This window comes from Streptomyces tailanensis, from assembly GCF_008386495.1.
In the GTDB taxonomy this organism is placed as follows: Bacteria; Actinomycetota; Actinomycetes; order Streptomycetales; family Streptomycetaceae; genus Streptomyces; species Streptomyces tailanensis.
Genome location: NZ_VTHJ01000072.1, coordinates 1 through 42799 on the forward strand (window position 1 = coordinate 1; position 42799 = coordinate 42799).

Sequence of the window (42799 nt, forward strand, 5' to 3'; positions counted from 1 at the left end):
GGGGCTGTGTCGATGTGCGGCTCCGCCGCGTGGGCGCGACAAGCCCCCACCCACCCGCACCCGCCAACACACCGACTGAACCGAAGCTCTTTCGCGGGGGTCGAAGGGGCGCAGCCCCTCCGCGGGGGCGAGGAAAAACCCCGGCGGGATCAGGCCGCAGCCATCACCAGGTCCATCAACGCCGCCCGAGCCCGGGCCACACGGGACCGCACCGTACCGATGGGGCACCCGGTCAACCCCGCGGCGTCCTCGTACGACAACCCCACCACCTGTGTAAGAACAAACGCCTCCCGCCGCTCATCGGGCAACGCCTCCAACAGATCGGCCAACGCGATCCCGTCATCGAACCCGGGCAACCCCCGCGGCTGCGCCCGCTCCACGGCCACCCTCCAGTCCGCCACATCGGACACCCGAGGCCGAGCCGCCGCGTACCGAAAGCTGTCGATCACCGCCCGCCGCGCGATGGACAGCAGCCACGTACGAGCGGAGCACCGCCCCTCGAACCGATGCAGACTGCCGAGCGCCCGCAGAAACGTGTCCTGGGCGAGGTCGTCGACGACCTGCGGATCGGCGCAGAGATGGGCGACGAACCGCTGGACGTCACGGTGCAGCGCACCGACGAACCGCTCGACGGCCTCGGGATCGCCACCGCGCGCGGCGAGAGCCCAGGCGGTGATGGACTCATCGCTCGACGCGGCAGCAGACGGCGACGATGACGTAGTAAGGGTGATCACCTGGTGTCCTTCTCGGGTCATCCGGGGAGCCGAACCACCGACACGGCTCGCGGGCACACGTCGGAGGTCCGGTGAGGAAAGGCGGCCGTACGGCAGCGGCGCCCGTGTGGGCGGCGTACGTACGACCGGAGCCGAAGGCGCGCGCACGGTCGCGTGGCGGCCTCGGTTTCACCGGCTGTCGTCAGATGACAGCGGTCCCGGCGGGCGGACCCCGAGAGGTGATCGCATGGACGAGGAGCAACCGTCGCGGCGAACGGTCGGAACGACCGCGGCGTACCCGCGGCCGTGGCCGCTCAGGCGGCAGCGGCAGCGCGAGCGGCAGCCGCAGCGGCGCGGCAAGCCACCCGGCCACGGCCCGCAACAGATTGAAGGCGGCCCGCTCCCCGTACGCCAGCCACAGGCCGCACAACAGCGCGGCCAGCAGATGAGCGGCGAGCATGCCGGACGAAGGTGCGAACGAGGACGCGAACGAGCCGTCCAGGAGGTACCCGGTGTGGTCCACATGACCCATGTGATCCGTCGGACCCATGGACACCGTGTGATTCATGTGGGCGGAGCCCATGTCCACGGCGTCCACGCCTGTGGAAGACGGCTGCGCCAGTGAGAAGCCCGTGTGGAGGGCCGTCTGGGCGGCGACCACGACGGCGACGATCAGCGGGAGTCCGCGTTCACGACCGGCCAGGCACCAGCCCACGGCACCGGTCGCGGCGACCCCGGCCGCCATCGCCCACCAGGGGACGGAACTGCCCGACATCAGCACGTGGCCCAGGGAGGCGAGCAGCACGCAGACGGCCGCGAACATCGCGGCCCGCACCGTGCGTAAGCACCACCCTGCGGTCATGGCGCCCCATCCTCGCATCCGGACACCGGTCGTCATCCCGTCCCCCTTGAGTACGGATGTCCACCCGCCGTCGCACTCACACAAGCAACTGTGATCCGGATCACGCAGGAACCGGCCATGCCGTGAGGCAGTCTTCTGCTTCGTGGGGAGCCCTTCGCAGCAAAGCAGCAGCCAGACAGGCCTGGCCCGGCAGCGCACATCAGCCGATTCCGGAGCGGCTGATTCCGCCGCGCACATGGTCGTGTGCGGGGACGACGGGCTGGCGCATCGGCTCGCCGCCGAACTGCGCACCGTGTACGGGGAGCAGGTGACCCTCGTCGTACCGCCCACCGCACGGATCGCACCGCGCCCGGTGGTGGGGCGAGCCCGGGCCGCCGCGCTCCTCGACCTCGTGTCCGCGGCGGTCAACCGGGCCGCCGGCAACGGCGATTCAGCGACCACCGACCGAACCACCCCGCGAGCCGACCGAACCAACGAACTACCTCTCCTGGAGGCGGCCGAAGCCACCGAAGCCGTGCTCGCCGAGGCCTGGGTGGAGCGGGCCGCCGCGCTGGCGCTCGTGTATGACGACGACGAGACGAACATCCGTGCCGCCCTCACCGCCCGCCGCCTCAACCCCCGCCTGCGGCTGGTCCTCCGGCTCTACAACCGCCGATTGGGCCAGCACATCGAGGAACTCCTCGACCAGGCCTCGGCGTTGGCGACGGGCGGCGGCGCCGCCCACGGCGGGGTCGACGGCGGAGTCGACGGCTTGGGCGCCTCGACGACCGTCCTCTCCGACGCCGACACCGCCGCGCCCGCGCTGGCCGCCACCGCCGTCGTCGGGACCACCAAGGTCGTCCACGCGGACGGGCTGATGCTGCGGGCGGTGGAACGGCCGCCGGGCCGGGCCGGTCAGGAGCCGGGCCTGTGCACCCTCGCGCTGCTGTCGGCGACCACCAACGACCCGGCCGGGGCCGACGGTTCCGAGAGCAGCGGGGAGCGCGGGCCCCAACTCCTGCCCGACGAACGGCAGGTGGCCGAGGCCGCCGGGCGCGGCACCGTCGTACTGGACACCGTGCGGTACACGGGCCCCGCGCTGCCGCAGGGCCGGGCCGCAGGCAGGTCGCTGGGGGTGTTCGGGTCGTTCGGGTCACTCTTCTCGCGCCGGCTGCGCTTGTCGCTCGCGGGGCTGGTGGCGTGTGTGTTCGGGCTGGCCGTCGCTCAGATGGTGGTCACCGGGCAACATCCGCTGCGGGCGACGTATGTGACGCTCCTCGACCTCTTCGCGATCAACGACCCGGCGACCGAGGGCAGCGACTCACGCCAGATCCTCCAACTCCTCTCCGGGCTGATGGGATTGTTGCTGCTGCCGGTCCTGCTGGCCGCGGTCCTCGAAGCGCTGGGCACCTTCCGCAGCGGTTCGGCCCTGCGGAAGCCGCCGCGCGGGCTGTCCGGGCACGTCGTCCTCCTCGGCCTCGGCAAGATCGGCACCCGGGTCCTCGCCCGGCTGCGGGACCTCCACATTCCCGTCGTGTGCGTCGAGGCCGACCCCGACGCCCGCGGGCTCGCGGAGGCCCGGCGGCTACGGGTGCCGGTGGTGCTCGGGGACGTCACGCAGGAGGGTGTACTCGAGGCCGCCAAGATCCACCGGGCGAACGCGCTGCTCGCCGTCACCAGCGCCGACACCACGAACCTGGAGGCGGGGCTGTACGCGCGTTCCGTACGCCCCGATCTACGGGTCGTCCTCCGCCTCTACGACGACGACTTCGCCACCGCCGTGTATCGCACCCTCCGTGCCGCGCATCCGCACGCCCTCACCCGGAGCCGCAGCGTCACGCATCTCGCCGCGCCCGCGTTCGCCGGGGCGATGATGGGTCGGCAGATTCTGGGGGCGATTCCGGTCGAGCGGCGGGTGCTGCTTTTTGCGGCGGTGGAGGTTCGGGGGCACCCTCGGCTTGAGGGGCGGACGGTGGCGGAGGCGTTTCGGGCGGGGGTGTGGCGGGTGCTGGCCCTGGATGACCGAGGCGCAGGTACGGCGCCGGGCCTGATCTGGGACCTGCCGCCCACGTACGTGCTCCGCGCCGAGGACCGTGTCGTCCTGGCCGCCACCCGGCGCGGCCTGGCGGAGCTGCTGGGGCGCCGGGTCCGGGACGGTGCGGGCCGGTAATCCCCACCAGGGTTTTCGCCCCCGCCGCCCCTACCCATTCCCATCCCGCAGGGCCGTGCTTTCAGGGGCGCGGGGAACTGCGCGAGCAACCCAACACAACCCGCACCCGCCATACAACCCGCACCCCCCGAGCTCCCAGGCGAAGCGGGGTCGAAGGGGCGCAGCCCCTGGATGGGGGAACCTCCCGCTCGAGCGAAGCCGAGAGTGGGGGAGGGACGGGTAGGGGCGGCGGGGGCGAGAAACTCCCCAGGTCACCCCACCCCGCACACGTCCCACGCGGGAAACGGATCATCCCCCACCGCAACGATCTCGCCCTCGCCCATCAGACACCCCGCCAACGCCGACCGCAGCGCATCCGCCCGCAACCCCGTCCCGATGAACACGAGTTCCTGCGCGTACGGCGCCTCCCCGTCCCGCGCCGCCGTCGGCTCGAAGCGCGCGACGGACCCCGCCTGAGACCAGAGCCCGACGACCAGCGGCCGGCTGCCCAGGGTGAAGAAGCCCTTCGAGCGGAGGACCTGCCCGAACTCCCCGCTGTCCAGCCCCTCCGTCACGAAGGTCCACAACCGCCCCGGGTGGAAGGGGACTTCGGACCGGAAGACCGTCGACGAGATGCCGTACTCCTCGGTCTCGGGCACATGATCCCCGTTGAGCTCCCGCACCCACCCCGGCGCCTGCTGGGCCCGTTCGAGGTCGAACCGCCCCGTGCCGAGCACCTCCGCGACCCGCACCCGCCCCCGGCTGACCGGGACGATCCGTGCGGCGGGGTTGAGCCGGGCGAGCGTCGCGGCGAGCCGCTCGGCGGTGGCCGTGTCGACGAGGTCGAGCTTGTTCAGCACGATCACGTCGGCGAACTCGATCTGGTCCATCAGCAGATCGCTGACGGTGCGTTCGTCGTCCTCGTACTGGTCGAGCCCGCGTGCGACGAGCTCGTCGCCGCCCGCCAGCTCGGGCAGGAAGTTCACGGCGTCGACGACCGTCACCATGGTGTCGAGCCGGGCGAGGTCCCCGAGCATGGCCCCGTCGTCGCGCGCGAAGGCGAACGTGGCGGCGACGGGCATGGGTTCCGAAATTCCGGAGCTCTCGATCAACAGGTAGTCGAAACGGCCCTCCCGCGCCAGCCGGTCCACCTCCTCCAGCAGATCGTCGCGCAGGGTGCAGCAGATACAGCCGTTGGTCATCTCGACCAGCCGCTCCTCGGTGCGCGACAGCGCCGCCTCGCCGCCGCGCACGAGGGCGGCGTCGATGTTGATCTCGCTCATGTCGTTGACGATGACGGCCACCCGCAGCCCCTCGCGGTTGGCGAGGACATGGTTGAGCAGGGTGGTCTTGCCCGCGCCGAGGAAGCCGGAGAGGACGGTGACGGGCAGCCGGTCCCGGACCATGGTCACGGTGTCAGCCCTCGGGGTGGATCAGCCCGCGCTCGTACGCCTTCAGCAGCCGCTGCGGTACGAGGTACGTGGCGCCGTCGACCGTGTACGGCACCAGCTGCGGCGTGCTCGCCTTCCACTGGGCGCGACGGTGACGGGTGTTGCTGCGGGACATCTTCCGCTTGGGTACGGCCATGGGGTCGGTCCTCCTCGGGCTCGGGTCGGGATCGACACGCTACATGAAAATGGATCCCATTATGAAAAGGGGGGCGTGAGGTGGATGAGCAGTTGCTCCCCCGTCGCCGTATGAAAGGGGAGGCCGACGAGGAACGGCCCCGCACCACTGCACTGCCGTAACCCGACGGAGGTACCGTCCCCCGTGGCCATATCCCAGGAAGCCGGATCCAAGGAAGCCGTATCCAAGGAAGCCGTATCCGAGGAAGCCGAACCGCACAGCCGGCACCTCAACTCGCCTCTCCTGCTGACGATGCTGCTGGTGCTGGCCGTCGCCGCGCAGGGCCCGATCCGCAGTGTGCTGGCCGCGCCCGTGACGCAGAGCTGGATGACGGTGTTCGTGGCGGTGGTCGTACAGGCGCTGCCGTTCCTCGTGCTCGGGGTGCTGCTGTCGGCGGTGATCGCGGTGTTCGTGCCGGCGTCGTTCTTCGCGCGGGCGCTGCCGAAACGGCCCGCGCTCGCGGTGCCGGCGGCGGGGATGGCCGGGGTGGTGCTGCCGGGGTGCGAGTGTGCGTCGGTGCCGGTGGCGGGCGCCTTGGTGAGGCGAGGGGTCACCCCCGCGGCGGCGCTCGCCTTCCTCCTTTCCGCCCCCGCGATCAACCCGATCGTGCTGACCGCGACCGCCGTCGCCTTCCCGGGGAACCCCGAGATGGTGCTCGCCCGGTTCGTGGCGAGCCTGCTGGTGGCGTGCGCGATGGGCTGGCTGTGGCAACGGCTGGGCCGGGGCGAGTGGATGCGCCCACCGGAGCGCCCGTCCTACGAGGGCCAGAGCAAAGGCGCGGCGTTCTGGGGCTCGGTGCGGCACGACGTGATGCACGCGGGAGGCTTCCTCGTCGTCGGCGCGATGGCGGCGGCCACGCTCAAGGCGGTGGTCCCGGCGAGCTGGCTGAACGCCGCCGCCGACAACTGGATCGTCGCCATCCTCGCCCTCGCCGTCCTGGCCGTGCTGCTCTCCATCTGCTCCGAGGCGGACGCGTTCGTGGCGGCCTCGCTGACCCAGTTCTCCCTGACCTCCCGGCTGACCTTCCTGGTCGTCGGCCCGATGATCGACCTGAAACTCTTCGCCATGCAGACCGCCACCTTCGGCCGCGCCTTCGCCCTCCGCTTCGCGCCCGCCACCTTCGCCCTCGCGATCCTGGTGTCGGCCCTCGTCGGGACGGTGTTCCTGTGAACCGCCAGGCCCAGACCGTCGTCCTCTTCCTCACCGGCGGCGGCCTCCTGCACGCCGGCTTCACCGACCTGTACCTCCGTTACGTCAAGGCCGGTCTGCGCCCGCTGCTGATCGGCGCGGGCGTGGTGCTGATAGCGGCCGCGACAGCCACGGTCTGGTACGGCCGCAAGCAGAGCGAGAACCGGGACCCACAGGACTCCCAGAAGGCCCATACACACCGCGAACCCCGGGTCTCCTGGCTCCTCGTCCTCCCGCTCCTCGCCCTGGTCCTGGTCGCCCCGCCCGCCGCCGGCTCCTACACCGCCATGCGCACCGGCACCGCCCTCCAGGAACAGCCCTGGGGTTACCCCGAGTTGCCCGCCGACGGTCCCCTCCGCCTCAGCGTCGCCGACTACGCCGGGCGCGCCGTCTACGACAAGGGCCGCGCCCTCGCCGACCGCGAACTCAAGGTCACCGGCTTCCTCGCCCTCGGCGGCGACGGCACCCCGTACTTGGTCCGCATGGCCCTCAACTGCTGTGCAGCGGATGCCCAGCCCGTCAAGGTCGCCCTCTCCGGCGACCTCCCCGCCGTTCTCCAGCCGGACACCTGGATCGAGGTGACCGGCACGTACACCCCGAAGCAGGCCAAGGACCCCGTCAACGGCACCGCCATCCCCTTCCTCGACGTCACCGCGACCAAGCCGGTCAAGGCACCGCAGGACCCGTACGACGAGGCCTGGAACGGCTGACGGTCCACCTCTGGATAGCTGATGGACCGTCAGTTATGGTCACCGGCAACGCCGTAGCGACGCCGTACGTGATCCTCATCCGAAGGGTGGACGCCATGCAGACACCGTCCCCGAGCCCGCAGCCGCCGCCCGGTGCTCCCCGCTGGGTCGCGATGTTCCACGAGCCCTCGTCGGACTCCTGGCGGGTGGGCGCTCAGTCGCCCCACCGCATCCCCGTGCAGTACGCGGTGGGGGAGATGACCCAGACCCTCCGGGCGCGCGGCGACGACCCGGTGGTCGCGCTGTGGGGTCCGAAGGACGGCGGGTGGGAGCGGCACGGGGCACCGGCAGCCGCGCCGCAACCGACGTCCGAAACCCCCGGCGCGCCCGCCAAGGAAACCGGCAAGCTCGCGGAGCGGATGACCGACCGGCGGCAGCAGGTACTCATGGCGGGGCTGAGCAAGGCGGGTGTCTACGACCTCTCGCCGGACGACTCGGCGGCCGTGGCGGCGCTGGTGGACCGGCTCGACGAGACGACCGTCCGCCGGATCGCGCACTGGCTCACCGTGGCCGGAGGCGCCGGAGGCGGTCGTTAGGCGCGCACGCGAACGCCCGGTCGCTGGCGACGGGGGATGCACCAGCGACCGGGCTATGGCCAAGGCTAACAAGCTCGCTGGTCCGACGGGAGCCGACTGTTCGATTGTGTTGAGAAGTTGTGATCGGGATCACTCGCCGAGGCGCCCGGCGCCGGACCCGGCGCCCACCCGGCCTCACTCCTCGCACGGCGGCTCGTACGACAGTCGCGGCAGGTACTCGTTCCACTTCTCCGGGGTCAGAACGCCCCGCGTGGTCGCGCAGATGTGCCGGACCGCCTCGTCCACGTCCAGGTTCCACAGCCGTACGGTGTCGGCGCCGCTGGAGACGCCGAGTATGTGGCCCCGGGGGCTGAAGGAGAGGAAGTTGCCGGTTCTGGCGTTGGGGCTCATGGACTGGCCGATGGGGGAGGCGTCGGCGGGGTCGGCGACGTTCCACAGCCGTACGGTGTTGTCGTTGCCGCCGCTGGCCAGGGTCCGGCCGTCCTCGCTGTACGACAGCGAAACGATCGCCTCGGTGTGGCCGGTGAGCGGCGAGCCCAGCAGGGTCGCCTCGCGGGGGTCGTCGACGTCCCAGAGCCGGACCTTGTCGTCGTCGCCCGCGCTGGCCAGCGTCTTCCCGTCCGGGCTGTAGGCGAGGTCGCTGACGGAGCCGTGGTGGTCGAAGAGGGGGTCGCCGAGGCGGGTGGCGCGGGCCGGGGCGGCCACGTTCCACAGGCGGACGGTGCCGTCGGCGCTGCCGCTGGCGAGCGTGCGGCCGTCGGGGCTGAAGACGAGGGCGAGGATGTAGCCCTTGTGGCCGGTGAGCCGCTTGGCGAACGGGACGGGGCGGGACGGGTCGGTGACGCTCCACAGCTGGACGGTGTGGTCGTCGTAGACGGTGGCCAGCGTGCGGCCGTCCGGGCTGTAGGCCAGCGCGTCGGTGTAGCGGGTGCGCAGTGCGACGGGCTGCCTGTGGCGGACCGGTTGGGTGGGGTCGCTGACGTCCCACAGGTGCAGCGCCCGGTTGCTGGCCACGATGGCGAGGGTGCGGCCGTCGGGGGAGAACTCCAGGGCGCGATTGCCGTCGTCCGCCTCCATGAACGGTTCGCTCAGCGCCACGGGGCGGCGGCCGGGCTCCGCCACGTTCCACAGCCGGACCCGGCCGTTCTGCCCGGCCGTGGCGAGCACCCTCCCGTCCGGGCGGAACGCTCCGTTCTGGCCGACCATGTCCGACGTCGGCACCGCCCACAGCCGGACCTTGCCGTCCCCGCTCCCGGTCGCGAGGGTCCGGCCGTCCGGGCTGAACGCCAGCGCGAACATCTCGCCGCTCGCCCCGGCGAGCGGCTCGCCCACCTTCGACGCGTACGACGGATCCGCCACGTTCCACAGACTCGCCGTACTGTCCGCGCTCGCCGCGGCCAGCATCCTCCCGTCCGGACTGAACGCCACCGACCACACGGGCCCGGTGTGCCCGGTCAGCGGCGCCCCGAGTGCGGACGCCCGCCCCGGATCGGCCACGTCCCACAGCCGTACGGTGTTGTCCGAACTGCCGCTCGCGAGCGTACGGCCGTCGGGGCTGAACGCCAGCGAGTGCACGGTGGCCGTGTGCCCCTTCAGCACCCGGCCGAGCGGCACCGGACGACGCGGGTCCGCCGTGTTCCACAGCCGGACCACGTTGTCGTCGCCACCGGTGGCCATGGTCCGCCCGTCGGGGCTGAACGCCACGGCCCGTACGGGCGCGGTGTGGCCGGTGAGCGGCGCCCCGAGCGCGGACGCCCGCCGCGGATCGGCCACGTCCCACAGCCGTACGGTCGTGTCCTCGCCGACCGAGGCCAGCGTCCTGCCGTCCGGGCTGAAGGCGAGGAGGTAGATCGTTCCGTTGTCGCCGGTCAGGGGCGCGCCGATCGGCTTCGGGGCGGCCGGATCGCGTACGTCCCACAGGCGGATCGTGCCGTCGTCGCCGGCGCTGGCGAGGGCGCTGCCGTCGGGGCTGAAGACGGCGGTGCTCACCCAGTTGGTGTGGCCGGTGAGGGGCTTGCCGAGGGCTTTGGGACGGGACCGGTCGGCGACGTTCCACAGGCGTACGGTCCGGTCGTAGCTGGCGGTGGCCAGCGTGCGGCCGTCCGGGCTGAAGCTCGTGAGGTAGACGGCGCCGCCGTGGCCGAGGAGCGGGGTGGCCAGGGGCGCGTTGACGATCGAGATCAGCCGGTTGTTCGTGCCCTCGTCGTCCGGGCGCAGACCGTGGGCCACCAGGTCGAGCTGGGCGGACAGCGACGGATCCGTGTACTGGACGCGGTCGGCCTCGGCGACCACCTGCTCGAACACCGCGTCGTTGCGCTGCTGCCACGCCACCACCGCCGAGCCGACGGCCAGGATCGCGAGGACGACCAGGGCCGACACGGCGCTCCGGCGAAGCCGGACCGTGCGCTTGCGCAGCCTCACCGAGGCCGCCAGGAACTCCATCGCGCTACGGGTCAGCAGGGTGTCACCGGCGGTACTCGCCCAGCTTTGGGCCTGTTCGAGACGCGAACCCCGGTACAGCAGCGAGGCGTCGCGCTCGGAGTCCTCCCAGGACCGGCCGTCCTCCTCAAGCCGCTGGCGCAGCAGATGGTCGCCCCGGCCCTCGTCGATCCAGCCGCGCAGCCGGGGCCAGGCGTGCAGCAGCGCCTCGTGGGTGATCTCCACGGTCTCCGCGTCGAGTGTCAGCAGCCGGGCGCGGACCAGCGCCTCCAGTGACTCCTGCGTCTTGTCCGGGTCCGCTGCCCCGTCCGCCAGCTGACGGCGCGTCCCCCGCCGCCGCGTGGCCTGCGTGTCCTCGCCCAGCCGGACCAGACGCAGCAGCAGCAACCGGGCCGCCGTACGGCCCGCCGGATCAAGCGCCGACCACGCCTGTTCGGCGGTCGCCGCCACCGCCCCCTGGATACCGCCCGCCGCCCGGTACCCGGCCAGCGTCAGCCGCCCCGCCTTCCGCCGCTGCCAGGTCACGAGCAGGGCGTGCGACAGCAACGGCAGCGCGCCGGCGTCGTGCGCCCCACGCGGCCCGTCCGCGCTCACCTCCCGCACGATCAGCTCCGCAAGGCCCGGCTCCAGCTCCAGCCCCACGGCCTTCGCCGGGCCCGTCACCGCTTCCCGCAGCTCGGCGGTGGTCAGCGGCCCGAGCACCATGTGCCGGTGCTGCAACGCGTCGGCCAGCTCCGGATACCCGAGGCACTGCTCGTAGAAGTCGGCCCGCACCCCGAGCACGACGAGCGCCGGCGCCGGTTCACCGCCGCGGCCGGGCGTGCACGCGGCGCTGAGCAACTGGATGAACGTACGGCGATCGGCCTCGTCGGAGGAGAGAGTGAAGGCCTCCTCGAACTGGTCGACGATGAGGACGGGGCGGGTGGGGGTGCGGGTTTCGCCTGGGGCAGGCGAACTGTTGGGGGAGGGCGTCTCGCGGTGTGCCCACGTCGCGACCGCCTCCCGTACTGCGTCGGCGAACACCGGGGTGCCGGGCTCATACGCGGCGGACACGACAGTCCCGAGCCCGGGTATGTGACGGGTCAGCTCCCCGAGCGGATCGGCTCCCGGCACGAGTTGGAGCACCTCGCCGCCCTCGCCCGCTCCGCCGACGGCCTCGCCCAGCGCGCCCTCCCGCACCGCGGGCACCAGCCCGGCGTTCAACAGGGACGATTTCCCGGCCCCGGACGCGCCCACGAGCATGACCAGCCCGCCCGTTCGCGCCGCCGAGCGCAGCTGGGCGACGAGGGCGTCCGTACTGCGCTCCCGCCCGAAGAACCAGCGGGCGTCCTGCTGCCGGTACGAGGCGAGGCCCCGGTAGGGGCAGACACCGCCGGGGACGGGCGGGCCCTCGACGGTGGGGCGCTGCTCCTCCTCCGATGTGGCGGCCGTCGCCGGGCGCTCGCCGGCCGGGTCGGCCACGGCCCGCTCCCACAACCGCTGCCACTGGGCCATGTCGTACAGGCCCTTGGACACGGGGGCGGGCCGCAGGCGCCGGGCCTCGGGTATCAGGACCTGCAGTACGGCGGCCAGCGCGGCGAACTGCGCGGGCACGTTCCTCGCCCGCCGCCAGTCGCTGATCCGCTGCACGGACACCCGCACGGGCCGCCCGCGTTCGTCGACCCGCTGTAGCCGTACGACGGATTCGGACACGCTTTTGAGGGGAGGATTGCCCGCTTCCTTGTAGAGCAGCGCGAGACGTTCCGCGAAGGCTGTACGCGCGCCTGAGTCGTGACTCAAGGCTTCCTCCCCTTGCTTCCCCCACTACCTGGACTACCTGGACATCCGGACCGGAAAACTCACTTTATATGGCTGACCTGCGACGAAGCCGTCCGGCTGGTTCCGGACCTTCCTCGCCGTGATCCCCGGCTGGCAGGATCATGGCCAACCACCGCGACGACCTGGTGTCCCGCGCAGGCCACCGGCCCAGCGCCGGAGCGCTCCTTCATGACGCCATACGTTTTCGGTCACCCTCAGCCACCTTCAGCGACGAAGCCCTCCGCGCCCACCTCAGCCCCTCGATCCCTGTCCCCTGACAAGGATCGACATCCCCGCACCGTCCGGCACCGGTCCCCACGTGGGGAGGGACCGGTGCCGGACGTGTGAGACCGATGAGTTCGCACCGCGCCGCCGGTCCTAGAAGACTGGAACCAGTACAGGAACAGGAGCCACTGCCCAGGAGGCGATCATGTTCGGTACGACGAAGGCGTTCAGCGGCTTCTCGGTGGACGACATCGACGCGGCCAGGAAGTTCTACGGCGAGACACTCGGACTCCGCGTGTCCGAGCAGAACGGCATGCTGACCCTGCACATCGCGGGCGGCCGAGACATCCTGGTCTACCCCAAGGCCGACCACACCCCGGCCACGTACACGATCCTCAACTTCCCCGTGGACGACATCGAGAAGGCGGTCGACGAACTCGCCGGCAGGGGCGTCCGCTTCGAGCGCTACGACCACCTCAAGGCGGACGAGAAGGGCATCTTCCGCGGCGGCGGCCCCCCTGATCGCATGGTTCACCGACCCCGCCGGAAACGTGCTCTCCGTCCTCCAGGAACCGTCGTAACGACCGCGAGGTGGCCGGGCGCACCCCCGTGGAACCCGGCCACCCGCCGGAGGAACACTCTGGTGTGAGCAACCCCCGGAGAACGTACACCTTAGTTGCGGTCGATCGTCAACTAGAGTTGTTCGGAAGCCACCGCTTTCCGCGCTCATCACGCACCAGAGTGGACGCAGCGACGATCAGGACAAGGACGTACCGGACGTGACAGAGGCCGACGTGACAGAGGGCGACGTGACTGAAGGCGACGAGCCACGCACCTTCGCGCAACTGCTGGACTACCTGTTCAAGGAGGTCCACCCGGAAAGTCGCGGGCCCTACACGTACGCCGAGGTCGCCGAGGGCATCCGGGAGGCTTCGGGAGGCCAGGGCAAGGGGCTCACCGCGAGCGCGATCCAGCAACTGCGCACCGGCGCCAAGAAGAACCCCACGATGCACACCATCAAGGCGCTCGCCGACTTCTTCGGCGTACCCGCCGGGTACTTCGTCGACGAGGAGGCCGCCCACCGCACCCGCGCGGAGATCGCCGTCCTCGCCGCCATGCGAGACCGGAACGTCCGCACCGTCGCCCTGCGCGCCAACGGCCTGAGCACGGAGACCCTGCAGATGGTGACGGCGGTGATCGAGCAGGCCCGGATCCTGGAGGGCCTCCCGGGCGGAACACAGCCGAACACCCTCAACCTGGATGACTAGCGGTACCTGACAGCACGCGGTTTCCGGCCATTCGGTCAGAGAGCAGGGATTCTCTTTGACCGCTCTGGCCATTCGCCTAAGCTTTCGAGTGATCCGGTGCCGGGGATTCCGGATCACAGACCGGACATGGACCTTGGGCGGACATGGACCTTGGGCGGCTTCGCCGCGAGTGCGAAGAGCGCGTGGACGCGCTGCGGCTCCCCCACCGTTTCAACACCCGGGACCTGTGCGACGCCGTGGCGGAGATGCGCGGCCGTCCGATCATCCTCCGCCCCCTGAACACGCTCGGCGCGATCGACGCCCCGTGCGGAATCCGCCTGGAGACACCCGACGCCGACCTCCTCTTCTACGAGGAGGGCACGTCCGCCCTGCATCAGAACCACATACTCGCGCACGAGGTCAGCCACATCATCTGCGACCACCCCGGCAGCCTGGAGCTGGACGCCGACGCCCTGCGCGCCATCGGCTTCAGCCCCACCCTCGTCCAGCGGATGAACGGACGCACGAGCTACTCCACGGACGACGAGCGCGAGGCCGAGATGATGGCCACCGTCATCCGGCAGCACATCTACCGCGGACGTGAACTTCCCCCCAGCGAGCCCGAGAAGGGCGCCGAACGCTGGGAGGCCTTGTTCGCCAAATCGACCAAGTCCAAGTCGACGTTCGCCAAATCCACCAAGAAGGGCCGCCGGCTCCGATGATCGACCTCTTGTTCGCGGGCGTGGCCATCGTGCTTCTCCTCGCCGCCGGCTACTGGGTTCGCGGGCGGGGCGGCCACCGGCCGACCGGCACCTGGGCCATGGCCGCGCTGCTGGTGTCCTTCGCCCTGGCCTTCGCCTCGTACGTGTCGTTCGTGGAAGCCGCCGCCGAAAGCGTCGTCCCCGGCGTCGGCCGTCTCCTCAGCAACTCGTTCACGCTGGCCGCCGCGACCTCCGTCCTGGCGTTCATGCTCCAGCTCAACCTGGAGCCCGACCAGGCCGGACGAAGCATCCGGGTACGGGTGCTCTTCCTCACGATCTCCGTCACCGGCATGACGGCACTGTTCGCCGCCGGCCAGCTCAACGACGACTCGCCCCAGCTGTACGCGCTCTACGTGCTGATCTACATCACGTATCTCGGTGTCACCGCGAAGGATTTCGGTCAGCAGACCTGGAAACAGGCCAAGCACTCACGGCGCAGGAGCCAGCGCGTCGGACTGCGCATCACCGCCGCCGGCTGCCTCTTCGCCCTGCTGTACGCCGCGTACAAGGTGTTCGGCCTGGTGTCCATCGGGCTCGAACTGAACCTCCTTCCGCACGGCGTCCGCTGCTCGACGCCCATCAGCCCCGTCCGCTGCGTCTTCAGCGTGACGGCGCCGGCCCTGGCCGTACTCCTCATCACGCTGGGGCTGACGCTCCCGGCGGTGGCCTGGCCGTTCAGTCAGTTCCTGCGCCGCCGATGGGAGTCGCGGTCCTACGCCGCGCTCGCCCCCCTGTGGGCGGACATCACCGGCGCGACACCGGAAGTGGTCCTGACCGTGGCGGGCGCCGCGCGAGGTGCGGACGGCGACGCGGACGACCCCGACTTCCTCCTCCACCGCCGGGTCATCGAGATCAACGACGGCGGGCTCGCCCTCCGCCCCCACCGTTCCCCACGAGTCCAGGAGAACGCCGAACGGGCTGTTGCCGCACGCGGCCTGACCGACACCCCGGAAGGGGACGCGATCGTGGAGGCCGCGATCCTGCGGGCCGCCGTACACGCGAAGAAGACCGGCAGCGAACCGCGGCCGGACGCCGCACTGCCGGCCCCCGGAGCCGCCTCCCGGGCGGGCAATCTCCGCGCCGAGACCGAGTGGCTGCTCCTCGTCGCCCACGCCTACGCACAGGACGAGATCGCACGCACCGCAACCGACGACGCCACCGACGAACTGGCACCCTCCGGAACGGACCCCCAAGCGTGACCGACCCGCTGCAGGACCCGCGCTTCTTCGCCGACCCCTACCCGACCTACGCCCGGCTGCGCGACGCCGCCCCGGTGCGGAAGGTGCCCACGGGTTCCGGAGGCCGCTACAGCTACCTGGTCACGGGCTACGCGGAGGCCCGGGCGGCGTTCACCGATCCCCGCCTCTCGAAGAACACCGCACGCTTCTTCGCGGACCGTCCCTCACCGCGCGATCTCCACCCGGCGGTCTCCCAGAACATGCTCGCCACCGACCCCCCACAGCACACACGACTACGGTCCCTGGTGACGAAGGCGTTCACCACCGGCGCCGTCGCCCGCCTGCGCCCCTGTATCGCCGCCCTGGTCGACGAGTTGCTCGACGCCTGGCCGGACCACGGCCCGGTGGACCTCGTCGAAACCCTCGCGGTACCCCTCCCAGTCACCGTCATCTGCGAGATGCTGGGCGTACCCGAATCCGACCGCCCGCTCGTGCGCACCTGGTCCAGCGACCTGTTCGCCGCCGGAGCCCCCGCCCGGATCGACGCCGCCTCCCACGCCATCGCCCACTACATGACCGACCTGGTCGCCGCCACCCGCAAGTCCCCCGGCGAGACCCTGCTCGACGACCTCATTGCCGCCCGAGACGGCCAGGACGGCCAGGACCGCCTGACGGAGGAAGAACTCGTCTCACTCGCCGTCCTCCTCCTGGTGGCGGGCCACGAGACGACGACCAACTTCATCGGCAACGCGGCCCTGGCACTTCTCCAACGCCCGGAGTCATTGGCCCAGTTGAGGTCAGAACCCCACCTCCTCGAAAACGCCTTGGACGAACTACTGCGCTTCGACTCCCCCGTAGGCATCGCAACATTCCGCTACACCACCGACCCGCTCACCCTCGGCGCCACCGAGATCCCCGCAGGCGCCCCGGTACTCATCGCCCCCGGCGCCGCCAACCGCGACCCCCACCGCTTCCCCGCCCCCGACCGACTCGACCTCTCTCGCGCCGCCACCGGCCACCTGGCCTTCGGCCACGGCATCCACCGCTGCCTGGGAGCCCCCCTGGCCCGAGCCGAAGCCGAACTCGCCCTCCGCTCCCTCATCACCCGCTTCCCCAACGCCCGCCTGGCAGTCCCCGCCGAGAAACTGACCTGGCGCCACACCCGCCTGATGCGCGGCCTCACGGCCCTGCCGCTCGTCGTGTGCCGTCGGTGAGACGCCAGTAACGACGGTGGTCGCCGGCGCGCCAGGTCTCGGGGGCGGCGAGCGCCTGGTTGGTGGACCGCGTCACCCTCCGACATCACCAAGTCGACCACGGTGTCGGAGACCTTGCGGATGTGGCTGTAGTCGGACGTGGTGTCGTCCGCGATGGTGCCCGCGACCCACTCCTTGCCGAAGATCGCGGCCTGGCCCTCCTGCTTCGCGCCCTGGTCGGGGTTCCGCGAGGAAGCGGTCCGCGTCATCGTCATGCCGAAGAACGACGCATCGGTCTCCGACAGCTCACACAGAATCCTTGGCGCAGCGGCACTGGCCAGCGAGCTCAGATCACCGTCGAGGGTGCGTGCTTGCTCAGGTTCGGCATGAGCAAGCGCCTCATGCTTGGCCTGACCGGGCAGTCGGAGGCAGCCCTCGACGCCCGGCTCGCGATGTGCCCCACGTCTCCGGTGCGCGTGCTCAACGGCCTCCCGCGCACGCGCGCGGCTACTCTCCGGTAGCGGCTCCCACAGGAGCCGGATTCCCAAGTGGTTCCCAAAACGGGGCCGCACAGCAGGTCAGGCCCGGTGCTGATCCCTCAGCACCGGGCCTGACCTGGTATTGCTCTGTTGCTAACGGTGGGTTACGCCGCCAGCAGTGCGAGAGTGGCGCAGCGTCAGTGGATGACGTCGAAGACGTTCTTCTGCAGGCCGTTGGCGTATGCCTCGTGCTCGACGAGCTTCAGCTTCTGGGTGTCCTTGTCCGTGTCGCTGAACAGCCGCTTGCCCGCGCCGAGCAGCAACGGGAAGACGAGCAGGTGGTAGCGGTCGATCAGACCGGCGTCGGAGAGGTTCCGATTCAGGGTGGCACTGCCGTGAACGATGATCGGTCCTCCCTCGGTCTTCTTCAGCGCGGCCACTTCGTCGAGAGAGCGCAGGACCGTGGTCTCCCCCCAGTTCGACACCAGGGCGTCCTCGCCGAGGCTGGTGGAGACGACGTACTTCGGCATGTCCTTGTACTCGGCAAATTCCTCCATGCCGGGCCAGACCGGGCTGAACGCCTCATAGCTGACCCGGCCCATCATCATCGCCGTGGCCTCCTGCTGCTCCCGGCCCTTGATCTCGAACGCCTCCGGGATGAACTCGATGTCCTTGAAGGTCCAGCCGGAGTTCCGGTAGCCGGGCTCGCCGCCCGGGGCCTCCACGACACCGTCGAGCGAGACGAAAGCAGTGCTGATCAACGTACGCATCTCTAGATCTCCTGGATAGCTGTTGCTGGTTCCCGCTTCAACCTTGTGGTTACGGGAGTACTGACTCTGGTGTGCGCAGAAACTAATCGGCCGTAGCGCGGGCATAGCGCATCAGGACCACCTGGGAGTCGAAGGTCCTCGCTTCGATCAGCCGCACGTTGACGCGTTCTTTCGCCGGCTGGAAGGCGGGCCGTCCGCCCCTGAGCACCGTCGGGTGGACGGTGATCTGGTACTCGTCGATCAGGCCGTGTTCCGTGAGGTGCGCGGCGAGTTCGGAACCGCCGAACATCAGCATGTCGGTACCGGACTCCTTGAGGGCGGTGAGCTCCTCGACGACGTTCTCGCCGATGACCCGCGTGTTCCAGTCGGCCTTCTGCAGGGTCCTGGAGACCACGATTTTGGGGTGCCGGCGCCAGATCGGGGCGAAGGCCAGGTCGTGGGGGTCGGTGGAGATCACCTCGGCCCGCGGCCAGTAGCCGGACATCCCGTCCCACACCTTGCGGCCGTAGAGGAAGGCGTCGCAATCGGCTGTCAGGCTCCGGGCGTAGGCGGAGAGTTCGGCGTCCATGACCGGCCAGTCGAACTCGCCGTTCGGTCCCTCGATGAAGCCGTCGAGCGACTGCGCCACGAAGTGCGTGATCTTTCCCATGAGTTGTCTCCTTGGAGTGGGTGCTGTGGGGGCCGGGGTCGGCCTGGTTTTCGTCGTGCGAGCTGGTGGGAGGACCCGGCCGCCAGACTCCATGCCGGTAGTGCAGGTGGAGCACGCCCGACGACGACCTCGTCGCAGAACCAGGCGCTCGACTTCGGCCTCGACCGCGCCCTGGACGGCCTCGGGGTGCCCATCGCCCAGCGGTCCGCCTGACCGGGTCGGTCACAGGTTGGCGGTCAGTGATGCACGGACTCGTCGGTCCGCAGGTTCCGTGGGACCTGCTCCTCGCGGCCCGGTTCGACGACCAGGAACTGGCCCATCATGCCGTCGTCCTCGTGGCGCAGGACATGGCAGTGGTACATGTACGGCACCCTTTCGTCGGTGAGGGTGTCGAATCGGATCGCCACCCTGATGGTTCCGTCGCGCGGTGGGAAGACGGTGTCCTTGGGGCCGCGCATCTGCGGGGGCGGCTGTTCGCCGTTCACCTCAAGGACGTTGAAGGTCGCACCGTGCACGTGGAAGGCGTGGACCAGACCGTCGCCGCGCTTGATCTCCCAGATCTCCGTGGCACCGGCGGGTATCACCTCGTCGACGCGGTTCATGTCCATTGAACGGCCGTTGATCCGTGTGCCGATGAGCTCGAACGTCCGGATCCTGGGGCTGTCCGGCACCTTGATGGCGGGCGGGGCCCCGGTGAAGCGGGTGGGCAGTGGCGGCGATGGCTTGAGCGTTCTGGCGGCGCGCAGCGCGATGATGTCGAAGGTGTCGTCTCCTCCGGAGAACCGCCTCGTGGGAAAGCCGGCCCCGAGATCGGGCCGGAAGCTGCGCAGCACCGCCTCGTCACCCGGCTTGAACGCCAAGACGATCTCGGCCCGTTCGCCGGGGGCGAGAGGCAGCCGCTTCAGCTCCTGGGGGCGGGGAAGCAGCCCGTTCTCGGTCGCGACCAGGTGGAAGGACCGGCCATCCGGGAACCCCAGTTCGTAGACGCGGGCATTGGAGCCGTTGAGCAGCCGGAAGCGCACGCGCTCGGTGGTCACGGCAAATTGGGGGTCGTAGGTGCCGTTGACCAGGATGGTGTCGCCCAGCACGCCGAGGTTGTCCGCGGCGGCGATGTCCTCGCTGAAGGTCGTCTCGGTGAAGTCGAGTGAGCCGTCGTCGTGGAAGTTCTTGTCCTGGATGATCAGCGGTACGTCGTCGACGCCGTACTCGTGGGGCAGCCCCGACCCTGCCGTGTGCTCGTCGTCCACGATGATCAGCCCGGCCACGCCGCGGTAGACGTGCGCGCCGGTGGAGCCATGCGGATGCGGGTGGTACCAGAGCGTCGCGGCCGGCTGGTGCACGGTCCAGCGCGGGCGCCAGGTCTCGCCGGGCGGGATCATCTGGTGCGGCCCACCGTCCATGGAGGCTGGGAGGTGCATGCCGTGCCAGTGCAGGGTGGTGGGTTGCGGCAGGTCGTTGCGTACGGCGATATCGACCGCGTCTCCGTCGCGGACGCGCAGGGTGGGGGCGAGGTAGCTGCCGTTCGCGCCCCAGGTCTCGGTCTTCTTGCCGGGCAGGAGTCCGGTCTGTCCGGCTGCCAGCGTCAGCTCGTACCACCGGCGTCCCCCGGCCGAGGCGCGCGGGGCGAGCAGCTCCGGGATCCTCAGCGAAGTACGGAAGCCGAGGGTGCCGACGTTGCTGCGGTCACGGCCGGTGTAGACGACGAGCCAGTTGGTCCCCCAGCTTGCCCCGGCGGCCATGGCTGTGCAGCCGAGGGTGAGGAAGGTCCGGCGCCGTAAGGAGCGCTTACCGGTGGGACGCGTACGGGTAAAGGGTATGCGGGCAGCACGAAATCGCGGCATGGCGGGCTCCTGAGGTGAGGGCAGGGGATTGCGGGCGTTGACGTGTGGAGCGGGCGGTGTTCCTCCGTCAGTCCAGGAGGCCCGCGTGGTGGGCGAGGATGGCGGCCTGGACGCGGTTGCTGAGGGCGAGCTTGGTGAGGATGCGGCTGACGTGTGTCTTCACGGTCGCCTCGCTCATGTGCAGCGTGGCGGCGATGTCGGTGTTGGACAGACCGCCGCCCAGGGCCACGAGGACTTCGCGTTCCTTTCCTGTGAGCGCTGTCAGCCGCCGCAGGGCTTCGGTCCTGCGCTGCTCGGCTCCTGTCGCGTGCCTGTCGTCGTCCCGCGTGAAGTGGTGCAGGAGCCGCCGGGTCACCTTGGGTGAGAGCATCGCGTCGCCGCGTGCCGCGCTGTGTACGGCGGTGATCATCTCGCCGGCAGACGCGTCCTTGAGTAGGAACCCGACCGCTCCGTGGCGCAGCGCGGTGCGTACGTACTCGTCCAGGTCGAAGGTGGTGAGCACGACGACGCGCGGAGGCCGCGGTGACTGCGCGAGCTGCTGTGTGGCCGTCAGGCCGTCGGCGCGGGGCATCCGGATGTCCATCAGGACGACGTCGGGGCGGAGCGCTCCGGCCATGGTCACCGCCGCGTGACCGTCGGCCGCTTCGCCGACCACGGTGATGTCGGGGGCGGACTCCATGATGGTGCGCAGCATGGAGCGGACCATCCATTCGTCGTCCACGATCAGTACGCGGGTCGGTTCGGCGATGGGGTCGGGAAGGGCATCGGGACCAGGCCCGGGGCTGCTCGTCACGCGCCCGCCGCCTTCAGAGGGATCTCAGCGGTGATCTCGAACCCGCCGTCCGGTGTGGGCCGGGCGTCCAGTTCACCGCCGACGAGCCGGATCCGTTCGCCGATGCCGAGCAGGCCGTGACCGCCGCTCGGCAGGCCGGGGCCACCAGGGACTGCGGAGCGCCCGTTGGCCACCGAAAGCCGAAGGAGGCGCGAGGTGTGCCGGATCCGGATACGGGTCTCGGCATCACCCGCGTGTTTGTGCACGTTGGTCAGGGCCTCCTGCACGACGCGGTAGACCGCGTGGTCGATCAGGGCGGGCAGTTGGGGAGCGGCGGGTGCCTCGGCGCCTGACTCGTCGACCAGTTCCAGGGCGACCGGCATGCCGGTGCTGCGGGACTCGGCCACCAGGTCCTCCAGATCGGCAAGGCCGGGCTGGGGAGCCAGGGGCGCCGCGGCGTCGGCGCGCAGTACCTCCACGAGCGACCGGAGTTCGGTCAGGGCCTCGCGTCCGATGATGCCGATCTGCCGGCCGATGGTGCGGGCGTTGTCGCCCTTGGCCACTTCCAGCGCGGTGGCATGCAGAACGATCAGGGAGACCCGGTGGGTGACGACGTCGTGCATGTCCCGGGCGATCTGGGCGCGTTCGTCGCTGCGCGCCTGCAGGACGCGCTGGTGCTGCTCGCGTTCGGCACGTTCGGCCCGCTCGCGCAGGCGGGCGAGCAGCTCCCTGCGGGTGCCGATGTACAGGCCGAGCAGCGCGGGAGCGACGCAGATTCCCAGGCTCAGAGGGCCGGCGGCATCCGCGCCGCCCAGCTGCCAGATGGGTACGGCGACCACCGCGAGCGCGGCCAGCGTGCCGGCCGACGTCCTGCGCCACGACGTGGTCCGCTCGGCCAGCGTGTACTGCGCGAACAGCACGGCGATCCAGGTGGACAGCACCACGAAGGCGCCAAGGGCGGCGAGGAGGAACAGCTCCGGCCGACGGCGCCGCCGCCAGGCCGCCGCACCGACAAGGAGACCCACCGGGACGGCCACCCACAGCGACGGCCGCATATCGAAGTAGGCGTATGTGGCCGAGTGCCCGTCCTGGGAAGCCGTGCTCACGGCGACAGCGAGTGCGAGCGCCGCGTCGATCACCGGACGACGGCGTTCCCAGAGGTCCGCGTACCGGATACCCGATCTCATGCGGTCGAGGCTAACCACGCCGCCACTCGTGGGGCGTCCATCATTAGTTGTACGTGGCTGCAGGCAGCCGCCATCCTTCGGCTGATCTGCGGGCGGCCAAGTAACGAAGATCGGCCGATGTCCGTCCGCCTCGCCGTGGCGAGGGTGGCTCCATGCCTACGAAAACGGAGCCCGCCCCCTCGGCCGAGCCTGCCGCTGCCGCCGATCCCGACACCGCGCATGCGTCCGTCCGGCGGATGTGGCAGTTCGTCTTCGCCGCCTTCTGCCTCGTCGTCGCGGCGGTCCTGCAGTTACGAGAGAACGTCGCCTTCCCCGCCGTACAGCAGGCCGGAGTGATCGGCTACCTGCTGGCCGCGCCACTGGTGGCCACCTGCGCCTGGGCCCTGGACCGGCCGAAGCGAGGGGCACGCGCCCGCAGGACCCTGATCGTCTTCCACCTCGTCTTCATCCCGTTCCAATTCCTGTTCAGCTTCGGCAACTTCGAGCCGCTGGCCGGGATGGTCCTCTCCACCGTGTTGCTGGTCCTGATGAAACCGCGCTTCCCGCAGCTGAAGCGCCGGACGCGCAAGGTGTGGCTGATGCTGCACATCGGCATCAGCGTCAGCTGGCTCGGCCTGAGCCTGGCCATGACCGTCATGGCTGTCGCCGGACTCACCGCCGACAGCCATGCGGTGCGGCACGGCGCGTACGAACTCATGCACCTCTTCGACCTGACCGTCGTCATCCCGAGCATGGCGCTGGCCGTCACCTCCGGCGTGGTGCTCGGCCTCGGGACGCCGTGGGGTGTGGTCAAGCACTGGTGGGTCCTGCTCAAGCTCGCCATCTCGCTGAGCCTGCCGACCTTCGCGGCCTTCGTGGAGAGCAAGTGGATCAGGGACCTGCTGAAGCTGACCGAGGAGCCGTCCGCCGACCCCGGCGGCACCGGCCTCGCGCTTGTCATCTGCCTGGCTGCGTACACGCTGCTGCTGTGGACCGCGGTCTTCCTCTCCGTCTTCAAGCCCGGTGGCAGGACCCGCTGGGGCCGGCGCAAGGCCGACCGGGCTCGGGCGGACCGCGCTGACGCGCGCACCCCGCAGACGCCGGTCACCGTCGCCGACGTACGCCAGGTCGCCGACGGCGTCATCACCCTGCAGCTGCGGCGGACGGGCGGCGGTGAGCTTCCGGCCTGGCAGCCCGGAGCACACATCGACCTCGTCCTGCCCTCCGGAACGGTGCGTCAGTACTCCCTCTACGGCGACTGCGACGACCCGGCCGTCCACCGCATCGCGGTGCTGCGCGAGCCGGGCGGCCGCGGCGGCTCCGCCGAGGTGCACACGCTGCGACCCGGCGCGCGGCTCACCGTGCGCGGCCCCCGCAACAACTTCCCGCTCGCCGATGAGGCCCCCGCCCACCTCTTCATCGCCGGCGGCATCGGGATCACCCCGTTCCTCCCGATGATCCGCCGCCTGGACGCCGAGTGCGCCGACTGGCGGCTGCTCTACCGGGGCCGGTCACGGAAGGCGATGGCCTTCGCCGACGACCTCGTACGCTGCTATCCGGACCGCGTCGTGGTGGAGGCGTCGGACACCCATCCGCGCCCCGACCTCGCCGGACTCCTGCGGGGCACACCGCCGGGCCTGGCGGTGTACTGCTGCGGCCCTCAATCGATGCTGGACGCGGTCATGTCGGCCATGCACACGGCCTGCCCGCACGGGCGGCTCCACATCGAGCGCTTCGCTGCGGGCGACCGCTCCGGTGCGGGCCCCGACCTGCCCTTCGAAGCCGAGCTCCGCCGCAGCGGCCAGGTCGTCCAAGTCCCGGCGGACCGCAGCCTGCTGTCGGCCATCCGGGACGCGACGTCGGCGCTGGACGCCTCCTGCGAGGACGGCGTCTGCGGAAGCTGCGCGACGCGTGTGCTCGGCGGAACACCGGACCATTGCGACGACGTGCTCCAGCCCCACGAGCGAGGTCGTCGGGATGTCATCTACCCGTGCGTCTCCCGAGCCCATGGCACCCGTATCGCACTCGACCTCTGAACCCGTCGGCGAAACCCTGCCCCGCCACGATGCTCTTCGCTGCTTCATCCGCAGGCAGTGGCCGACTACTCCGGCGGGCCTCAGCTGCCCTACCTTCGGCATCCGCGACACGAGCCGAGGGCACATCAGCCCCGATACGTGGGAGCTGCTCTGGGACCTGGGGCATCCGACTTGGCTCCCAAACGGCCCCACAAACCACTCAGGGACCCGACCCGCGATGCGGATCAGGTCCCTGACCTGGATCACCGTGTCCTTGTGCAGCAGGGCGCCCAGCTCGCGTTCGGTCCAGAAGCGTCGCCCCAGGTACGCCTCGGTAAGCAGCGTCACACCGGCTCGCGCTCGGGTAAGTCCGTCATCCATCTGACGGGAAAGACTCTTCCCGGGGCGGATGGCCACCTCGTCGAACCAGACTGTGATGCCGAGGGATTCAAGCTCGCTACGCAGCTGTTCGGCTACATCGGCTCCGTCGACACGTGCGTAACTGAGGAAGACGTCGTACTCGCGCTCGTCCTGCTCGGCGACGGCGCTCTGCACCCGGTCGACAAGGTGCTGCTCTTCCACCGTAAACGAGACCGACGTGCCGCTGCTCTGCCTGAGCTTGGCGAGCTGCTGACGGTTGTGTCGTTCGGCCGTGCGGTTGTAGTCCGTCACAGCCTTCTTGACCTGACTCTCGAACTTGCGCTGGGCCCTCTTGGCGTCCTGCTCTGCTTTGCGCTGGGCGCTTCTGAGCTGCTGGCGCATGGAGCTCGCGCTGATCCTCTTGACCACTGGTCCTCCGGAAACCACTGAAGCGTCCGCCTCCTCATGAGGCTCCGGTGGACCACGCTAGATGATGGGTCTGACAGTGGAACCAAACGCCAAAGATGCTTCCATTGCGGTCCTTGCAGCGGGTCGCAGTCGCGATCGGTGATGAGAGAGTCCGGTCTGCGGTGGGCCGTCCGACCCGGCCGCGGACCGGTGGGATCGCGTCGAGCACAGGGAGCAGCTGAGCGAAGTCGCTACGGTTGCCGGCGGTCAGCAGGGCCGCAGCTCTCCTTGTCCGCTGGGGTGTTCCGCCGGTCAGCGTACTGACGCGGGGGTGGCGGAGCGGGCAGTGACGTGTTGTGCGTCCGGCGGCATGCCGTAGCCCTCCGCTGGTAGAGGCGTTAGACGCAGCGGAGGGGACGCCAGCCTGGTGCGGTCTGGCAGCGTCTCGTGGGGCAGGGGGGTGCTCGCCGGTAGCGGGCGGGGGTCAGCGTTGCTTCTCCCCGAGGGCTGCGCGCAGCCAGTCCAGAGAACCGGTCGCCAGGACCGCGTCGGCGAGTTCGTTGGCCGATTTCGTGGTGAGTCGGCCGCGGCTGTTGTCGATCCAACGCTGGGCGTGCTCGTAGCCCTGGGCCTTGTACTCGACGCCCTGGATCATGCACTCCAGTTTGTCGGCGTCCCGGGCGCAGATGGCCTCCTGGGACTCCTTGGCCTCGTACTCGGCGACGAGTTCGCGCACTGCGGAGGCCAGGACCTCGGGCATGCCCGCGACCTGGTCGTCGGTGACCGCGCGCGGGCCCGCCTGAGGCGCGTACTTCTTGCCCAGGTGGTTCACGTCCCCGGTGCGCGTCTCCTGCGAGTCGTGCCACACCGCCAGGTAGGCGGCCCGCGCGGGGTCGGCGCCTTCGAGCTTCGCGATGATCGTCGCGAGGAGGGCGGTGCGCCAGGAGTGCTCCGCGACTGACTCCGGATCGCGTACGCCGGCCATCCACCAGCCGGTGCGCTTGGTCTGCTTCAGCGTCCCCGCCTCGTACAGAAAACGCGCTACCGCGGACAGGTCTTCAGCCACCGTCGGACTCCTCTCACGCCTCGGCGAGGCGGATCGCATACCGGATGCTCTCCAGCTCCCGGCGCCCGCGCGCCGAAAGCTCCCGGCTATCCAACATCACGGGCAGCCTGTCGCGCAGGACACGGTCTGCTGCGCCGGATCGCAGCAGGTTGGGCCGTACCTGGAGCAGGGACCACACCGAGTGGATGTTGAGGTCGACATAGCCGTGATGCGGCGCGAGTCCGTGAGCGAGGTAGGTGAGGAGTCTGTCACCCGGCCACGGTCCCGGGGCGCGGGCGGCGATGAAGTCGTCACTCAGCTCCAGATGGGCGGTCTCGCCGATCCAGTACGCCCAGTAGTTCAGGTTCGCGGCCTCGCCGGCATCGTCGTCGATGAGAGCGGTGTCGATGAAGTGGCTCATCCGGTCTCGGTCTCCTTGCCGGGCCGAGACGGCGGCAACGGACCTGGAGTTGAGCCAATGCGTGAGCCAGTCGCCGGGGCGTTCGTGGCCTGCTGGTGGGCGAGCCACTCCGACGTGTCTGCCTGGTCGTCGTACCCGGAGAGGTAGAGGGCCTGCCGGCGGAGCAGGAACTGGTCCTCCCTCCGGGCCTGCTCCGCGGTTCGCCGCATCCGTGTGAAGAATTGTGCCCGGTCGGAAGCCGACAGCTCCGGCCCTGCCGGCGCGGGTCCTCGGCGCTTGCGGGGCGGATCGGGGAGGTCGCGGACGGGCTGTGGGGGTACGTGGTGAGGGGCCACGCGAGGACTTCGATGAGGTCGCGCTGCATCACCCAGGCCCCGAGCGGGCTTTCCTCGACTTCGGTCTCGTTGTCGAGGGCATCGGCGAGAAGGACGTCCGCTTCCAGGGCGCGGTCCAGGGCTTGCAGGAGCGCGGGGCAGTGCCCATCTGCATCAGCCGGTGACGGTGCACGAGCATCTGCCCGACCGGCACGGCGGTCAGGGGGCGGCGGCCGGACTCCCACCCCGCGATCGTGTCCGCGGACACCCGCAGCTGCTCAGCCGCTTCCTCCTGGGTGCGTCCCTGCTGCTCTCGGATGATCCGGAAGACGTAGCCGGCGATGACTCCCACGCGTGGGCGCCCAGCTGATCCCTGACTGCCGGTCAGGGTTTGTCGCGAACTCGACCGCATGAACAGACCCTTTCTTCTGTGTTCGCAGCAAACCACTTGTATTCGCGGTCACTTCAAGCAGTGATCACGGCTCTCTACCGTCGTAGCATCACCGAACGAGCCTAGTAGGGCGGCTGTCACGGTGGGCTTCGTTACCGAGGCTCCCGAGTCAACCTCCGTAGGCGACAACGTCGAAGGGCTGCTGCTCACCCCGGCCACGGGGTCGGCCTGAGCACGGCGGGCGTGCCTCCTTCGCACAGAGCCCTGACGGCCGGTGGTTGGGCTACACACGGAACGCGAGCACCCCCGAGGGACGCGACGATGACCATGACGGCTGCAACGGTGGGACCACAGCGCTACCAGGAGCGGTACGCGGCGAGGCTGGAAGCAGCCGCTCAGGCGCGTCGGGACATAACGCTGGTGCTGGAGACCTGGGGCCTGCCTCAGCTGGTGGACGTCGCCGAGCAGGTCGTCACGGAGCTGGTGGCCAACGCGGTGGAGCACACCGACGCCGCCACGGTCGGTGCCTCGATCACACGGACAGGTAAGGAGTCCGCGCGGATCGTCGTGACCGACACGTCCCGCACCAGACCCACCCCTGGCACGCCGTCCCCGGACGATGAGCACGGCCGCGGACTGCTCCTCGTCGAAGCTCTGGCCCACGACTGGGGCAGCGAGCCGGTGCACGGCGGGAAACGTGTCTGGGCCGAGCTGCGCGCGGACGGCACGTGGTGACCGCTCCTCCCACGGCCACCTTGCCGCGCGTCGAACGGCTCACTCCGCGGCAGCAGATGGCCGTGGACTGTGCGCGCTGCGCCCGCCGGTTGGGGATGGCCGGCCAGGTGTGGGGCGAAGTACGCCACCGGGGCCTGCTGTTCCGGCTCTGGATCTGCGCGCCCGAATGCCCACCGTCCCTTGCCGGTGGCGTTGCATGAGCCGCCGCCCGCCGCCCGCCGCCCGCCGCCCGCCGCCCGCCGCCCGCCGCCCGCCGCCCGCCGCCGGAGCCCGATGCCCGGCGCCGGGCGGCGCACAACCCGCTCTGCGTCTGCATGACCGGCTTCCCGGCCGGAGCGGAGCGGCCCCGCGAGACCCTCGGCCGTGCCCTCGCGCACGGGCGAGTCAGAGAACAGTCCGAGCACCAGCAACCACAAGGAGGCACCCATGCCCACGGCAACGCTCATCCCGTTCGGCGCCCGCGCCGAGCGCACCCCGTACACCGTGACCCTGGAAGCGGGATCGTTCGTGTACGACCCGGCCCGGCAGGCCAACGTCCTGACCGACGGCTCTGGAGCCCTGTGGAGCCGCTCCACCTCGCTGGCCGGGAGCTGCACGAACACCAACTGGGACAGCAAGAACGACGACACGTCCGACCCGTACCTGATGCGGTGAAACAGCACCTGTCCGGCGGCCCGGTGCTGGTCGTCACCAAGGAACTGGACCCCGCGGTGGACCTGGTGGTCGACGAGCTGACGATCCGGCGTGTGCCGGTGATGCGGTTCGACATGGGGGACTTCCCCCTGTCCATGTCCCTGTCCGCCGAGCACGCTGCAGCACCCTGGACGGGGGTCCTGGCTGACGAGTACCGCTCCGTGCGGCTGGAGGAGGTGAGGGCCGTCTACTACAGGCGGCCCCGCCTTCCCGCCGTCTCCGAGCGTATGGAGGAGCCCCACCGCACGTGGGCCAACGAGCAGGCGCTGGCCGGACTGCTCGGCACGCTGTACGCGCTGCCGGTGACGTGGGTGAACCGGCCGGACGTGGACGGCATTGCCTCCCACAAGCCCGGTCAGCTCCCCGTCGCGTCAGCGCACGGGCTCCGCACGCCTCGCTCGCTGATCACCACGGACCAGGAAGTGGCCCGGAAGTTCTGCTGTCAGGTGGACGGTCCGGTGATCTGCAAGCCGCTCATGGGCGGCCCGCTGGAGTACCCGGACGGTCACCGCACCGGGGTACCGACCCACGTGGTCGACCCCGACACGATCGACGACTCCGTCTCCCTGACAGCGCACCTGTTCCAGGAGTGGGTGCCCAAGACTCACGAGGTGCGGCTGACCGTCGTGGGCAAGGAGATGTTCGCGGCCGAGATCCGCGCGGGCAGCGACGCTGCTCGGGTGGACTGGCGCAGCGACTACGACGCACTCACCTACGACGTGTGCCAAGTCCCGGACGACGTCCGGGCGGGCGTGCTGAGCTGGCTGGAGCACTTCAGTCTCAACTTCGGCGCGTTCGACTTCGCCGTCACCCCCGCCGGGGACTGGGTGATGTTCGAGTGCAACCCGTCCGGAGAGTGGTCCTGGATCCAGAGCAAGACGGGCCTGCCCATCGCCACGCACATCGCCGACCTACTCGCCAAGGAACGACCATGACGACACACACCGAAGAACGCGCCACCCAGTTGCGCACGGCGCTGGCCGACGTCCTTGAGGACAACGGGCAACTGTCCGACCCGACATGGCGGAAGGTGTTCGAGGCCGTTCCCCGCCATCCGTTTGTGCCGGAGTTCTGGGCCCTGGTCGGCGGCGAGCAGCGGCACGTGACCTCCGCCGATGCCGACTGGCTGGACCTGGTGTACTCGGATGACGCGCTGGCCACACAGCTCACCGACGGCGTGGCCACCTCGTCATCAACAGCGCCCGGCCTCATGCTCGTCATGCTCCAGGCCCTCGACGTCGCCGACGGCCGCCGCGTGCTGGAGATCGCGACCGGCACCGGCTACAACGCGGCACTCCTGTCCGAACGGCTTGGAAGCCACCAGGTGGTTACGGCCGAGGTCGACCCGGTGCTGGCGCGGCTGGCGGGATCGCGGCTGCGGCGCTGCGGATACACCCCGCTGGTGCAGGTGGGACGGCCGTGACGGCTACCCGGCCAGGGCCCCGTACGACCGGCTGATCGCCACCTGTGGCTTCACCACGATCCCGGTGGCCTGGCCGGAGCAGGTACGGCCCGCCGGCCTCATCGTGTGCCCTGTCGGCTGGGGGACCGCGCGCCTGGTCGTCGCCGACGACGGCCGCGCCGAGGGCCGTTTTCTGCCCGGCGGTTCTTACTTCATGACCGTACGCGACGCCGGTGCCACCGGCGCTCCGGCACACCCAGGTAGGCCGAGCGCGACGAGCGGCCGACTCACTGGCCTGGACCTGGCCGTGGTCGCTGGGGACGATGCGTTCCGCTTCGTGCTCTCGCTGGTCACGCCGGACACGGCTTTCGCTTCCGAGCGCGATGGCGACGGCCGGGTGACGGCGGTGGAGCTGTGGGGTGCTGACGGCGCGTGGGCGCGCGCCGCGGACGGCGCGGTCCGACAGGCCGGGCCGCGCCTGCTGTGGGACGCGGTAGAGGAGGCACACGAGTTGTACGTCGAGAACGACAAGCCGGACCGGGAGCGCTTCGGCGTGACCTTGACCGCCGAGGGGCAACGCATCTGGCTCGATGCCCCCAGCCGTCCCGTACCGGCTGCCCTCGCCGTGACCTAGGACGGCGGTAGGTCCTCGGAGAGCCCAGACTGCCGTAGATCGGCCACGTGAGCGGGCGCCGCCTGGCAGCTCGCGACCGTCGCCGTACGCTGCCGGAACTGCACCACTTCAGCCGCCAACTGGGAGTGCCCGCGTGAGTGATCAGCACGACAAGCCGTTCCTCCAGATCGTGGTCTGCGCGGCCGGGGTCGCCGCCGACGTCGGTCGGCTGATCACCGCAGCACAGGGGCGGCACTGGGACGTCGGCGTCACCGCCACCCCGCAGGGACTCGGCTTCCTCGACGCGGAGGCGGTCGAGGTCCAGACCGGCCGGCCCATCCGCTCGGCCTGGCGATCACCGGAGGAACCGCGCCCGACTCGGCCCGCGGACGCGATCGCGGTCGCCCCGGCCACCTTCAACACGGTCAACAAGTGGGCGGCAGGGATCTCTGACAATCTCGCGCTGGGCATCCTGTGCGAAGCGCCCGCCATGGACATCCCGGTCGCTGTGCTGCCGTACCTGAACTCGGCCCAGGTCGCCCACCCCGCATACCGGCAGAGTCTGGACCGGCTGCGCGAGATGGGCGTCCTGATCGGCTCGTACGAGCCGCACCGGCCGAAGACCGGCGGCGGAGCCGACCGTTACCGCTGGGAGGAAGTGCTGGAACTGGTCGCCCCTCGGTTGTCCCTCCGGCCGTGATCAGCGCCGCCGTCCTCAAGGGGTTCACCCCTTGGGTGCGAGCCGCGCACCGAACTCCGCCGCGCGGCTTCTGTCGGCGGCCGGGGCTTCTCCCTTTGTCCGGCGATCACATCTTCATTGCCGTCGGCCGACCGGGCGCCTGCCCGGCCGGGCCTGGCGCGAGGAGTTACAGATCAACAGCTTGCTCACCCTTTGCAAGGAGCGGGAGTAGCTTTCGCGGAAGCACCGCCCAAGTACAACCGCAGTGCACCGCGGACCCCTTCGGTCACAGATTCATCACACAACGTTTTCCTTTTCATGTCCATGGCAAATATTGCGTCAAGCAAGAGTCATGACTGGGTCGTGAACTTGGGGTGGGGTTGTGAGCTTGAGACGGGGGCGTCGCGCTGGCGGCGTGCATGGAAGACAGGTGCGGAGTCTGGTTTCCGCTGTGGCTGCGGCGGCAGTCCTGGTGGCTCTACATGCTTGGGGGCCGGTCTCCCAGGCAGCGGCGGACGAGGCACAGCCTCCGCTGTCGGAGGGGCAGAAGGCGCTCGCCGAGGCCCAGGAGTCGGGGCAGCGGGTCGAGGTCACCGGGGAGCGGTCGGAGCGTACGACGGTTTTCGCCAACCCGGACGGCTTCACCTTCACGCTGGAGGAGTCCGCGGTTCCCGTGCGAGTGCCCACGTCCGGCGGGGGCTGGCAGGCGCCGGACGCCACCTTGGAGGTCCGTGGGGACGGCACGGTGGCGCCGAAGGCCGCGGCTGTCGAGATGGAGTTCTCCGGCGGTGGGGACACCGAGCCGCTGGTGAAGATCTCCGATCGGGGACGGTCGCTCCAGATGGGGTGGCCGGGCAAGCTCCCCGAACCGGTGCTGGACGGGACCAGCGCGGTGTACGCGGACGTGCTTCCGGGCGTCGACCTGAGGATCACGGCCTCCGTGGAGGGGTTCCGCCACGTACTGGTGGTCAAGACTCCTGAGGCCGCCGCCCAGGAGGAGCTGAAGCAGATCGACTACTCGTTGAAGGCGACCGGCCTGAGCCTGCTCAAGGGGAAGGCGGGCAATCTCACCGCGATCGACGACGACGGCAACCGGGTCTTCCGGGCTCCGCCCGCCCAGATGTGGGACTCCGCCGGTGCGGCATCCGGTGCGCAGCCGAACTCCCTGGCGGCCTCGGTGGATGCCACGGAGGCTGAGGGCTCGGATCCCGCCGAGGTCGCTGCGTCATCCGCGAAGGGCGCTGAACCCGGCGCGGGTGACACCGTCACCACGATGGACGTGAAGGTCTCCGCCGACGCGCTGACCGTTATCCCGGACGCGGAGATGCTCACCGGGACGGAGGCGTCGGCGTTTCCGCTGTACATCGACCCGACGGTGACCTGGGGCGAGTCGGAGCGCACGCTGCTGCGCAGTGACGGCTACGAGTCGTACGGCTGGGGCAACGGCGACGACGGCCTCGGCAAGGGTGCGGGCAAGTGCGGTACGTGGAGCGGCTATTACTGCGGGCCGGGCTATGTCCAGCGGCTGTACTTCGAGTTCTCCCCGGCGAGCTTGAAGGGTAAGCAGGTGCTGGATGCCACGTTCCGGGTGACCGAGCCGTGGGCGTTCCAGTGCGATCCGCGCTGGGTGGACCTGGTGCGCACGAACAACATCTCCTCCTCCACGACCTGGTCCTCGCGGCCCAAGGCGCTGGATCTGATGGGGGACCGGCATGTGTCGGCGGGGCGCGGGTCACTGTGCGATCCGGACTCGCCGGACGCGCCGATCGAGTTCAACGACAATCCGGAGGAGACGAACGAGAACCTGACGCCGACTGTGCGGAACTTCGCGGCGGGCAAGTTCTCCCGGCTCACGCTGGAGATCCGGGCGCACGACGAGACCGACACCAGTGCCTGGAAGCGGTTCAAGAACGACGCCGTCCTGTCCGTCGACTTCGTGGGCCGGCCGGCCAAGCCGACCGGCATCGGCCTGGTGACCGGCTCGGGCACGGTGTGCGAGACGGCCGAGTCGGACCCGGCGATCGTCTCTGACCCCACCCCGGCCCTGACCGCGACGGCACAGACCGCGTCGGGCGGTGAGAAGGACGCGCAACTGCGGGTCTACTTCGATCTCGATCACAAGAACAGCGACAACACCTGGTCGGACACCACAGCGGGCAATGGCGACCTGAGTCCCTCCAGCGGGTACGTCGGGGACGGCGTGAAGTTGACCAAGTCCTGGTCGACACTGACCGAGGGCAAGCTGTACCGGTACCGGGCCTGGGTGCGCTCGTACTACAACAGCGGCGGCAGCTATTTGTCGGGGCCGTCGAACGCCTCGACGACCGGCTGGTGCTACTTCAAGGTCGACCCGACGGCACCGAAGGCTCCGAAGATCACGGTCGGTAGCCCTTACTCCGCCTGCACCGACACGGCCTGCGCGGCGGGAGGCGGCCCGGGCCAGAAGGGCACCTTCACATTCGGCCCGGCCACCGGGGACTCCAACGTCGCCTACCAGTACAAGTTGTCCTCCGCGGATGCCTGGTCGACGGCCGTCAACGGGTCGACAGTATCGAAGGACATCACGCCTGACCGCTCCGGCACATACAGCGTGTACGTGCGGGCGAAGGACACCGTAGGCCGCTGGGGCGCGCAGAACGTGGTGGACTTCCTCGTCGCCGCGGGCGAAGGTCCGGTCGGACGCTGGCACTTCGACGAGTCCAGCGGTACGGCCCTGGACTCTGCGACCGGCGACGGCAGCGACGACGCGGCACTGGGGGGTGACGCGAGCCGCGATGACCGCGGGCGGCGCGGGCTGGTCACTCACGACGCTGAGGGGCAGCCCCTGGAGAGCGCGGTGACGGACAAGGGCTTGGTTCTCAACGGCACCACCGGCTACGCCGCCACCGGCGGACAGGCTCTGGAGACCCGCTCTTCGTACACCATCGCCGCCTGGGTACGTGTCGACCCGCAGGCCAACCACACCCTGACCGTGCTCAGCCAGAGCCCGACCACCAGTCCATGGACGCAGAAGTACAGCCCCTTCTACCTGTCGTACGGCGCCGGAGGCGACAACACATGGAGCATGCGGGTGCTGTCCACCGAGCCCGCCTACCACGAGATCAAGTCCACAAGGCCCTCGCCTCGCGGCGTGTGGACCCATGTGGCCGGCGTCCATGACGCCACCAGCAAGACGATCAGCCTCTACGTGAACGGTGTCCTCCAGGGGAGCACCGACGCCGGTCCGGCATGGGATGCGGACGGGCCGCTGCAGATCGGGCGGGTGCTGCACGCCGACGTCCACAAGGACTTCATGCACGGCTCGATCGACGAACCCGCTGTGTGGCAGCGCGCCCTGACGCCGAAGGAGGTCCACGACGAGGCCCGCCTGCTCATCTCTGACAAGTATGCCGGTGCGGAACTCGTCGCGGACTTCTCCGCGGCCCGCGGCAGCGGCACCACGATCGCCGACACGACCTCCGGCTACGGCAAGGCGCTCACGCTGACAGGCGGTGCCTCGATCGATGGCGAGAGCATGGTCCTGGACGGCGTCGATGACGCAGCGACCGTCGCAGGGCCGCTGGTGGACGACAGTGCCTCGTTCACCGCTACCACCCTGGTGGAACTGGACGCGGCAAAACTTGTCACCAAGAGCGTCGGCTATACGGGGCAGGTCATCGGGCAGCGCACCAGCGACGGCTCGGCCTGGGGCCTGTGGTACGAGCTGACCGGCAAGGACACCGTCCTGGACGAGGAGACGTTGGAGGAGACCACGGTGCCGGTCGGCGTCTGGCACTTCGGCCGGCTCAACGCCGACGGCTCCTTCTCCTCCGTCGTCTCCGACGAAGTCGCCGCCGTGGACAGCCCCGTCCGGCTGACCGGCGTCCACGACTCGGTCGACGGGACGATCAGCCTCTACCTGGGCTACGGGCAGAACGGTGACGCCAAGGTGTACACCGCCGAGATCGGCAGCGGCGACTTCGCCGTCGGCAAGGGCTTCACCGGCGGAGTGTGGACGCACTATCTGCCCGCCAGGGTTGCTGAACTGCGCCTGTGGGCGGGGGCGATGGCGAGCCCGGAGCAGGTCGAGGTCCGAGTGGGCGACTGACCGTCGCGGAGAAGTGGTGCGGCGCCGCTGGAGCGCCGCACCGAGGCGCCACAGCACATCGCTTGTCGGTCTTCGCGGCTCTGTCGGCCTTTCATGACGTAGAACAACGGGGTGGGAGCGGACAATCATGGCTTTTGGCATAGGCGCATCAAGGAGAGTGCGGGGCGACAGAAGACAGCGCGCCGGGACGATCGTGACGTTCCTGGCCCTGTCTTTGGTGGTCCCGACCGGGCTGGCCCCTGTGGCGCAGGCCGCCGACAAGGGACTCGGCCGACCGGACGTTCCCGACCAGCGGGTGAGCAAGGTCAGGGAAGTCGACGGGCCCGGCGCGAAGGAGGCCCGCGCGAAGGTCGCGAAGGACAAGAAGGCCGATGCCGAACGCGCCCGGCAGGCCCGTGCGGAGCGGAAGGCGGCCTGGCCCGAGCAGGGTGACGCGCGCGTCGAACTGGACGCCGACAAGCGTGCCCAGGCGGAGCCCGGCGGGCTTCCCGTCAGCATCGCTCCGGCCGGAGGCAAGAACGGCGCCGAATCCGGCACCACGGCACGGATCACGGTCCTCGGCCAGAAGGCCGCCAGAGACGCCGGCATCACCGGTGTGCTGCTGACCGTCGAGGCGGACGAGGCAGGGCGGGCCGAACTGGGCATCGACTACAGCGGCTTCGCCTCGGCGATCGGCGGCGGCTGGGCCTCCCGGCTGCGTCTGGTGCGCCTGCCCGGCTGCGCCCTGGATACGCCGGAGAAGGCCGCGTGCCGCACACCTACCCCGGTCACGTCCGACAACGACCTCGTCGGCCAGACCATCACCGCCTCCGTCCCACTGGCCGAGACCAGTGACGGCCCCTCGACGCAACTGGCCGACGCGGCCACCTCGGAGACAGCGGTGTTCGCCGTGACCGCGTCCGACCCGGGCGCGGGCGAGTCCCCCTCGGGCTCCGGTGACTACTCGGCCACCGAACTGGCGGAGTCCTCATCCTGGGAGGCGGGCGACAACTCCGGTTCCTTCAGCTGGAGTTACGACCTCAACATGCCGCCTGCGGCAGCCGGCCCGACGCCGGAACTGTCCTTGTCATACGACTCCGGAACTGTCGACGGCCGCACGGCGACCACCAACAACCAGGGCAGCGCGGTCGGTGAGGGCTTCTCCCTGACCGAGTCCTACATCGAGCGGTCGTACGGCTCCTGTGACGACGACGGCCATGAGGACGTCTTCGACCACTGCTGGAAGTACGACAACGCCCAGCTGGTCCTGAACGGAAAATCGAGCCGCCTGGTGAAGAAGTCCGGGGACTGGGAGAGCACCTGGCGGCTGGAGAACGACGACGCCTCCACGGTGACCCGCTCCACCGGTGCCGACAACGGCGACGGCAACGGTGAATACTGGACCGTCATCACCGGCGACGGCACCAAGTACGTCTTCGGATTGAACAAGCTCGACGGCGCTGCCGACCAGCGCACCAACTCCACCTGGGCCGTGCCGGTCTTCGGAGATGACTCCGGTGACCCCGGCTACGGCAACGGCGACTCCTTCGCCGACCGGGCGGTCACCCAGGCGTGGCGGTGGAACCTCGACTACGTTGAGGACCCCCAGGGCAACGCCTCGACGTACTGGTACGCCAAGGAGACCAACTACTACAAGAAGAACAAGGCCACCACGGCCAACGCCGCCTACACACGCGGCGGCTACCTGAAGGAGATCAAGTACGGGCTGCGCAAGGGTGCGCTGTTCACCGACGATGCCGACGCCAAGGTCACCTTCAGCCATGCCGAGCGCTGCACGGCATCCGACTGCTCCTCGCTGACCGAGGACACGGCCAAGAACTGGCCCGACGTCCCCTTCGACGCGATCTGTACCGACGGGGACACCGACTGCCTGGCATCCGGCCCCGCGTTCTTCTCCCGCAAACGCCTGACCGGCATCTCCACCTTCTCGTGGAACGCCGCCACCAGCTCCTATGACCCGGTGGACTCCTGGGCGCTCACCCAGGAGTACGAGGACGGTGGGGACATCGGCGACACCTCCGATCACGTCCTGACACTGAAGTCGATTCTGCGGACCGCCAAGGCCGGCGACACCGCCATCGCCCTCAACCCGGTCTCGTTCACCTACCAGTGGCGGGAGAACCGGGTGGACGGCACCGACGACATCCTGCCCCTGACCCGGCCCCGTATCTCCACGGTCGTCTCGGAGACCGGATCGATCACCACCGTGACCCTGTCCTCGCCGGAGTGCGTGCGCAGCGAGGTCACGGGTGCAGCCGAGGACACCAACACCCGCTCCTGCTACCCGAAGTACTGGAACATCAACGGCGCGAGCGAGGCGTCGGTGGACTGGTTCCACAAGTACAAGGTCGAGGCTGTCGTCGTCTCCGACCCGGCCGGTCACAACGACGCGGTCGAGTACGCCTACGACTACAGCGGTGCCGCCTGGCACCACAGCGACGACCCCTTCACCCCGAAGGCCGAGCGCACCTGGTCCGACTGGCGCGGCTACCGCGAGGTGACCGTCTACACGGGCGCCACGAGCACCACCCGCTCCAAGACCGTCTCGCTCTACATGCAGGGCATGGACGGCGACAAGAAGAAGGACGGCACCACGCGCTCGGTCACCCTCGCCCCGCTGGCGTCCCCGTCGATCGGGGTCGCGAGTATTACTGACAGCGACCAGTATGCGGGCACGCGCCGCGAGCACGTCACCTACAACGGCTCGACGCCGATTACGGTCGAGGTCAACGACCCCTGGTCGAAGGAAACGGCACGCCAGAGCGCGCCCGACGCCGCCGACCACGTGGCCCGCTACATCCGCACGGCCAAGGCCACCACCCACACCTACCTGACCGCCGCACAGAGCTGGCGCGCCCGCACGATCGCCACGACGTACGACGACTACGGCATGCCGGTCACGGCGGACGACTCCGGCGAGGTGGGCAAGGGCGGCGACCAGACCTGCACCCGCACCTGGTACGCCCGCAACGACGCGGCCGGCATCAACGACCTCGTCTCCCGCACTCGTACGACCGGGCAGTCCTGCTCCGTGGCCGACACCAGCCTGAACCTTCCGGCGACCTCGGAGACCCGTGGCGACGTCCTGTCCGACACGGCCACCGTCTACGACACCCCCTCCGCCACCACCTGGTCCGCCTCTCAGACACCCACCGAGGGATCGGCTACTTGGACCGGCCGCGCCACCGGCTACAGCGCGACGGCGGGCTCGGACGGGCTGCGCCCGGCCACGGGCTGGCAGACGACCACGACCACCACATACGACACCCTCGGCCGCCCCGCCGACGTCACCGACGCGGACGGCAACACCACCAACACCGCCTACACCCCTGTCTCGGCGGGCCCGCTGACCAAGACGATCGTCACCAATCCCCTGGGCCACAAGGTCACCAGCTTCCTGGACCACCGGCACGGCCAGGAACTGCGCGTGTACGACGCCAACCTGAAGAAGACCGAGTCCACCTACGACGCCCTCGGCCGATTGACCGCGGTCTGGCAGCCCAACCGCAACAAGGCCGCCGGCTACAGCGCGAACACGACCTATACGTACCGGATCAGCAGCAGTGAGCCCTCGTGGGTGTCCACCTCACGGCTGAAGAAGGACGGGGAGACCTACAACACTACCTACGAGTTCTACGACTCGATGATGCGCCCGCTGCAGACCCAGTCGCCCAGCCCGCTGGGCGGCCGTGTGCTGACCGACACTCGTTATGACACGCGGGGCCTGGCCTACGAGACGTACGAGGACATCTTCGACAGCACATCTACACCGAACGGCACCTATACGCGCGAGGAGTACGGCGAGGCGCCCCGGCAGACCGAAACGGTCTACGACGGCGCGGAGCGGCCCACCACTAGCACCCTGTACGTATACGGGGTGAAGAAGTGGTCGACCACCACCAGCTACACCGGTGACTCCACTGCCGCAACCGCCCTCCAGGGCGGCTCCGCAACCCGCACGATCACCGACGCCCGCGGCCGCACTGTGGAAACCCGGCAGTACACGGGCACGAGCCCGGCCGACCCTCAGTTCGGCGGCGGCTCGGGTACGGCGTCATACGCCACCACCAAGTTCCAGTACACGCTGGACGACAAGCAGTCCGAGGTCACCGGCCCCGACGGCACCAAGTGGGTATACGGATATGACCTGTTCGGCCGCAAGACCAGCGCGGACGACCCGGACAAGGGCCTGACCGAGCTCGACTACGACAAGCTGGACCGGCTCACCAAGAGCACCGACTCCCGCGGCAAGAGCATCCTCACCGGCTACGACGCACTCGGCCGCACGACCGGCGCCTGGACCGGCTCGAAGACCGACGCCAACCAGCTCACCGCCTTCACCTACGACGGCCTCCTCAAGGGACAGCCCGAGGCGAGTATCCGCTACGTCGGTGGCAAGACGGGAAAGGCGTACACCGAGACCGTCACCGCCTACGACAGCCTGTCCCGGCCCACCACCACCGAACTCACCCTGCCGGACTCCGACCCGCTCGCTTCGGCGGGCGCAACCACCCTTCAGTTCGAGAGCACCTACAACATCGACGGAACACTCCAGAGCGCCAAGGAACCCGCACTCGGCGGTCTGTCCTCGGAGATCGTCGACTACGGCTACACCGGCACCGGCCAGATCACCTCCGTCGGCGGCAGCACCGGCTACCTTCTCGACGTCGACTACTCCGCCCTTGGCCAGGCCCAGCAGCTCGTCCTAGGCACCGCCAACACCGAGGAACACAAGAAGGCGTACGTCACCAACACCTGGGAGGAGGGCACCGAACGCCTCCTCGGAAGCCACGTCACAGACCAGACCCACGCGTACAAGCTGCAGAACCTGATCTACACCTACGACCAGGCGGGCAACGTCACCTCCATCGCCGACATCAGCACCCTCGGCGGCACCGCCTCCGCAGAGACCCAGTGCCTCGCCTACGACGGCCACCGACGCCTGACCGAGGCATGGACGCCGTCCTCGCAAAAGTGTGCTGACGCCCGCAGTGCGAGCAGTCTGGGCGGACGGGCCCCGTACTGGACCAGCTACTCCTACAACGACGGCGGCCAGCGCGCCACGGAAACCACACGCTCCGGTACCGTCGAGACCACCACGACTTACTGCTATGAGAAGGTGAGCCAGCCGCACACCCTGACCGGCACCAGCACGGAGGCGGACTGCACCGCCCCGGAACGCGTCTACGGGTCCGACACCGCGGGCAACACCACCAGCCGTCCCGACGGCACCGCCGCACAGGACCTCGAATGGTCCGACGAGAGCAGATTGACCACCCTCACCGAAGACGGCAAGACGACGGACTACTTGTACGGGGCAGACGGCACCCTCTTGATCCGTGCTACGGAGGGCGGAGAGCGTGTCCTGTACGCGGGGGCGACGGAACTGCATCTGCGGGCCGACGGCAGCACCTGGGCTCAACGCCACTACAGTTCTGGAGACCTGACCGTCGCCATCCGTTCCAACGAAAGCGGCAGCAACGAGCTCAGCTACCTGGTCACGGACCCGCACGGCACCGCCGGCCTCGCCATCGACGCCACGGACCAGGCATTCTCCCGGCGTTACATGACCCCCTTCGGCGCACCGAGAGGTAGCACCACCGGGACCGCGTGGCCCGACGACAAGGGTTTCCTCGGCAAGACCACCGACACCGGCACAGGTCTCACTCACGTCGGGGCCCGCCAGTACGATCCCGAGATCGGCCAGTTCATCAGCGTCGATCCGCTACTGCAGACCGGCGTGGGCCAGACCCTCAACGGATACAGCTATGCCGTCCAGAACCCGGCAACCGTCGCTGACCCCTCCGGCCTCGGCGTCCCCGAGTGCAACGAGCCGCAGAAGTATGGCATTACCTGCAGGGGCGGCATTCCGGTCAGCAGCAAGAAGACCACCAGTGGCTCTGAGGGCCCCGTTCGGGCCTGCCGTTGTGGAGAACGCCCCACGCTCGTCAAGGGCAACACCAAGCCCACCGGTCTCGGCGGCATCCCCGGCCGCCGCAACCTCGACCTGCCCTCGACGCCTGCGCCGAAGGGCTGGCTCAAGACTGTCCCGCCCAACCCTGGCCCGGAGCCCAAGAAGGATGACGGCTTCTGGGGAAGTATCAAGAACACGGTGAAGAAGGGAATCGGCGCAGCCCACGATTTCATGCAGGACAACAGCAAAGCCCTGGGCTGGGTCGGCGTCGGACTTGGCGTTGCTTCGATGTTCACCCCATTGGGCTGGGTTGCTACCGCGGCTATGGTCGGGGGATTCGTACTGGGCGCTGCCACCACCGCAGACGCATGCTTCTCCAAGCAGTGGGGGAGCTGCGCGATGGGTGCAGCGAGCCTGGGCATGGCTGGAACAGCCCTTGGCGCGAGTCGGGTCGCGGCCTCGGCGCTACGGGAGGCAGCAGGAGCCGGCATCGTTACGCGAACAGTCCTCAAGGGGGGTGCGATCGTGTCGCGCGCTACTGCCGGTGTCGCCAACGTGAGTTCTGTCGGTTTCGCGACGATCGGAACCACCACGGGAGGCAATCTGGGAGACTCCGGCCGCTGGGAGGATGATTAGCTTATGGCGGAATCCGGTCGGAGTCCCTCCGTGAAAGCACTCGATGAGTCGAAGCGGTTGCCCCTTCTCGTCAGGTGGCGCTTGCGGAGAGAGCAGAGCAGAAGGCGAACAGGGGTTCTGGTGTTCGCCGAGATCAGGGAGCCACTTCGAAGTCTGACGTACAAGGCAGGCGTCGTGTCTCTCTGGGAGAACGGCATTGAGCTCTGCTCCCGCAGCCGCGACACGAAGCTGCCCAAGTTCGTTGAGCTGCCGCCTGGCGCGCATCGGTTCGAGTTCAAGGTGCTGCGAGTGAGGGCAGGGAAGAGCACCTCGTTCCAGAAGGCCGTGGACCTGAAGGAGGGACAGATCCTGGTCGCGTTGTGTGATCCCGTTCAGTCGAACGTCTTCTACAGGCGAAGTCCGGACGCGGATACCTGGGAAGTCGGAGTCGTTTCGCCGTAGGTTCGCGGGAAGAACGCGCGGACAGCTCAAAGGGGTAGCCGTTCAGGCCCTGCGGGATCGGGGCCTGAACGGCTACCAAGTGGGGGACCTCAATGGCACTGCTCGCCCTCCGGTCGTCCCTCCGGCAGTGATCAGCGCCGGCGTCCATGCTGCGGTTGTGGGAGGGGGGTGGTGGCTGCTTCGTGGACGGGAGCGGTGGAGCGCTGGGCAGACATGTTCCCCCGTGCTGTGCTGCGGGCCTGTGCCGCGCGGGCTTGGGCGCTAGGGCCTGTTCTGAGTTGAGATCACGGGATCGGTCATTCCCGCTTCAGGAGGGCGCTGGCTGC

The 42799-nt window shown here is 69.6% G+C and carries 29 protein-coding genes and 6 pseudogenes; 20 read left to right on the top strand and 15 right to left on the bottom strand.

Annotated elements, in window-relative coordinates:
• Positions 1 to 149 precede the first annotated feature (149 nt).
• A complete protein-coding gene (locus F3T56_RS38805; RefSeq protein ID WP_149830180.1) occupies positions 150 to 755 on the bottom strand; it encodes a sigma-70 family RNA polymerase sigma factor in 606 nt (201 codons plus the stop codon).
• 160 nt (positions 756 to 915) lie between these two features.
• On the bottom strand, positions 916 to 1575 hold the full coding sequence (locus F3T56_RS38810; RefSeq protein WP_172639351.1) for a hypothetical protein: 660 nt from the start codon (positions 1573 to 1575) through the stop codon (positions 916 to 918).
• Positions 1576 to 1810: 235 nt separating this feature from the next.
• On the opposite strand from F3T56_RS38810, the gene F3T56_RS38815 reads away from it, so the two are divergent.
• Positions 1811 to 3724, top strand: coding sequence for an NAD-binding protein (locus F3T56_RS38815; protein ID WP_149830181.1), 1914 nt, complete (start codon positions 1811 to 1813; stop codon positions 3722 to 3724).
• A 251-nt stretch (positions 3725 to 3975) separates the two neighbouring features.
• Here the strand turns inward: F3T56_RS38815 and F3T56_RS38820 are convergent, their stop codons facing one another.
• Both F3T56_RS38820 and rpmF read right to left on the bottom strand, forming a co-directional pair.
• Complete coding sequence (locus F3T56_RS38820; RefSeq protein ID WP_149830198.1) at positions 3976 to 5109, bottom strand: GTP-binding protein; 1134 nt, start codon at positions 5107 to 5109, stop codon at positions 3976 to 3978.
• 10 nt (positions 5110 to 5119) lie between these two features.
• Complete coding sequence (gene rpmF, locus F3T56_RS38825) at positions 5120 to 5290, bottom strand: 50S ribosomal protein L32 (RefSeq protein ID WP_149830182.1); 171 nt, start codon at positions 5288 to 5290, stop codon at positions 5120 to 5122.
• A 282-nt stretch (positions 5291 to 5572) separates the two neighbouring features.
• Here rpmF and F3T56_RS38830 point away from each other — a divergent pair, with 282 nt between their 5' ends.
• From F3T56_RS38830 to F3T56_RS38840, 3 genes are read left to right on the top strand one after another with little or no spacing between them, the layout of a single operon-like run.
• The gene (locus F3T56_RS38830) at positions 5573 to 6499 is read left to right on the top strand and encodes a permease (RefSeq protein WP_246204306.1); all 927 of its coding nucleotides are present in this window, start codon (positions 5573 to 5575) and stop codon (positions 6497 to 6499) included.
• A complete protein-coding gene (locus F3T56_RS38835) occupies positions 6496 to 7227 on the top strand; it encodes a TIGR03943 family putative permease subunit (RefSeq protein ID WP_149830183.1) in 732 nt (243 codons plus the stop codon). Before F3T56_RS38830 ends, F3T56_RS38835 begins: the two co-directional genes overlap by 4 nt.
• A 35-nt stretch (positions 7228 to 7262) precedes the next feature.
• The gene (locus F3T56_RS38840; RefSeq protein WP_246204299.1) at positions 7263 to 7802 is read left to right on the top strand and encodes a hypothetical protein; all 540 of its coding nucleotides are present in this window, start codon (positions 7263 to 7265) and stop codon (positions 7800 to 7802) included.
• Positions 7803 to 7976: 174 nt separating this feature from the next.
• Here the strand turns inward: F3T56_RS38840 and F3T56_RS38845 are convergent, their stop codons facing one another.
• Positions 7977 to 12020 carry an nSTAND1 domain-containing NTPase gene (locus F3T56_RS38845; protein WP_149830184.1) on the bottom strand — a complete coding sequence of 1348 codons (4044 nt, stop codon included), beginning with the start codon at positions 12018 to 12020 and terminating at the stop codon, positions 7977 to 7979.
• Between the two features lie 448 nt (positions 12021 to 12468).
• On the opposite strand from F3T56_RS38845, the pseudogene F3T56_RS38850 reads away from it, so the two are divergent.
• From F3T56_RS38850 to F3T56_RS38870, 5 genes and pseudogenes are all read left to right on the top strand, one after another.
• A pseudogene (locus F3T56_RS38850) lies at positions 12469 to 12844 on the top strand (VOC family protein).
• A gap of 198 nt (positions 12845 to 13042) precedes the next feature.
• A complete protein-coding gene (locus tag F3T56_RS38855; RefSeq protein WP_246204300.1) occupies positions 13043 to 13531 on the top strand; it encodes a helix-turn-helix domain-containing protein in 489 nt (162 codons plus the stop codon).
• 143 nt (positions 13532 to 13674) lie between these two features.
• Entirely contained in the window at positions 13675 to 14232 is a 558-nt protein-coding gene (locus F3T56_RS38860; protein ID WP_149830185.1) for a regulator component, read from the top strand.
• Complete coding sequence (locus F3T56_RS38865) at positions 14229 to 15470, top strand: MAB_1171c family putative transporter (protein WP_216373063.1); 1242 nt, start codon at positions 14229 to 14231, stop codon at positions 15468 to 15470. The genes F3T56_RS38860 and F3T56_RS38865 overlap by 4 nt, the downstream gene beginning before the upstream one ends.
• Complete coding sequence (locus F3T56_RS38870) at positions 15467 to 16663, top strand: cytochrome P450 family protein (protein ID WP_149830186.1); 1197 nt, start codon at positions 15467 to 15469, stop codon at positions 16661 to 16663. Before F3T56_RS38865 ends, F3T56_RS38870 begins: the two co-directional genes overlap by 4 nt.
• Positions 16664 to 16725: 62 nt before the next feature.
• On the opposite strand, the pseudogene F3T56_RS50355 reads toward F3T56_RS38870, so the two are convergent.
• A pseudogene (locus F3T56_RS50355) lies at positions 16726 to 16947 on the bottom strand (hypothetical protein); the annotation flags it as partial.
• A 78-nt stretch (positions 16948 to 17025) separates the two neighbouring features.
• On the opposite strand from F3T56_RS50355, the pseudogene F3T56_RS50495 reads away from it, so the two are divergent.
• Positions 17026 to 17163, top strand: a pseudogene (locus F3T56_RS50495) (LacI family transcriptional regulator); the annotation flags it as partial.
• A 155-nt stretch (positions 17164 to 17318) separates the two neighbouring features.
• On the opposite strand, the gene F3T56_RS38880 reads toward F3T56_RS50495, so the two are convergent.
• The 5 genes from F3T56_RS38880 to F3T56_RS38900 form a co-directional block, all read right to left on the bottom strand.
• Positions 17319 to 17891 carry a dihydrofolate reductase family protein gene (locus F3T56_RS38880; RefSeq protein ID WP_149830187.1) on the bottom strand — a complete coding sequence of 191 codons (573 nt, stop codon included), beginning with the start codon at positions 17889 to 17891 and terminating at the stop codon, positions 17319 to 17321.
• An 82-nt stretch (positions 17892 to 17973) separates the two neighbouring features.
• Positions 17974 to 18540 (bottom strand): dihydrofolate reductase family protein, encoded by a 567-nt coding sequence (locus F3T56_RS38885; RefSeq protein ID WP_149830188.1) that lies wholly within the window; start codon positions 18538 to 18540, stop codon positions 17974 to 17976.
• 236 nt (positions 18541 to 18776) lie between these two features.
• Positions 18777 to 20381, bottom strand: a complete 1605-nt coding sequence (locus tag F3T56_RS38890; RefSeq protein ID WP_149830189.1) for a multicopper oxidase family protein — start codon at positions 20379 to 20381, stop codon at positions 18777 to 18779.
• Between the two features lie 67 nt (positions 20382 to 20448).
• On the bottom strand, positions 20449 to 21174 hold the full coding sequence (locus F3T56_RS38895) for a response regulator (RefSeq protein ID WP_281291957.1): 726 nt from the start codon (positions 21172 to 21174) through the stop codon (positions 20449 to 20451).
• The gene (locus tag F3T56_RS38900; RefSeq protein ID WP_149830190.1) at positions 21171 to 22340 is read right to left on the bottom strand and encodes a sensor histidine kinase; all 1170 of its coding nucleotides are present in this window, start codon (positions 22338 to 22340) and stop codon (positions 21171 to 21173) included. Before F3T56_RS38900 ends, F3T56_RS38895 begins: the two co-directional genes overlap by 4 nt.
• A 152-nt stretch (positions 22341 to 22492) precedes the next feature.
• Here F3T56_RS38900 and F3T56_RS38905 point away from each other — a divergent pair, with 152 nt between their 5' ends.
• Positions 22493 to 24355, top strand: coding sequence for a PDR/VanB family oxidoreductase (locus tag F3T56_RS38905; RefSeq protein ID WP_246204301.1), 1863 nt, complete (start codon positions 22493 to 22495; stop codon positions 24353 to 24355).
• A gap of 297 nt (positions 24356 to 24652) precedes the next feature.
• Here F3T56_RS38905 and F3T56_RS50360 read toward each other — a convergent pair.
• The 4 genes and pseudogenes from F3T56_RS50360 to F3T56_RS38925 all read right to left on the bottom strand — a co-directional run.
• Positions 24653 to 25096, bottom strand: a pseudogene (locus tag F3T56_RS50360) (toll/interleukin-1 receptor domain-containing protein); the annotation flags it as partial.
• A gap of 190 nt (positions 25097 to 25286) precedes the next feature.
• Positions 25287 to 25379 (bottom strand): annotated as a pseudogene (locus tag F3T56_RS38915) (IS5/IS1182 family transposase); the annotation flags it as partial.
• A gap of 207 nt (positions 25380 to 25586) precedes the next feature.
• Positions 25587 to 26168 carry an HD domain-containing protein gene (locus F3T56_RS38920; RefSeq protein WP_149830191.1) on the bottom strand — a complete coding sequence of 194 codons (582 nt, stop codon included), beginning with the start codon at positions 26166 to 26168 and terminating at the stop codon, positions 25587 to 25589.
• 13 nt (positions 26169 to 26181) lie between these two features.
• Positions 26182 to 27294 (bottom strand): annotated as a pseudogene (locus tag F3T56_RS38925) (helix-turn-helix domain-containing protein).
• 300 nt (positions 27295 to 27594) lie between these two features.
• On the opposite strand from F3T56_RS38925, the gene F3T56_RS38930 reads away from it, so the two are divergent.
• From F3T56_RS38930 to F3T56_RS38970, 9 genes are all read left to right on the top strand, one after another.
• On the top strand, positions 27595 to 28008 hold the full coding sequence (locus F3T56_RS38930; RefSeq protein ID WP_246204303.1) for an ATP-binding protein: 414 nt from the start codon (positions 27595 to 27597) through the stop codon (positions 28006 to 28008).
• A gap of 426 nt (positions 28009 to 28434) precedes the next feature.
• On the top strand, positions 28435 to 28662 hold the full coding sequence (tgmA, locus tag F3T56_RS38940; protein ID WP_149830192.1) for a putative ATP-grasp-modified RiPP: 228 nt from the start codon (positions 28435 to 28437) through the stop codon (positions 28660 to 28662).
• Positions 28659 to 29636 carry an ATP-grasp ribosomal peptide maturase gene (tgmB, locus tag F3T56_RS38945; protein ID WP_246204304.1) on the top strand — a complete coding sequence of 326 codons (978 nt, stop codon included), beginning with the start codon at positions 28659 to 28661 and terminating at the stop codon, positions 29634 to 29636. The genes tgmA and tgmB overlap by 4 nt, the downstream gene beginning before the upstream one ends.
• Complete coding sequence (locus tag F3T56_RS48740; protein ID WP_281291958.1) at positions 29633 to 30124, top strand: methyltransferase domain-containing protein; 492 nt, start codon at positions 29633 to 29635, stop codon at positions 30122 to 30124. Before tgmB ends, F3T56_RS48740 begins: the two co-directional genes overlap by 4 nt.
• Before the next feature lie 64 nt (positions 30125 to 30188).
• Complete coding sequence (locus F3T56_RS48745; RefSeq protein WP_246204307.1) at positions 30189 to 30737, top strand: hypothetical protein; 549 nt, start codon at positions 30189 to 30191, stop codon at positions 30735 to 30737.
• A gap of 133 nt (positions 30738 to 30870) precedes the next feature.
• Positions 30871 to 31416 carry a flavoprotein gene (locus tag F3T56_RS38955; protein WP_149830193.1) on the top strand — a complete coding sequence of 182 codons (546 nt, stop codon included), beginning with the start codon at positions 30871 to 30873 and terminating at the stop codon, positions 31414 to 31416.
• A gap of 430 nt (positions 31417 to 31846) precedes the next feature.
• Positions 31847 to 35482, top strand: a complete 3636-nt coding sequence (locus F3T56_RS38960; RefSeq protein ID WP_246204305.1) for a laminin G domain-containing protein — start codon at positions 31847 to 31849, stop codon at positions 35480 to 35482.
• Between the two features lie 127 nt (positions 35483 to 35609).
• On the top strand, positions 35610 to 42032 hold the full coding sequence (locus F3T56_RS38965) for an RHS repeat-associated core domain-containing protein (protein ID WP_149830195.1): 6423 nt from the start codon (positions 35610 to 35612) through the stop codon (positions 42030 to 42032).
• Between the two features lie 120 nt (positions 42033 to 42152).
• Entirely contained in the window at positions 42153 to 42473 is a 321-nt protein-coding gene (locus F3T56_RS38970; protein WP_149830196.1) for a hypothetical protein, read from the top strand.
• Positions 42474 to 42799: the final 326 nt, after the last annotated feature.

What these genes read in the sequence shown, in the direction of transcription:
- F3T56_RS38880 (WP_149830187.1), bottom strand. Translation starts at nt 17,891, where the DNA reads ATGCGTACGTTGATCAGCACTGCTTTCGTCTCGCTCGACGGTGTCGTG.
- F3T56_RS38885 (WP_149830188.1), bottom strand. Translation starts at nt 18,540, where the DNA reads ATGGGAAAGATCACGCACTTCGTGGCGCAGTCGCTCGACGGCTTCATC.
- F3T56_RS38810 (WP_172639351.1), bottom strand. Translation starts at nt 1,575, where the DNA reads ATGACCGCAGGGTGGTGCTTACGCACGGTGCGGGCCGCGATGTTCGCG.
- F3T56_RS38905 (WP_246204301.1), top strand. Translation starts at nt 22,493, where the DNA reads ATGCCTACGAAAACGGAGCCCGCCCCCTCGGCCGAGCCTGCCGCTGCC.
- F3T56_RS38965 (WP_149830195.1), top strand. Translation starts at nt 35,610, where the DNA reads ATGGCTTTTGGCATAGGCGCATCAAGGAGAGTGCGGGGCGACAGAAGA.
- tgmA (WP_149830192.1), top strand. Translation starts at nt 28,435, where the DNA reads ATGCCCACGGCAACGCTCATCCCGTTCGGCGCCCGCGCCGAGCGCACC.
- rpmF (WP_149830182.1), bottom strand. Translation starts at nt 5,290, where the DNA reads ATGGCCGTACCCAAGCGGAAGATGTCCCGCAGCAACACCCGTCACCGT.
- F3T56_RS38815 (WP_149830181.1), top strand. Translation starts at nt 1,811, where the DNA reads ATGGTCGTGTGCGGGGACGACGGGCTGGCGCATCGGCTCGCCGCCGAA.
- F3T56_RS38930 (WP_246204303.1), top strand. Translation starts at nt 27,595, where the DNA reads ATGACCATGACGGCTGCAACGGTGGGACCACAGCGCTACCAGGAGCGG.
- F3T56_RS38900 (WP_149830190.1), bottom strand. Translation starts at nt 22,340, where the DNA reads ATGAGATCGGGTATCCGGTACGCGGACCTCTGGGAACGCCGTCGTCCG.
- F3T56_RS38820 (WP_149830198.1), bottom strand. Translation starts at nt 5,109, where the DNA reads ATGGTCCGGGACCGGCTGCCCGTCACCGTCCTCTCCGGCTTCCTCGGC.
- F3T56_RS38890 (WP_149830189.1), bottom strand. Translation starts at nt 20,381, where the DNA reads ATGCCGCGATTTCGTGCTGCCCGCATACCCTTTACCCGTACGCGTCCC.
- F3T56_RS38840 (WP_246204299.1), top strand. Translation starts at nt 7,263, where the DNA reads ATGGTCACCGGCAACGCCGTAGCGACGCCGTACGTGATCCTCATCCGA.
- F3T56_RS38865 (WP_216373063.1), top strand. Translation starts at nt 14,229, where the DNA reads ATGATCGACCTCTTGTTCGCGGGCGTGGCCATCGTGCTTCTCCTCGCC.
- F3T56_RS38860 (WP_149830185.1), top strand. Translation starts at nt 13,675, where the DNA reads ATGGACCTTGGGCGGCTTCGCCGCGAGTGCGAAGAGCGCGTGGACGCG.
- F3T56_RS48740 (WP_281291958.1), top strand. Translation starts at nt 29,633, where the DNA reads ATGACGACACACACCGAAGAACGCGCCACCCAGTTGCGCACGGCGCTG.
- F3T56_RS38805 (WP_149830180.1), bottom strand. Translation starts at nt 755, where the DNA reads ATGACCCGAGAAGGACACCAGGTGATCACCCTTACTACGTCATCGTCG.